Here is a 54,982-nt window from a genome sequence, read left to right as displayed (position 1 = left end):
TGGCCACCGCCGTGTAAGGGATGCGCAGGTCTTCGATGTTGATCTCGCCGACGATCTTGCGGATCTGCCCGAACACTTTCTCCCCGCGAATCGCGCCCAGACGAAAACTGACGTCTACCAGACGCAAGACGTCTAGGTAGTCCAGGCTTTCGATCCAGTCGCGATAATCGTCAAGTTTGCCGGCGGCATAGATCCCGCCGACCACGGCGCCCATCGAGCATCCTGCGATGCAGGCGATGTCGTAGCCGCGCCGTTCGATTTCTTCAATGACACCGATATGGGCATAGCCCCGGGCCCCGCCTGAGCCCAGCACCAGTGCGACACGCTTTTTCATGAATCGCCCTCGTCTGACAAGGTTCAACAATGCACCCATCACGGGGCGCGCTTCAATCGCTAAGGTCGCTCGGTGGGCCAAGGGCGTCGTTTTTTCGACACTCCATGGCGGCGCATGGGTATTCTCACGCACACTTGACGTTTGCGCGGCGGGGCCAAGGCACTTTTCACGTGCCAGACCGTCTTACCAGCACGACTGTTTACCTAATGTTGAGGTGTGAGTGATGAAAGCCTGGATTTGCGTGCCATTGATTGCCCTGGCGCTTGCCGGTTGTGCCGGCAAAACCGCTTATCGTGACAGCTGCGGTAGTGGACTCGATGCGGCGTGGCATGAACTGGACCTGGCCAAGGCCGAGGGGTTCGCCGGCACCGTCAGCTACTCCAAGGCCCTGTCGCTGTTGACGGCGGCCAAGACCCAGCAGCAATTCGAAGGCTTCGAAGGCTGCACCAAGAAAGCCGAGAAGGCCCGCTTCTATATTCGTGAGTCACGTGCCGGCCGTTGAGGCATGATGTAGGGAATAGTGGACATTCGATTCAGGGAGCAAGCGATGTCGGCCTTGGTTGATCGGTTGGTGGCTCAAGTACTGAGTCTGGAAGTTCGTCTGCTGGCTTGCCAGGCGCGCCTGAGTGCGCGCACCGACCCGGAAGCGTTGCACGAGCTGCGTACCACGGTTCGCCGGCTGCGCAGTCTGTTGCGACCGTTGCGCGGGCTGCCTGGCGTCGAGCAACTGGAGGCGGCGTCGTCCCGGGTTGGCGAGTTGACCACGCCGTTGCGTGATCGCGAGGTGCTGGCGGCCTACCTGCTCAAGAACGGTCAACCCGAGGCTGCGCAACGACGTATGGCGCAGATGGCCAAGGCGTATCCGGCGGTGGCGACAAGCCCCGAGGTCACGCAGTTACTGATGATTCTCGACGCGTTTCCGCGTTTCCTCCGTGCTTCCCAGCGTCAGGGCCTGCTCAAGGGCCTGCGCAAACGCATCGAAAAGCGCCTCGCCAAGCAATGGAAGAAACTCGATCAGGCCCTGCACGATCCTGCCCATGATCGTCATCGCTTGCGTCTGTTGATCAAGCGCGTGCGCTATGGCATCGACGCCTACCCCGAACTTGACCGATTGCCCGACGCGGCGATGCCACGTTTGAAGTCGGCACAAGGTGCCCTGGGTGAGTGGCATGACTGTTTTCAATGGCTGGCCAGGGCTGAACAAGAGCCTGATCTGCACCCGTGTGTCGCCGTCTGGAAAACCACCATGGCCAAGGCCGAGGAACGCGCCGACCGCGTTCTCGACAAACTCAGCGACGCCTGCTTCAAATCCTGAAACCACCCCGATCAAATGTGGGAGCGAGCCTGCTCGCGAAAGCGGTGTATCAGTCGGCATCAAGGCTGGCTGACAGACCGCTTTCGCGAGCAGGCTCGCTCCCACAGTGGCTTGGGTGTTGAACCAGGGACAGGCACGGCTCATCTGTCAGTGCTTTTGGCCGGAATAAGCGCTGTGCCGCCTGCGCTGGCTGGTTAAGATCTCTCCATCCTTTTTCCGCACTGAGGTTTCCATGCGCTTTTCCGATCTGCTCGACGCCGTCCGCAGCCAGCCGCTGGCGCTGTCTATTCCGGCCGGATGGGCTCAGGGGCGTGCCAGTTTCGGTGGCCTGGTGGCCGCGTTGCAATACGAAGCCATGCGCGCAAAAGTCCCGGCGGATCGGCCGGTGCGTTCGCTGGCGATCACCTTTGTCGGGCCAGTCGAACCCGAAGTGCCGGTCAGTTTTGAGGTCGATGTGTTGCGCGAAGGCAAAGCCGTCAGCCAGGTGCTGGGCCGGGCGATGCAAAAGGGGCAAGTGGTGACGTTGATCCAGGGCAGCTTCGGTGCCTCGCGACCTTCCGAAGTGGCGGTCGCGGCCGAGCCGGCACCTGAAATGAAGCACTGGGACGATTGCCAGGAACTGCCTTATATCAAAGGCGTACTACCGGAATTCATGCAGCATCTGGCGATGCGCTGGAGTGTCGGCGGTCTGCCGTTCACCGGCAACAAATCCCGCGATATGGGCGGCTGGGTGCGTTTGCGTGGGGACGTGAAGGAACAGGCGCTCGGCGAGTCGCATATTCTGGCGCTGGTGGACGCCTGGCCACCGGCCCTGTTGCCACACCTGAGCAAACCCGCGATGGGCAGCACGCTGACCTGGACCATAGAATTCGTCCAGCCGTTGCTCGAGTTGAGTACGCTGGACTGGTGCAAATACCTGGTGGAAATCGAGCATGGCGCTGATGGCTACGGTCACGCGGCCGCGAAACTGTGGAGCGCGGACGGTCAGTTGATCGCCATGAGCCGGCAGACGGTGACGATTTTCGCCTGATCAATGACGACGGTGGCGCTCACGCCAGGCGCGCCACCAGCCGCCGCTGAGGAAAAACCGTGGAAAGGTCAGGAACTGCTCGACCAGCAAGCGCGATAGCGCATCCTTACGATCACTGAACGGCTCGGAGGCTTGCGTCTCCAGGCTGTGGCCGTGGCGCTGCAAGCCTAATGCAGCGATCACGCCAATGACACCGATGGCGAAGTTCACGAAGTTCAGGCCGAACACCCCGGAAACAATCAGCAAAAACGCCACGATGAATAGCGGCACGGCAATCAGGTGCAACACCAGATTGGTCGGGTGCTGGTGATTGCCCGGGTAGGCGCGCCATTGCCAGGCGGGTAGGTTGGGGTGACGTTTGCCCATGATGCTAATCCTCGATCCATGTTGAACACATGATTGAAGAATAGGCTTGGCCACTGCGGGCGGCGAATCAAGGTTGGCTATCGAAGTGATAGCGGCCATGGTCGGGATTGATTGTGACCGGTCTGACGCCTTCGCGGGCAAGCCTCGCTCCTGCAACACCAAAAGCATCGCCAACCCTTGTAGGCGCGAGGCTTGCCCGCGAAGAGGCCTTACAGCTTGAGCTGCCCGATCGCCTTGTTCAACTCCCCAGCCAACGCTGCCAAATCATTACTGGTCGTCGCGGAATCCACCGTTTGCTGCACGGTGTTCTCAGTCACGTCCCGAATACTCACCACCGCCCGGTTCATTTCTTCCGCGACCTGACTCTGCTGCTCGGCCGCCACCGCAATCTGGGTATTGCTTTCGCGCATCTGTGCCACCGCGCTGGTGATTTGTGCCAGCGCGACACCAGCCTCTTGGGCCTGTTGCACGCAGTCGTCAGCCTTGAATGAGCTTTCCTGCATGAAGTCCACCGCGTCCCGAGTCCCGGCCTGCAGCGCGGAGACCATGATCGTGATCTCGTCGGTCGAGGTTTGCACGCGCTTGGCCAGGTTACGCACTTCATCGGCGACCACCGCAAAGCCACGGCCCATGTCGCCGGCGCGGGCCGCTTCGATCGCCGCATTCAGGGCCAGCAGATTGGTCTGCTCGGCAATGCTGTGAATCACGCCGACCACGCCGTTGATTTTCTGACTGTCCTCGGCCAGGCGCTGGATCATCTCGGCCGTCTGCTGCACGCCGCTGGACAAACCGGCGATGGATTTCTGTACCCGGCTGACCACTTCCTGCCCGCTACCGGCCAAGGTATCGGCGGTTTGCGAGAGGTCGCGGGTCGCGCCGGCATGCTGGGCGATGTGATAGACAGTGGCGGTCATTTCGTTGATCGCCGTGGCGGCCTGATCGGTTTCGCTTTGCTGGCCGAGCATGCCGTGACGCACCTCGTTCATGCTTGAGGCCAGTCGTGCCGCGCCGACATCCAGTTGCCGGGCAGTGCTGGCAACGGTGTTGACTACTCGCTGGTATCCGGCCTGCATCGCGTTGAAGGCATTGGCCATCTGCCCGACCTCGTCCTTGCAGGCGAGCGGCACACGGGCTGACAGGTCGCCGGTTTTCTCGACGTGGAGCATCACATCTTTCAAGGTGTTGAGTTGGCTCAGCAGGAAGCGGATCAATAGTTGCGAAGCGGCCAGCATCGCCAGCATCAGGATGAACACCGCCACCGCGTAATTGGCGAAGCGTTCGCCAAACACCTGGCTGAGGCTCGGGCCATGGGCGATCACCGCGATCTGCTGACCGTCGGGGCGGGAGAACACCTCGGCGCCCATCAACGGGTTGTCGCCGAACAGCGGCATTGAATTGATCTTGACCCAGCCCCTGGCATCGGCCAGTTCCAGCACCGGCTGCTCGTTCAGCAACGGCGCCTGCCCGCGACTGTAGGTCAGCAGGTTATCGGCCTTGGGCAGCGGTTGTCCGGCAGGCCAGGCATTGAGCAAGCGAGCCTGCGCCTGAGCCGACACTTGAGAGGCGTGGCTGCGGGCCTGTTGTTCGAGCTGCACGGCGTACAGCACCAGCAAGAGGGTGGTGAAGAAGGCGACCGCATTGACCGCCCAGAATTTGTACTTCAGTGAGATGTTGCTAAGCCAGGCACCCATGGAGGTCTTCTCTGATAGCGGAAACAGCATTGGCAAGGTGCCAGCATTGTGCCGCTATGCAGGGATTCCGGACTTGATGTGGATCAACGATCAGCAACCCCCCCTGTAGGAGCGAGCCTGCTCGCGATAGCGCCCTGTCAGTCACATTAATGTTGGATGTGCCGACGCCATCGCGAGCAGGCTCGCTCCTACAGGGGGATTTGTGGTTACCGGGGGATTGATGGCAGGCCGTAGAACGCGCGAGCGCAGGCGGTGGTGTGGGCGGCCAGATCCTCTTCCGCTTCCCCCCGATGCAACGCCACTTCCCGCAGCACTTCAGTCAAATATGCCGGTTCATTGCGACCGTTCTTCGGCTTGGGTCGCAAGCTGCGTGGCAACAGATACGGCGCATCGCTCTCCAGCATCAAGCGCCCGCGCTTGATCTCTTTCACCAACGGATGCAGATGCGTGCCCCGGCGCTCGTCGCAGATCCAGCCGGTGATGCCGATGTGCAAATCCAGATCGAGGTAGCTGAACAGCGCCTTCTTTTCCCCGGTGAAGCAATGCACCACCGCCGCCGGCAGCTGATCGCGGTAATCACGGAGAATTTCGAGCAGTCGCTGACTGGCATCGCGCTCATGAAGGAACACTGGCAATTGCAGCTCGACCGCCATCGCCAGGTGCTCTTCGAGGACTTTTTCCTGCTGGGGACGCGGCGAGAAATCGCGATTGAAATCCAGCCCGCATTCACCCACGGCTACCACGTTGGGTTCCTTGAGCAAACTGCGCAGGCGCTGGTCGCTGTCGGCGTTCCAGTCGCTGGCCGAATGAGGGTGAATGCCTGCGGTGGCGAACAGTCGCTGAGCCGTTTCGTCCAGCTGCCGGCACAGCTCCAGCGCCTGTTCGCTGCCTTCGACACTGGTGCCGGTCAGGACCAATTGGCAGACCCCCGCGGCATACGCGCGATCGAGTACGGCCTGGTGCTTATCCGCAAAACTGGGATTGGTCAGGTTGACGCCGATATCGATGAGTTGCATGGTGCTACCTCGGACCAAAGGCCGGAAAGCATATCAGAGCTGTAGATTTATAAGAAAAGCCAAGAACTACAACGAGTTAAGGCTGTCTCTTGATGCCGCGAGACACGCAGGGGTGGCCAGGGTGCCATCACTGTGCCAGTCTTTTGCACTTTGTCAGCGCTCAAGGCGCTCTGTTTCTGTCGTTCGATTTCATGAAAACTCATGAGGTCGGCCCAGTATTCTTTCCGGAGAGTGGATGACACGTCCCTCGATGTTGCTACTGCTGTGCTGTTCGTTGCTGCTGCCGATGCCGGCGGTTGCGCGTCTGGCCGGCCCGCTGCAAGCCGTGCCGGCGGCCAAGGTCCGTGACCTGGCGGAGATTCGCAGCAGTCGTGTGCTGCGGGTGCTGGTCAACCAGAGCCGCAACAGTTCCGGTGAAGTCCAGGGCCAGGCCATCGGCGTCGAATACCACCGCCTGCGCGCCTTCGAGCAATACCTCAACGGTCACGCCCGTGACGGGCAGGAAGTAACCCTCAAGATCATTCCCAAAGGCAAGGACCAACTGCTCGGTGCCTTGCAACGCGGGGAGGGCGACCTGGTGGCGCCGGGGGAACTGCTCGATTTGCAACCGGGCCATGCGGTCAGCAGCAGTGAACCGATTGCCAGCAACATCCCGTTGGTGCTGGTGGGCATCAAGGGTGAGCGCCGTTACACCCGCGTCGAACAACTCTCGGGTAAGACCCTGGCGCTGCCCACCGGCAGCGCGGCCGGGGATGCAGTCAGTCAGATCAATTCAAAGCTGGCGCTGCACAAACTGGCACCGATGAAAATCGAATGGGTCGACCCCAGTCTGGCGGTCGAAGACGTTCTGGAAATGGTCCAGGGCGGGATCTTTCACCTGACCATCGTCGAGCAGCCGATTGCCGAGCGCTGGGGCAAGATCCTGCCCAAACTACGTCTCGATAAGCAGGTGTCGATCAGCGATCCGGGTGAAGAGTTCTGGTTCGTGCGACGCGACGCTTCGATGCTGCGCGCGAGCATCGATCGCTTCCTGACGACCTACAAGAAGCCGTCGGACCAGGATGCGGCGTTCCTGCGCATCTATCGACGTCTGTATCAAGTGCACTATCCATTGGCCAAGGCTGATCGGCAGCGTCTGGAAAAACTTCGCCCGGTGCTGCAAAAGCACGCAGATGCCCAGGGCATGGACTGGCTGAACCTGGCAGCATTGGCTTTTAAGGAGTCTGCCCTGCAACCCAACGCCCGAAGCGGCAGCGGCCCCACCGGCCTGATGCAGATCACCCCGTCCGCCGCCCAGCGCGTCGGGGTCAACAACATTCAGAACCTCGACGCCAATGTGCAGGCCGGGGCCAAGTACCTGGCAATGATCCGACGCAAGTTCTTCGCAAGCCCCAAACTCAACGAACGCGAGCGCATGGCGTTTGTGCTGGCGGCTTACAACATGGGGCCGGAACGGGTGCAGGGCATGCGCGCCGAAGCCCGGCGCCGAGGCCTGAATCCCAATCAGTGGTTCTTCCAGGTCGAGCGCATTGCAATGGAGCAGGTGGGAATGGGTGCCGTCAGCTATGTTAATAGCGTGAACAAGTATTACCTGGCGTTCGATCGTGAGAGGGAATCGTTGGAGCCCCAGGGGCAGAAAGTTGCCTCACGGAAATGATCGGCTAAACTGATTGTTATGTCGCAAATATTGCGCTTTTAACATTTGTTTTATCGATTAGTATGACGGCCAACCAACACACAATCACTATGGATGACACAGCATGAGCACACTGATCAACAAGGTACTGTTTACCCGCGCTGGCTACGGCTTGACCGTTCTGCGAATCTTCGTCGGCATCATCTTTGCTGCTCACGGTGCGCAGAAACTCTTCGGCATGTTCGGTGGCTACGGCATAGCCGGCACCGCGCAGTACATGGAAAGTCTGGGTCTGGCACCGGGTCACCTGATGGCGATCCTGTCCGGTGGTACCGAGTTCTTCGGCGGTCTGGCCCTGATCATAGGTCTGCTGGTACGTCCGGCAGCACTGGGGCTGACCTTCCTTTCGCTGGTCGCCATTTTTACCGTGCACATCAGCCACGGCCTGTTCATGACCAACAACGGTTATGAATTCGCCCTGGCCTTGCTCGGCGGCAGCATCGCGGTACTGATCGAGGGTGCTGGCAAACTGTCGGTAGACCGCGCGATCGCTGACTGACCGCTCTGGCTCAACGAAAAGGCCCGCATTGCGCGGGCCTTTTTGTTGCGCGTCATTCTTGACACTGTCCGGTCAGCTTCTCTAGGATGCTGCTCATGCGCCGATTTAAACAGCTACTTGCGGGGCGCCAGGTAACTCATCCAGTTGCCGATAGAAGCTAGTAACAGGCTTCGAAATACCGCTAAAGCGCTGGTTCGGTGTTGCCTCTCACCTGCCATGCAGACTTTTGAGGCAGAGACACGACCCAATGAATGCACTAAGCCCCGTTGTACGCCCCGCGCCGATCACGGCACACCTCACCCAGCGCAACCCAAAAATCCTGCTTGGCGGAAAACATCAGCCGACGCTCCTGCGTTATCTCGATGGCTGGCCACGTCGTACCGGCGGCCCTGCCGCGTTCCTGATCCAGTTTGTCGAAGACGGTGAATCACTGGCGCGATTTGCCAGCGACAGTTTTGATCTGGCGGTGATTCAATCGCCCAGCGTCGAAGAGGCACCAGAGGTGATCAGGCAGCTGACCCGGGTTGCCCGGCAAGGTTTGATCACGCGGCGCTGAAGCTTTAGAGATACTCGATCGCCACGATATACACGCACTGTTCACCGGTGGGTGTCTGGACCCGAACCTCGGCGTCCAGCGCCTTGCCGATCAACGCGCGGGCGAGCGGCGAGTCGATGCTGATCAGGCCCAGTTTCAAGTCCAGCTCATCCGGCCCGACAATACGATAGCGTGACTCTTTGCCGTCTTCATCTTCGATGGTGACCCAGGCGCCGAAGTAGACCTTGTTCGGGTCGCTTGGCTTCTCGCTGACAACCTTCAGTGCTTCGAGACGCTTGGTGAGAAAGCGCACGCGACTGTCGATTTCGCGCAGCATCTTTTTGCCGTAGGTGTACTCGGCATTTTCCGAACGATCGCCCTGTGCCGCTGCCTCGCTGACCGATTGCGTCACCTGAGGCCGACGGACATGCCAGAGCTCATGAAACTCGGCCCGCATCCGCGCTTCACCTTCCGGGGTGATCAGCGCGGTGCCTGCGGGGCGGGGAGGGCGATAACGGCTCATGGCAACTTCTTGTGAGGGGAGAGTCTTGAGTCTATCAACCCTCGCGCAACACTGTCAGGGGGCTGGCGTTCAGCGCGCGACGGGTACCGAATACACCGGCGCCGCCGATCAACACTGCGCCAATCAACGGCAACACCAACAGCCACGGATGGGGATGCCACGGCAGGTCGAAGGCGTAGCGATAAAGCACCAGGCTCACCAGTTCTGACCCCAACGCCGCCAACAGGCCACTGACCGCGCCGAGCAAACCGAACTCGATCCGCCGCGCCTTGACCAGCAATTGCCGTTCGGCCCCCAGTGCTCGCAGCAGCGCGCCTTGGCGAATGCGCTCATCGAGGGTCGCCTGCAAGCCCGAGAACAACACCGCCATCCCCGCCGCCAATACAAACAGCAGCACGTATTCCACGGCCAAGGTGACTTGGGCGAGGATGCTGCGCAGCTGCTCCAGCAAGGCTTCGACTTGCAGGATGGTGACCGCCGGGAAGGCCCTGGACAGGTCGACAATCTGCTGGTCGTGACCCGCCGCCAGATAGAAACTGGTCAGGTAGGTCGCCGGCAAATCCTTCAACGTGCCAGGCTGGAAGATCATGAAAAAGTTCGGCTGGAAGTTGTCCCAGTTGATCTCCCGCAGACTGGTGACTTTCGCTTCGCGATTGGCTCCGCCGACGGTAAAAACCATGTGATCGCCAAGCTTGAGCTTCAGGCTTTCGGCGACCTTGCCTTCCACCGACACGCCAGGAACGTCATCGGCTGGCTGTTCGCTCCACCAGTTGCCCGCTGTGAGTTTGTTGCCCGCCGGAAGGTCCGCGGCCCAGGTCAGGCTCAGGTCGCGCTGGATAGCCCGGTCACCCGCCGAATCCTTGCTGACGATTTCCTGTACTGGCTCGCCGTTGATGCTGATCAGTCGTCCCGGCACCACCGGGTACAGCGGCGCCGATTGGGCTGACAGCTCGATCAGTCGATCGGTGAAGGTCTGTTTGTCGGCGGGCAGGATGTTCAGGGCGAAATAGTTCGGTGCGTTTTTCGGTAACTGGTTCTGCCAGGTGTCCAGTAACTCGCCACGCAACAAAGCGATCAGCGCCATCGACAACAGGATCAAACCGAAGGCCAAGGCTTGTCCCGCAGCCGCCAGCGGATGACGCAGCAGTTGGCCTAGCCCGAGGCGCCAGGGCAATGAAGCGCGTGCCAGCATCCGACGCAAGCTTTTGAGTAGCAGCAACAGCAACCCGCCGAGTATGACCGCCGCGATCACGCCGCCGCCGAGCAGGGCGAAGGTCAGCACCAGGTCGAGGCTCAGGCGCCACATGATCAGGCCGAGGGCGCCCAGCGCAGCGCCATAGACCATCCAGGTGCTGGAAGGAATTGGCAGCATGTCTCGACGCAGCACCCGCAGCGGCGGAACTCGACCGAGAGCAGCCAGTGGCGGCAGGGCAAAACCGGCCAAGGCTACCAGCCCGGTGCCGATCCCGGCGATGGCAGGAAACAGACCGCCCGGAGGTACGTCGGTTGGCAACAAATCATGCAGCAACGCGAACAATCCAAGCTGTGCAAGCCAGCCGAGGAGCGCGCCGCCGAGGCTGGCGAGCAGGCCAAGTACCGTCAGCTGCAAACTGAACAACACCATGGTTTCCCGACGCGACAGACCCAGGCAACGCAGCAAGGCACTGGCGTCGAATCGGCGAGTGGCGAAGCGTGTTGCCGACAGCGCCACCGCCACGCCGGACAGCAGAACCGCCACCAGGCTGGCCATGTTCAGGTAACGCTCGGCCTTGCCCAGCGCACCGCCGATCTGTCGGTTGCCGTCGCGAGCATCCTGGATGCGCTGGTTGGCAGCCAGGCCGGGTTTGATCAGTTGACGGTAGGTTTCCAGTGCCTCGGCTTTACCGCGCCAGAGTTCGCGGTAACTGACCCGGCTGCCGGGTTGCACCACGCCGGTTGCGGCGAGGTCGCTGAGGTTGATCAGCACCCGTGGCGTGAGGCTGTAGAAATTGCCGGCACGGTCCGGTTCGTAAGTCAGGACGCGGGCCAGTTTCAGAGTGCGCAGACCGACATCGATGCTGTCGCCGATCTTCAGGTCGAGCGCGGTCAGCAGTCGCGCTTCGACCCAGGCTTCGCCGGGTTTGGGGCCGCCACCGGCTTCTTCCGGGGCGAAGGGCGCCGGGGCGCTTTTCAGTTCGCCGCGTAGCGGATAAACGTCGTCGGCGGCCTTGATGCTGGACAGCTGGATGCCGTTGTCGGTGGCGATGACACTGGAGAACTCCACTACTTGAGCGTGTTCGAGTCCCAGTTCCGTGCCACTTTTGATCTGTTCCGGACGCGCGGGAGAACTGCCTTCAAGCAACAGGTCGGCGCCGAGAAATTCGGTGGCGCGCAACATCATGGCGCCGTTCAGGCGGGCACCGAAGTAACCGATGGCGGTACTCGCCGCCACGGCAACCACCAGGGCGAAGAACAACACGCGCAACTCCCCGGCGCGGGCGTCGCGCAGGAGTTGGCGGATGGCAAGGCTGAACAGGCGCAACAGCGGCAGGCGTGCCATCAAGGCTCCAGAGGGGCGACCAGCAGGCCGGCTTCAAGGCGGATCAGGCGCCGGCAGCGATGTGCCAGGCGTTCGTCGTGGGTCACCAGCACCAGGGTCGTGCCGCGTTCCTGGTTGAGTTCGAACAGCAAGTCGCTGATGCGCTCGCCGGTGTGGCTGTCGAGGTTACCGGTGGGCTCATCGGCGAACAGCACATCGGGTTCTGCGGCAAACGCACGGGCAATCGCAACGCGCTGCTGCTCGCCGCCGGAGAGCTGGCGGGGTGAGTGGGTCAGACGCTGGCCCAGGCCAACGCGCTGGAGCAATTGAGTGGCACGTTCGCGGGCATCTTTGCGGCCGTCGAGCTCCAGCGGCAGCATGACGTTTTCCAGTGCGTTCAGGCTGTCCAGCAGTTGAAACGACTGAAACACAAAACCCACATGCTCGGCCCGAATGCGCGCCCGTTGGTCTTCATCGAGATTACTCAGGCTCTGGCCGGCGAGGGTGACTTCACCGCTGCTCGGCAGATCGAGGCCGGCGAGCAGGCCCAGGAGAGTGGATTTGCCGGAACCGGAGGCGCCAACGATGGCCAGGCTGTCGCCCTTGTTCAGTTCCAGGCTGAGTTCGTGCAGGATAGTCAGTTCACCTTCCGCGCTGGGAACCACTTTGCTGAGGTTCTTCGCGGTGAGAATGCTTGCGCCCATGGAGAATCCGATGCGTGTGTGGTTTTTGAGTGCTGGCCTGGCCTTGATGTGCATGGCCCAGAACGCAGCGGCGGGTACTGTCCTGATCGTTGGCGATAGTATCAGCGCCGGTTTCGGCCTGGATACCCGCTTGGGGTGGGTGTCGCTGCTTGAGCAACGGCTCAAGCGCGAAGGTTTCGACGATAAGGTGGTCAATGCCTCCATCAGCGGCGACACCAGTGCCGGAGGCCAGGCGCGCCTGCCTGCGCTGCTTGCAGAGCATAAGCCTGAGTTGGTGATCCTCGAATTGGGCGGCAACGATGGCCTGCGCGGAATGCCCCCAGCTAATTTGCAACAAAACCTTGCGTCGATGATCGACAGCTCCAGAGACAGTGGCGCCAAGGTGCTTTTGCTCGGCATGCAGTTGCCACCCAACTACGGAGTTCGTTATACCGAGGCTTTTGCGAAGGTCTACAGCGCACTGGCCGAAGAGAAAAACATCCCGCTGGTACCGTTTTTTCTCGACGGCGTGGGTGGTCATCCGGACTTGATGCAGGCCGACGGATTGCACCCGGCTGCGGGCGCTCAGGACAAGTTGCTGGAAAATGTCTGGCCGACACTGAAACCGCTGCTTTGACGCTTTTCTAGCGGCGGTGTTTCGGCTAAGGTGGCGCCCCCGATTTGGAGCCCCCGATGCCGCGTCCTGCCTGGTCCCTTTTTGCCTACCAACTGATCGAGCCTGACGAACAGCTGGATCTGTTCGCCTGCCAGGAAGTGCGGGTGCATCTGGTGACCCGTCAGCTGGAGCTGGGCGGCTCGGCCGATCGAACCTTGTGCGGCAGTCTGCTGCCCGCGCAACCGCGCTGGTCGAGTGTCGACCGCCGGGTGTTCCAGGACCAGCGCCTGTGTTCACTGTGCCGGGCCATTCTCGAATCGCAGAAGCGCGGCACCTCGCCGATCTGGCCGGAACTGCGTTTCGAGCTTTAGAAACCGATAGATTGCTTGCTATCGGTCAACTCCCCGATTTTCCAGATGCCAGTGTACAATCGCGTTTTTATACCCTTGTCGATCATGCGAAGGATTTTCCGGATGTTGCCGCGTTTTCCTGCCGTCACCCGCTGCCTGTCTCTTGCCGCCCTTTGTGTGGCGGGCCCCGTAGCCGCATTGGAGCTGCCCCTGCCACCGCCCGGTGAAGACATCATCGGTCAGGTACAAGTGATCAAGGCCAAGTACGAAGACACCTTCGCCGACCTCGGCACCACTTACGATCTGGGCTATTCGGAAATGGTCGCGGCCAACCCCGGCGTCGATGCATGGTTGCCGGGCGCTGGCACCGAGATCGTCCTGCCGACGCGTTTCATCCTGCCACCGGGTCCGCGCGAAGGCATCGTCATCAACCTGGCCGAGTACCGCCTCTACTACTTCCCGAAAGGCCGGAACGTGGTGTACACCTTCCCGCTGGGTATCGGCCGTGAAGGCTGGGGCTCGCCGATTGCCCATACCAGCATCATCGCCAAGACGCCGAATCCGACCTGGACCCCTCCAGCGTCGATCAAGGCCGAGCACGCCGCTGATGGCGATCCGCTGCCGAACGTCGTGCCGGCAGGCCCGGACAATCCACTGGGGCCGTTCAAATTCACCTTGGGCACGCCGGGCTACCTGATCCACGGGTCTAACAAAAAGTTCGGCATCGGCATGCGCACCAGCCACGGCTGCTTCCGCATGTTCAACAACAACGTGCTCGAAATGGCGGGCATGGTGCCGGTCGGGACGTCGGTGCGCATCATCAACGACCCTTACAAGTTTGGCGTCAGTGGGGGCAAGGTGTATCTGGAAGCGCACACCCCGCTGGACGACAACGGCAACCCGTCGGTGGTCGACAAGCACACCGCGGTGATCAACGCGATGCTCAAGCGCGAGGACATCACCAACAACCTGCGCATGAATTGGGATGTGGTGCGTGACGTGGTTGCCGCTGAAGATGGCTTGCCGGTTGAAATCGCAGTGCCGAACGCTTCTACGTCGATGGTGACGAGTGCGCCGATCGATCCGCTGCAGTAAGGCTTGAAAAGAACCCGCCGACGCAGGCCGCGTCGGCGGGTTTTTTATGGCCGGCAGGAAACACCGGGCAAAAAAAAGCCGACCCAAAAATGGGTCGGCTTGATAACAACCCCGAAGGATTATTACTTGCGGCTAGCTTTGTCCAGCATGCGCAGAGCACGCTCGTTAGCTTCGTCAGCAGTCTGTTGTGCTTTTTGAGCAGCAGCCAGAGCTTCATCAGCTTTACGGTAAGCTTCGTCTGCACGAGCCTGGGAGCGAGCTGCTGCGTCTTCAGTAGCAGTCAGACGTGCTTCGGTTTCTTTCGATACGCTGCTGCAACCGGTAGCCAGAACTGCGGCCAGAGCCAGAGCAGAGAATTTCAGAACGTTGTTCATCGTGTTCCCCTTCAAGGACTTTCTATTAAGTAGCTGTCTCCTCAGAGTGAGGAAATAGCCGGCGTACATACTACCCATTACTTCTAGTAAGTAAACTGACGTGTAGCAAGAAGCAAAAAAAATTGTAGGCGTTGATTCTTTTTCGAGCAACTTTTAACTGCGTTGTTTAAAAAATATCCAGCCAGGAGGCCCGAGATGAGCGAGCCGCCTAAAAAAGTTCCGTGCACTCACCGCTGTTTTTCTCATTCTTGGCTAAAGTCTGTCTATATGGATTCGTCCATACTTTTGTTCGGATTTTGCGCCGTGGCTCTCATAATCTTTATCCATCTTGATGGTGACTTTAAGAGCGCGCGTTCGTCTTAAGTCTCAACATCCGGCAATGTTCAGGCTATCGACCCGCAGATATCTCCGGTCGAGCCGTCCCTGCGTCACCCGGAGCAGCACCCGCCACTGAGCGCGATGACGAGCGTACCTTGAGCATTTCTGCCAATGGTGCCTACTATTTGATACGTGCTCGGTTGTGCGAGATCGGTGCCGCTCTTCTCGGTGTCCATTCAGGCACGAGGTGGCGTAGATGTTCCTTCGCCGGAAAAACATCGGTAAGGTAGGGGTCAGAATTCAAGACCCGCGAGGAGTAGTGATGAGCGAGGCGTTGTCCATCCACCATGACCAGGCTGGTCATCAGTTCGAGACCAGTGTGGACGGTCATCGTGCCTACCTGACCTATATGGATCTGGGGAAACAGACCCTGGATATCTATCGCACCTTTGTGCCCAACGCGCTGCGTGGTCGCGGCATTGCGGCAGCCTTGACCGAGAAGGCGTTGGAGTACGCTGAGGAAATGGGTTACACCGTCATTCCATCGTGCTCTTACGTCGAGCGCTACATGGAGCGTCACCAGCGGCATGCCGCCAAGCTGAGCCAGTAACCTTAAAATACGAACACAAAAAAACGCCGGGTTTAGCCCGGCGTTTTTGTGTGCGGCGAAACGTGATCAGGTGCGAGCGCGTTTGGGCAGCACATCCTTGAGCTTGGCGTGCATGCTGCGCAAGGTATTTTCGGTAGCGGACCAATCGATGCAGGCATCAGTGATAGACACGCCGTATTGCAGGTCGGCGAGGTCTTTCGGGATGGCCTGGCAGCCCCAGTTCAGATGACTTTCGACCATCAGGCCGATGATCGACTGGTTGCCTTCGAGGATCTGGTTGGCGACGTTCTCCATCACCAGCGGTTGCAGGGCCGGGTCCTTGTTGGAGTTGGCGTGGCTGCAATCGACCATGATGTTCGGCTTGATCTTCGCCTTGTTCAACGCTTGCTCGCAGAGCGCGACGCTGACCGAATCATAGTTCGGCTTGCCGTTGCCACCGCGCAGGACCACGTGGCCGTAGGCGTTGCCCTTGGTGGTGACGATCGACACGCCACCTTCCTGGTTGATACCCAGGAAGCGGTGAGGGCTGGAAACTGATTGCAGGGCGTTGATAGCGACCGTCAGGCCGCCGTCGGTGCCGTTCTTGAAGCCGACTGCCGAGGACAGGCCGGAGGCCATTTCACGGTGAGTCTGGGATTCGGTGGTGCGCGCGCCGATGGCCGACCAGCTGATCAGGTCCTGCAAATATTGCGGGGAGATTGGGTCGAGGGCTTCAGTTGCGGTCGGCAGGCCCATTTCGGCCAGGTCCAGCAACAATTGACGACCGATGTGCAGACCGTCCTGAATCTTGAACGAGTCGTCCAGGTACGGGTCGTTGATCAAGCCTTTCCAGCCGACGGTGGTGCGTGGCTTCTCGAAATACACGCGCATGACCAGATACAGGGTATCGGACACTTCAGCCGCAAGCGCCTTCAGGCGCTCGGCGTATTCGTGGGCAGCCTTGATGTCGTGGATCGAGCAAGGCCCGATGACAACAAACAGGCGGTGGTCGGTGCCATCAAGAATATTGCGAATGACTTCACGGCCCTTGGTGACAGTGCGCAGGGCAGCGTCGCTCAGAGGGATGTCACGCTTTAGCTGATCGGGAGTGATCAGGGTCTCGTTGGAAGCGACGTTTAGGTCGTTGATCGGTAAATCAGCCATCGTTTACTCGTCAGGTCACGGGTGCCGGCCGCCAGCGAACCCGCGCGGCGGAGCACAGCAAATTAAGCGCGTCGGGGAGCCGAACCTTAGCGCGTTACGCGCCTGCTCGACAATGGGCAGACGCTGGTTTTAGGGGCATTCTCACTAATTGAGAGCGTTGCCTAACCCAGCGCAGGCTGTGCAAATGCCTTGCGAACCGTGTCGTGAGAGAACTCGTCGGCATGCTGCTGGACCCAGTCGAGGGCCAGGGCCTGAATATCCTGCAGGTCATCGTGTGCGTCACGCAGGCGGCAATAACGTTCGATCTGGCAAACCTGCTCGCCCATTCGCGCACTGAACAGCATCTGTTCGTCGACGAAGGCAATGCCCACCAGGTAACCGCGTTTGCGTCGCAGGCACCAGGCCACATAACCCAGATAGCGCAAATCGGGATTCAACGTTGGCATGCGCACTTCCAGCGCCGTACCGTGGCGCCAGGCGCGGTGGTAATTGCAAGCCATGCCGCCGAGGCTGATAGTGTGCAGCCGTTGCCGCGAAATGCACTCATGCTTGAGCAACGTTAACTCGACGGGCACATCGTCAGGGTGAGGTAAAAAACGTCCCATGAACACAAACTCCCTGTGTCGGCCATTTGACATTGTTCCCCCCAGTATAGTGGTCGAATTGCAACTGACTGATTTCGACGCCGACCAGCGGCTGCTGGCGATGAGCGGTGTGTCGCTGGTGATTTTCACCAGTGTCGGCTGCGCCAGTTGCCGTTTTGCCCGCGAGCAATTGCCAGGACTCGATCTGGCGATCGACCGGCTGTGCTGGATCGATGCCGGAGACAATGGCGGGCTGGTCGAGCGTTATCAGGTTTTTCATTTGCCGGCGCTGTTTGTAGTGCGCGACGGCGAGTTTTTCGGGGCAGTACAGTCGCGCCTGACCAGCACCGGGCTCAATGAAGCCGTGCGCCAGGCGTTCAGTCGACATGCAGAGGAGTTGCCATGATGGGGGCAGTTGCCAAACCGACAATCGGTATTATCGGAACCGGCGCGATCGGCGGGTTCTATGGGGTGATGCTGGCGCGTGCCGGGTTCGATGTGCACTTCTTGTTGCGCAGTGAGTTTGCAGCGGTCGCCGAACGCGGGCTGCACGTTGACAGTGCGGTGCATGGCGCATTGACGCTGAACCCGGTCCAGGCCTATTCCTCTGCTGAGGACATGCCCGCTTGTGACTGGTTGCTGGTCGGCGCAAAAACCACCAGCAACGCGGACCTCGCGCCCGCCATCATCCAGGCCGCCGCGCCGAATGCCAACGTCCTGCTGTTGCAAAATGGCCTGGACGTCGAAGACAGCTTGCGTGAGTTACTTCCCGATTCCCTGCACCTGCTCGGCGGGCTGTGTTTTATCTGCGTCCATCGCGAAGGGCCTGGCGTCGTAACCCATCAAGCGCTCGGCGCGGTGAACGTCGGCTACCACAGCGGTCCCGCAGCCGATGAGCAGGCGCGAATGACGATTGTCGAGGAGGGCGCCGGACTGTTCCGCGCGGCCGGCATCGACTCTCAGGCCATGCCGAATCTGCACCAGGCACGCTGGCAAAAGCTGGTCTGGAATATCCCTTACAACGGCCTGTCGGTTCTGCTTGGGGCCAGCACCACGCCGTTGATGGCCGATGCCGACAGCCGGGAACTGATCCAGGCGCTGATGGCCGAAGTGGTTCAGGGGGCAATCGCTTGCGGTCACGACATACCGGCCGGGTATGCCGAGCATTTGTTCAAGGTGACCGAGAAAATGCCCGACTATTGGCCAAGCATGTACCACGATTTTCTGCACAAACGACCGCTGGAACTGCAGGCAATTTACGCGCGACCTCTGGCGGCGGCCAAGGCGGCGGGTTGCGAATTGCCGCGAATCGAGGCCTTGTATCGCGGCTTGAGTTTTATCGATCGACGCAACACGTAAGTCGATCAACCTGAGGGGGAAGGGCATGGCAAAGACTATCGACGACAAACTGGTGCTGGCGATCTCGTCGCGAGCGCTATTCGACCTGGACGAAAGCCACAAGGTTTATGAGTCGAGCGGCGTCGAAGCCTACCGGCAATATCAGATCGAGCACGAAGACGAAATCCTCGCGCCCGGGGATGCGTTTCCGTTGGTGGAGAAACTGCTCAATCTGAACGCCAGCCTCGGTCGGGCCCGGGTCGAGGTGATCCTGGTGTCGCGCAACAGCGCCGACACCGGCCTGCGCGTATTCAACTCGATTAATCATTATGGCCTGGCGATTTCCCGCGCGGCGTTCGTTGGCGGGCGCAGTCCTTATCCGTACCTCAAGGCCTTTGGCTGCGACCTGTTTCTCTCCACCCACGCCGAAGACGTGCGCAGCGCGCTGGATGCCGGATTTGCTGCAGCAACCATTCTGTCGGGCGGTGCCAGCCGTGCAGCCAGCGATGAATTGCGCATCGCCTTTGACGGTGATGCCGTGCTGTTTTCCGACGAGTCCGAGCGGATCTATCAGTCCGGCGGCCTGGAAGCGTTCCAGGCCAGCGAACGCGAATCGGCCCGCGAGCCTTTGCGCGGAGGTCCGTTCAAAGGCTTCCTCGCCGCCCTCAATCTGTTGCAACGCGAGTTTCCCGATGACGCCTGCCCGATCCGCACCGCCCTGGTGACGGCGCGGTCGGCGCCAGCCCATGAGCGGGTGATTCGTACCTTGCGCGAGTGGGACATTCGTCTGGACGAGTCGCTGTTTCTTGGTGGGCTGACCAAGTCGGCGTTTCTCGAAGCGTTCGCCGCCGATGTGTTTTTCGACGACCAGGCCGGACATTGTGAACTGGCCCGCGAAGTGGTCGCCACCGGCCATGTGCCCCACGGCATCAGCAACGAGCAAAAAGTTTAAGCCCTCCGTTCAACACGTTACGCCGCACGTCGCACTCGCCAAGGCACTGCTAAGCTGAATCAAATCTCCGCCATGTTGGCACGCGAGGAGGTCATATGATTCATTCGATGCTGTATGCCACGGACCTCGGGCTGTACGCACCGTTGGTGATGCAGCATGCCTTGGCGCTGGCGCGGACATTCAATGCTGATTTGTATGTGGTGCACGCCGTTGAACCCATGGGGTTGTTTGCCGAATCAGTGCTGCAGAGTTACCTCGATGAGCAGGCCTTGAACGAGTTTCACAGTCAGGGCTTGAATACGGTGATCGCCAATATCGAGCAGCGGGTGCTCGACAGCTTTCGAGAGGAGTTGGGGGATGAAGGGGAGCAGGATCTGGAGCGGATCAAAGCGGTGCGGGTGCTGCAGGGTGACCCGTCACAGGTGATTCTCGACCAGGCGCAGAAACTCTCCGTGGATTTGTTGATCGTAGGTAGTCATAGCCATGGTGCAGGTGCGGAAACACCCCTGGGCCGAACCGCTGCGCGGGTGTTGCAACTGTCTCGGGTGCCGGTTTACCTGGTGCCGCTGGTTGAACGTCGCCGCCAAGGGGATCGCTAGAACAACAGATAGTGGCAATTTGACAAAAAAGTTCTAGATTTATTCTTCGAACCATTAATATAGTTATATATCGTCGCTGATGCCCGTGGCGTCTACCTTGCTTTGAGGGATTCATATGAAGCTTCAACAACTGCGCTACATCTGGGAAGTGGCGCACCACGACCTCAACGTTTCCGCTACGGCCCAAAGCCTTTACACCTCGCAACCGGGCATCAGCAAGCAGATCCGTCTGCTGGAAGACGAACTGGGCGTCGAGGTTTTTGCCCGCAGCGGCAAGCACCTGACCCGCGTCACCCCAGCCGGCGAGCGCATCATCACCACCGCCGGCGAGATCCTGCGCAAGGTTGAAAGCATCAAGCAGATCGCCCAGGAATTCTCCAACGAGAAGAAAGGCACCCTGTCGATCGCCACTACGCACACTCAGGCACGTTATGCCTTGCCGCCGGTGATCAGCAATTTCATCAAGCAGTACCCGGACGTTGCCCTGCACATGCACCAGGGTTCGCCGATGCAAATCGCTGAAATGGCCGCTGACGGCACCGTGGATTTCGCCATTGCCACCGAAGCCCTGGAGCTGTTCGGCGACCTGGTGATGATGCCGTGCTACCGCTGGAACCGCTGCGTGGTCGTGCCTCAGGGCCACCCGCTGACCAAGGTGTCCAAGCTGACTCTCGAAGCCTTGGCCGAATACCCGATCGTGACTTACGTGTTCGGTTTTACCGGCCGTTCGAAACTCGATGAAGCCTTCAGCCATCGCGGCCTGACGCCGAAAGTGGTGTTCACCGCGGCCGACGCCGACGTGATCAAGACTTATGTTCGTCTGGGCCTGGGCGTGGGCATCGTGGCAAAAATGGCAGTCGATGCCAAACTCGACAGCGATCTGGTCATGCTCGATGCCAGCGACCTGTTCGAATCCAGCATCACTAAAATCGGTTTCCGTCGTGGCACCTTTCTGCGTGGTTTCATGTGCGACTTCATCGAGAAGTTCGCGCCGCACCTGACCCGCGAAGTCATGGCCAAGGCCATTCAGTGCCACAACAAGCAGGAGTTGGAAGAGCTGTTCGACGGCGTCGAACTGCCGGTCCACTGATCCCTTTTAAATCACCTCGGTAACAGCAAACTGTTGCCGAGCGCCCGCCACCAGAATCTCTACCTCGTCCCCTTCGAACTTGCCCAGCAGGCTTTTACCCAGCGGTGAGCGAGGGGTGATGACGGTGATCATCTGTCCGACCATATCGACTTTCAGACCCGCTGCGTCAGGCGCCAGAAACAGCCACTGCTCACGACCCTTTTCGTCTTCCAGGCCGAGCAGGGCGCCCACTTCGATCCCGCGTTGTGGGTCATACGGGCGCAAGGCCAGGTTTTGGCAAAGCACGAGTGACTGCCTGATTTCTTCGACACGCCTGGCCTGTCCGGCCGCCAGATAAGACGCCTCCAACCCCAACGTGTCGTACTTGTTTTCGGCGATGTTTTCTTCGTGGGTCGCGGTTTCGTAAGCGGTTTGCGCGGCACGTTCGGCGATGTCGAGATCGATTCGAAGCTTGTCGAGAATCAGTTGGTGGACGGTTTGCTTATTCATGATCAGTCGCAGAATTGCAGGACATTGGCGCGGCTTTTTTCGCTCGGAGCGGTCTGGTCCTGTTGCAGCCAGAACTGGCATTTCGGATTGGACAGGTTGCGACCGCTGCTGCGGGCCTGATCCATGCGTTGCTGCTGCTCGTTCTTGCGCAGGTTCTCTTCGTACTGTTCGAACAGCGGGCTTTGCGCCGGGATGTCCGGCACCGGCTGCACTACCACTGGCGGCTTGGCCAGTTGCTCTACAGCGGCTGCGACCGGCGCGAGTTGCTCGCTGAACAGCAGGCGCGAGGCGAGCCAGCAGGTCAGCGCAATTGCGAGGAATCCAAGCCACAGACCGAGGGCAATGCTGCCGGTCAATTGCAGCGCATTGAGCTGAATCGGCAACGGGCGGCGCGGGGCGGGACGGTAGGGCATGGCTGCCTCCTGGCGGGTGGTCGCGGGCAAATGGCGATTGTCGCACGAAGATTAATCGCCGTCGGCTCTTCTGCGTGAGGTAATTTATGCGGACAATCGGCGCCTTTGCCAACGGGAGCCTGGAATGCCTGAAATGCCTCAAGTGAAAAACCGCTGGCGCTGGGATATTTTTTGCACCGTGGTCGACAACTTTGGCGACATCGGCGTGACCTGGCGCCTGGCCCGACAGTTGGTGGCCGAGCATGCCGTGGCGGTGCGGTTGTGGGTCGATGACCTGCGGGCCTTTGAACGTATCTGTCCTGAAATCGACATCAGCGCCACGCAGCAATGGCAGCAGGGTGTGGAGGTGCGTCAGTGGCCCACCGAATGGCAACCCGCTGAAGCCGCAGATGTGGTGATCGCCGCGTTCGCCTGCCAGTTGCCGGGCCCTTACATGGACGCCATGGCTTCGCGGGAAAAGCCGCCGCTGTGGATGAACCTCGACTACCTGAGCGCCGAAGACTGGGTGATCGGTTGTCACGGTTTGCCGTCGGTGAAGTACAAGAATGTGCAGAAGTACTTCTTCTTTCCGGGGTTCCAGAAAGGCACGGGCGGCTTGCTGCGTGAAAGCGGTTTGCTTGAACGTCGCAGGCAGTTTCAGCAAGACCCCGAGGCGCAGCGAGCATTCCTGCAAGGCCTTGGGATTGATCGCGCGCCCAATGCCCAACTGATCTCGCTATTTGCCTACGAAAATAGCGGCTTGGCCAGTTGGCTGGACGTGATGGCCGTCGATTCGACACCCACGCATCTGTTGGTGCCCGAAGGCCGGATTCTCGGGGATGTCGCACGCTGGCTGGGCGTCGACGGATTGGCCGCCGGTGCGTTGCATGTGCGAGATCAATTGACCGTACAAATCCTGCCGTTCGTCCGACAGGATCAATACGATCACGTGCTCTGGTGTTGCGATTTCAACGCCGTGCGCGGTGAAGATTCCTTTGTCCGCGCGCAATGGGCAGGGCGGCCGCTGCTCTGGCACATCTATCAGCAGGACGAAGACATCCACCTGGACAAGCTCGACGCCTTCCTGACGCTGTACACGAAAGGCCTGTCCGAGCCTGCCGGCGAGGCGATCAGCGGTCTTTGGCGTGCGTGGAATGCGGGTCATGATATGTCCGACCACTGGCTTGCGACCCGTAAACACTGGCCCGAGCTGCAAAAACACGCCGAGACGTGGTGTCTGGAACAGGCCTTGCAGGCCGATCTTGCCGCGGCGCTGGTACAGTTTTATGTAAATTGGATATGATACGCGGCCTAGATTTTTGTAAATCCCATCCAAATTCGGATATTCGCAATGAAAACTGGTAAAGAACTGAAACCCGGTACCGTGATCCGTCTCGAAAACGATCCTTGGCTGGTTCAGAAAGCTGAATTCACCAAATCCGGTCGTAACAGCGCGATCATGAAGACCAAGCTGAAAAACCTGCTGACCGGTTACAAGACCGAGATCGTTTACAGCGCTGACGACAAACTGGACGACGTAATCCTCGACCGCAAAGAAGCGACCCTGTCCTTCATCAGCGGCGACACCTACACGTTCATGGACACCACTGACTACACCATGTACGAACTGAACGCTGAAGACATCGAAGCCGTTCTGCCTTTCGTTGAAGAAGGCATGACCGATGTTTGCGAAGCGATCTTCTTCGAAGAGCGTCTGGTTTCCGTAGAACTGCCGACCACTATCGTGCGTCAGGTTGACTACACCGAAGGTTCCGCTCGCGGTGACACTTCCGGCAAGGTGATGAAGCCTGCCAAACTGAAGAACGGTACCGAGCTGTCGGTTGCCGACTTCATCGAAATCGGCGACATGATCGAGATCGATACCCGCGAAGGCGGTTCCTACAAAGGCCGTGCTAAATAAGCACAGCTTCAGGAATGAAAAAGCCCGACCATTGAGTCGGGCTTTTTTGTGCCTGTCTGAAACACCCGCCCCTGTAGGAGCGAGGCTTGCCCGCGAAGGCGTCGTGTCATTCAACATCGATGTCGACTGACACGACGCTTTCGCGGGCAAGCCTCGCTCCTACAGGGGGCGGTGTTATTTCAGGTGTTGCTTGAGTTCTTCGGACGCTTGCAGCATCGCCGACCGTACCGCCGGCACCTGGCTCACTACGTTAAGCAAGCCGTAGTCGTGAATCATCCCGTTGTAACGAACCGATGTGACCGGCACACCCGCCTCGTCGAGTTTGCGGGCATAGGCTTCACCTTCATCGCGCAACACGTCGGCACCGGCTGTCTGCACCAGCGCAGGCGGTAAGCCCTTCAGTTGCGCGGTGGTGGCCCGCAGCGGCGAGGCGTAGATCTCGTTACGTTGTTTGGCGTCGGTGGTGTAGTTGTCCCAGAACCACTTCATCATGTTTTTGGTGAGGAAGTGACCCTCGGCAAACTGGTTGTAGGACGCGGTTTCGAAGCTGGCATCGGTCACCGGCCACAGCAGCACTTGGAACTTGATCGCCGGCGTGCCCTTGTCTTTGGCCATCAGTGCAACCACGGCTGCCATGTTGCCACCGACGCTGTTGCCGGCCACGGCCAGGCGTTTGCCGTCGACGTTGATCTCTTTACCGTGCTCGGCCACCCATTTGGTCGCGGCGTAGGCCTGGTTGATCGCCACCGGATAATGCGCTTCCGGGGACGGGGTGTAATTGACGAACACCGCTGCTGCACCCGACCCCGTCACCAGGTCGCGTACCAGACGTTCGTGGGTCGGGAAATCTCCCAGCACCCATCCGCCGCCGTGGAAGAACATGAACACTGGCAGCTCGCCCTTGACACCGGCCGGCCGGACGATGGTCAGGCTGAGCGGTTGGCCGTCGACCTGGATGGTCTTCTCGCTGACATCGGCTTTTGGCAGCGTCAGTTTCACCGAGGCTTGCGCACCCACCAGCACCGCACGGGCTTCTATGGGGGTGAGTTGTTCCATCGGTTTGCCGGTGCCGGCATTCAGAACGTCGAGGAACGCCTGGGTGTTGTGTTCAACCCCATCACCTGCGAACGCGTTACTGATGGACATAGCGAGAAGGGTGCCGGTCAAGACTTTGCTGAAAGTGTTCATGTTCATTTCCTGTTCGGGCCTGGTAGTCGGCGGTTAGACGGTGACGTGCAGGCGCACATCGACGTTGCCACGGGTCGCGTTCGAGTACGGGCAGACTTGGTGAGCCGCCTCGACCAGGCTTTGCGCGTCGGCTTGTTCAAGACCTGGCAGGCTGATGTGCAGGTCGATGTCCAGGCCGAAACCGCCAGGGATCTGGCCGATGCCGACATGGGCGGTGATCGACGCGTCGTTCGGGATGCTGCGTTTGGTCTGGCTGGCGACGAATTTCAGCGCGCCGATGAAGCAGGCGGAGTAGCCGGCGGCGAACAATTGCTCGGGGTTGGTCGCTGCGCCGCCGGCACCACCAAGTTCTTTCGGGGTGGCGAGTTTGACGTCGAGGATGTTGTCACTGGAAACCGCACGACCGTCACGGCCGCCAGTGGAGGTTGCGATTGCGGTGTAGAGAGTTTGCATGGTGTGAGCCTCGTTCAGATTTGATTTGTTTGCGCTAAATGTTTGCGCTAAATGTTTGCGCGCTAAGTAAGTGCGAGATGAATCTATCGCGCTAATAGTTAGTGCGCAAGATATTTTTTGAAAAAGTTTTGGCTTGAAGGGGGACGCGGATTGGATGTGCTGAGTTAGAGCGGTCGCGGCAGGATTTTTTAGCGGAAGATTTTTTCGAAGGAAGCAACCCGATCAACTGGGACACCACAAAAACAAATGTGGGAGTGAGCCTGCTCGCGATGACGGAGTGTCAGTCAGTATCAATGCTCAATGACACACTGCAATCGCGAGCAGGCTCGCTCCCACAGGGATTTGGGGGGATTGAGGGATTAAAGGCTGTCTTGCAGATTGCTACGCAGCTCTTGCAGCTCCGCTTGCAGTTTTTGCAATCTCTCAAGCGTCATTCCGCTTGCACCGAGGATGCACTGGGGAATGCTGCGTGCCTTGTCGCGCAACGCACGGCCCTGTTCGGTCAGCTCGACGATCACCACCCGTTCATCCTCTCGGCTGCGGGTGCGACTGAGCAATCCTTCGACCTCCAGGCGTTTGAGCAAGGGGGTCAGTGAGCCGGGGTCTGTCAGCAGTCGCGTGCTGATTTCGCCTACGGTCAGCCCGTCCCGCTCCCACAACACCATCATCGCCAGATACTGCGGATAGGTCAGGCCCAGCGCTTGCAGCAACGGCTTGTAGACCTTGGTCATCAGCAGCGAGGTGGAATGCAGGGCGAAACAAGCCTGATTATCCAGCAGCAGCGGGTCGCAGTTATCCGGGGTGGTGCGTTCGGTGGTCATTTCAAAGCCTTGATCAGTGATCGTCATGAATCTAGCGGGCGAATCTTTAATGCACCAGACAATTCTAGACTAATGCCGGTCCAGGGTGTTTTGCAGTGCCAGGTCCCACGGCGGAATCGGGCTGAAGCGGGTTTTCAGATACTCCAGCAACAAGCGGCTTCGGGAGTTGGGTTGTTGCTCAAGACGTAATGCATAGATGCCGGTGGTCTCCGGTGGAGGCAAGCCGTTTTCACAAAACAGCGGCAGCAACTCGCCACGCAAAAGGTACTCGCTGGCCAGCCAGGTCGGCAAATGCGCGATGCCCAGCCCCGCCAACGCCCCACAGACCAGTGCTTCGGCATTGTTGGCACTCATGCGGATGCGCGCCGGGCGATGCAGGTGCAGGTGCCCGTCGCGCTCAAAGCGCCAGGCAAAGGGTGGGGCCAGGCCGTCCCAGTCAAGGCCGTCATGTTCGATCAACTGCGTCGGTTCGGTCGGGACGCCGCGGCGTTTCAGGTATTGCGGGCTGGCACAGGCAATGCGCACCATACTTGCCAGCGGCGTGGCCACCAGACGGGTGTCGGCCATTTGACCTGCGCGCAGCACCAGATCCACCTTCCCCAGGTTCAGCCCCTGCATGTCGACAAAACTGTCGATCAAATGCAATTGCACGTCGAGGCCCGGATAGAGCATCAGGAAGTCGGCAATCACCGGCGCCAAGTGCCGTCGGCCGAACGCCGCTGGCGCATCGATGCGGATCAAGCCCTCCGGCGCACTGCTCAGGGATACGGCTTCGGCGCGGGCCAGGCGCAGTTCCGCCACAATCCGTCGCGCCCGCTCGGCGAACGCCAGGCCAGCAGGAGTAGCACGCACCGCGTGGGTGCTGCGAATGAACAACTGGCTGCCGACTGCGTTTTCCAGGCTGTCGATACGTCGCGCCACCGCCGAAGGCGTCAGCGGATGTCGCCGGGAGGCCGCGGAAAAGCTCCCCGTTTCCAGCACATCAAGGAACAGGCCGAGTTGATCGGTCAATTGATTCGGGTTCATGGTGTGTCAGCGCTTGTGCGAAGTTGGCACAGCCATTGTGCGTTGCTGTGCGTTTCCCTGCCAGCGCCGACTGCGTAGGATGAATGGCCTGATAAAAGGAAAATCGTCTGTGATTGAGTTTGTGATGTATCTGGTCTTCGGCGCCGCCCTGGGAACTCTCGGTGGGCTATTCGGCATTGGCGGTGGTTTGATCGCGATTCCGCTACTAGGCGTGCTGTTCGGTCTCGATCAGCAAATTGCCCAGGGCACGGCGTTGGTCATGGTGGTGCCCAACGTGATGCTGGCGTTGTGGCGCTATCACCAGCGCAACCGCATCGAAATGCGCCATGCACTGCCATTGGCCGCAATGGGCTTTTGCTTCGCCTGGATCGGGTCGATTTGGGCGGTAGGCATTGACGCGCAAACCATGCGCGTGGGGTTTGTTGCATTTCTGATTGCCCTGTCGACCTACAACCTGGTGCGCATGTTCACCGCCAACGCACCGGCCTCTGCACAAATGCGTTATTCCTGGCCATGGTTGGGCGTGCTGGGCGCGGCATCCGGCACCATGGGCGGGTTGTTCGGGGTTGGCGGTGCGGTGGTGGCGACGCCGGTGCTGACCAGCCTGTTCGGCACCTCTCAGGTGGTGGCCCAAGGCTTGTCGCTGGCCCTGGCTCTGCCCAGCACCGGCGTCACACTGGTGACTTACGCCGTGCATCACCAAGTGGACTGGATGATCGGGTTGCCGTTGGCTGTCGGCGGGTTGATGAGCATCAGCTGGGGCGTGAAGATCGCCCACGCCATGCCGGAGCGGCTATTGCGCGGGTTGTTCTGCGGGTTCCTGGTGCTGTGCGCGGTGATGCTCGCGTTTAAAGTTTGAAGCCTTCGACGATGTGCTCGGCCAGGCACTCGGTGATCGGGGACGGGTTGTGCAGATTGCGCACCAGCATGATGCAGGCTTCCGGCAACAGCGGCAGGTCTTCGGCTTCCCCCAGGATGCGCATGTCCGGCGTGATCAGGCTTTCCAGTTGCGCAGTTACCGCGAGGCCCGCACTGACCACAGCCATTAACGCCGACAGGCTCGAACTGTTGTAGGCGATGCGGTAATCGCGCCCCATGGCGTCCAGCGCATTACACGCCCACAGCCTGCAGAAACAATCACTGTTGAACATCGCCAGGGGCAATGGCGTCTGCTCGTGGGCGTTGAAGCATTGTGCTTCGGCCCAGACGAAACGCTCCTTGCGCAGCAACTGGCCGATTTCAGTACCGGGCTCGCGGGTGACGATGGACAAGTCCAGGTCCTGGCGTTGCAACAGTTGTTTGGTTGATTCGCAGTGAACCTCGATCTGGATCAACGGGTAAAACTTGGCGAAACGCGACAGGATCCCCGGCAGGAAACGCATGACGTAATCGTCGGGCGTGCCGATGCGCACGGTGCCGACCATGTGCGGCTCGCGCAGGGTGTTGAAAACTTCGCTGTGGAGTTTGAGGATGCGCCGCGCGTAACCCAGCAATACCTGGCCCTCGGCGGTCAACTTGACCTGGCGTCCATCACGTTCGAACAGCTGGCGCTGCAACACGTCTTCTTCCAGACGCTTCATCTGCATGCTCACCGCTGACTGCGTGCGGTTGACCATTTCTCCGGCACGGGTAAAACCACCCTGGTCGGCAATGGCGACAAAGGTGCGTAGCACGTCAGTATCGATACTTGGGTACGCCGACATCCATCAATCTCCGAGATGGTTACCATCAGAAACATTCGTTGGATTGATCTTAGCGCTGAGGCGAGACTTGAGCCATCCCTAAAGGAGGGCAACAAGATGAAAGGTCATAACGAGCATGTAACGGAAGAAAAATTCTCAATCCACGCGGTATCCGATCTGCTGCACAAGTTTAGTCGCTGGTACGAACTTCACCGTGAACGTGAGCTGCTGGCAAGTTTGAGCGACGAAGCACTGAAGGACATTGGCGTGAGTCGTGCCGATGTCGAACATGAATCGGTCAGGCCGTTCTGGGATGATCCGATGCATAAATGATGAGGCCATCGCTACACAAACCCCTCTCTGGTGAGGTAGGTTGCGAGCAGACACGGAGGTATTCATGCCCGCAACGCTGTCCTTTTCCAACAAACAGGCTCGACGTCTGGCGCTGGCCGCCCAAGGGTTCAACGGGCGGCAACCGCCAGCGGCGATCAAACCGGTTCAGCTCAACCGGCTGATCGAACGGCTGGGCATTCTGCAGATCGATTCGGTCAATGCGTTGGTGCGCTCGCACTACCTTCCCTTGTTTTCCCGCCTCGGAAATTACTCCCCCGATTTGCTCGATCAGGCTGCCTGGAGTCAGGGCCGACGTCGCACGTTATTCGAGTATTGGGGCCATGAAGCTTCGTTGCTGCCTATGTCGATGTACCCCTTGATGCGCTGGCGCATGCAGCGTGCAACACGTGGCGAAGACATCTACCAGCAACTGGCGCGTTTCGGTCGCGAGCAGCAGGACACGATTCGCCGAGTGCTGGCCTCGGTGCAGGCACTTGGCGCTCTGGGGGCTGGAAGTCTGTCGACCCGTCAGGAGCGGGCCGGGCCATGGTGGGACTGGAGCGCTGAAAAACATGCGCTGGAATGGCTGTTCGCCGCTGGTGAAGTCACGGTCGCCGGTCGCCGCGGATTCGAGCGGTTGTATGATTTGCCGGAGCGGGTGATTCCTTCAGCGGTTCTGCAACAGCCTTTGCTCAGTGAGGCCGAGGCCCAGCGCGGGCTGTTGCTGCATGCGGCGACGGCATTAGGTGTCGGCACGGAAAAGGACCTGCGCGATTATTTTCGCCTGAACCCGGCAGACAGCCGGCCGCGTCTGGCTGAACTGATAGAGATGGGTGAATTACTGGCCTGCGAGGTTCAGGGCTGGCGTCAACCGGCCTACTGCTTGCCCGAGCCGAAAGTGCCGCGCAAGGTCGAGTCCAGTGCCTTGCTATCGCCTTTTGACTCGTTGATCTGGGAGCGCAGCCGCACCGAGCGGTTGTTCGATTTCCGTTATCGACTGGAGATTTACACGCCCCAGGACAAACGGGTCTACGGCTATTACGTACTGCCGTTTTTGCACAATGAGCGGATTGCCGCGCGGGTTGATCTGCGTGCCGAACGAGCGTTGGGCCGGCTGGCGGTGCATGCCGTGCATGAAGAGGAGCCAGGGCTGGACGAGGCAGGGATGTTGGCGTTGGCCGTCAATCTGCGGCAAATGGCGGATTGGCTGGGGCTTGAGCAGGTTCAGCTCAATTGCCCGCGGGCGAGTGCGGCGCGCTTGCGGGTGGCGTTGGCACAGATTCAGGTTGGCTGAGCGGGCGCCTTCGCGGGCAAGCCTCGCTCCTACTGATTCAACGCAATCCTGTAGGCGCGAGGCCGTTGCCCGCGAATGGCGCGACGCGATTCAGCGCCGAACTTGCTTCAGCGTCTCGGCAATCAGGAACGCCAATTCCAGCGACTGATCGGCATTCATCCGCGGATCGCAATGGGTGTGGTAACGGTCCGACAACCCGTCTTCAGTGATTGGTCGGGCACCACCAATGCACTCGGTCACGTTCTGCCCGGTCATCTCGATATGGATACCGCCGGCGTAACTGCCTTCCGCTTCATGAACCTGGAAGAATTGCTTCACCTCACCGAGGATCTGCGCAAAGTCGCGGGTCTTGTAACCGCTGCTGGCCTTGATGGTGTTGCCGTGCATCGGGTCCGAGCTCCAGAGCACCTGCTTGCCTTCACGCTGCACCGCGCGGATCAACGCCGGCAAGTGATCGCCAACCTTGTTCGCGCCCATGCGGGCGATCAAATTCAAGCGGCCTGGGTCGTTGTCCGGATTCAGCACGTCGATCAGGCGAATCAGGTCTTCGGGGTTCATGCTCGGGCCGACCTTTACCCCGATCGGATTATTCACGCCACGCAGGAATTCGACGTGGGCGCCGTCGAGTTGACGGGTGCGGTCACCGATCCACAGCATGTGCGCTGAGCAATCGTAGTAATCGTTGGTCAGGCTGTCGCGGCGCACGAAGGCTTCTTCGTAATTCAGCAGCAGCGCTTCGTGGGCCGTGAAGAAACTGGTTTCGCGCAGTTGTGGCGAACTGTCCATGCCGCAAGCGCGCATGAAGGCCAGGGTTTCATCGATGCGATCGGCCAAGTGGCTGTATTTTTCAGCCAGCGCCGAGTTGGCGATGAAGTCCAAGTTCCATTTGTGCACCTGATGCAGGTCGGCAAAACCGCCTTGGGCGAAAGCGCGCAGCAGGTTCAGGGTTGCGGTGGACTGGTGGTAGGACTGGAGCAAGCGCTCCGGGTCCGGCACGCGGCTTTTTTCATCGAAACCGATGCCGTTGACGATGTCGCCACGGTAGGCGGGGAGGGTTACACCGTCGATGGTTTCATCGTTGGCCGAGCGAGGCTTGGCGAACTGGCCGGCCATGCGCCCGACCTTGACCACCGGGCAACCCGCGGCGAAGGTCATGACAATCGCCATCTGCAGCAGGACTTTAAAGGTGTCGCGAATTTTTGCGGCCGAGAACTCGGCGAAGCTTTCGGCGCAATCGCCACCCTGCAACAGAAACGCGCGGCCCTGGGTGACTTCAGCGAACTGACGGCGCAACTCCCGGGCTTCACCGGCAAACACCAGCGGCGGGTAGCTGGCCAGGGTCTGCTCGACTTGACGCAAATGCGCGGCGTCGGGGTAAAGGGGTTGTTGCTGGATCGGCAGGGCACGCCAGCTGTCAGGGCTCCAGGGTTGGCTCATCACGGTCTCGGTTGTTTAACGCTCGGACGTTCATGTTATCAGCAAATTAGTGCGTGACCTGTTCCGGTTGCTTCGCGGACAATCGCGCCTTTGCCGCTTCATGTTGCGGATTATCGCGTTGCCGGGCCAGGCGACGATCAGGAGACGAAATGACTGAGGAGCGCGTCGAGCATTTGCTCGCCGAGGTACAGGATGAGTTCGGCGTGATTCGCGTGCTGGAGGTGGCCGATTACCGATTTCTCGAGTTCGGTGATGCCATCGAGCAGAGCTGCGTGTTCACGGCTGACCCGAGCTGGCTCGAGTACGATTACACCCGGGCGATGCTGATTGGCGCGCTGTGCCACGAACAGCCGGAAAGCGCGCTGTTTCTTGGCCTCGGCGCCGGCACGCTGACCCAGGCGTGCCTCAAGTTTCTGCCCCTTGAAGATGTCGAAGCCATCGAGTTGCGCCCCGACGTACCGCGTCTGGCCATCGAATACCTGGGACTCGATGATGATCCGCGTTTGTACATCCGCGTCGGCGATGCGCTGGAGTTGCTCGATACCGCTGAACCGGCGGACTTGATCTTCGTCGACCTTTATACCGATGTCGGTCCCGGTGTCGGGCATCTGGCCTGGAGCTTCCTGGAAAACTGTCAGAAACGCTTGAATCCGGGCGGCTGGCTGGTGATCAATCAATGGGCCACCGACGACGGCAAACCCTTGGGTGCTGCATTGTTGCGCGGGCTCTATCACCGGCATTACTGGGAGCTGCCGGTGAAGGAGGGCAATGTGATTCTGATCGTGCCTTCGGAGCTGGATCAGGAACTGGACATGAATGGACTGCTTGCCCGGGCCGAAGGGCTGGCGCCGCGGTTGGGGTATTCGTTGCAGTCGTTGATCAAGGCGATTCGCCCGGCGACTTGATGCAATGAGGCCTTGTGGCGAGGGAGCTTGCTCCCGCTTGAGTGCGCAGCACTCACAAGATTTGCATTGATTGCGAAGATTTTGGGGCCGCTTCGCAGCCCAGCGGGAGTAAGCCCCCTCGCCACAAAAGCAAATCTGTCAGCAGCCCTTGAAGACCCCCGGCCGCTTTTCGATCATCGACCGCACACCTTCCCGGGCATCCTCACTCGCCAGCAACTTCTTCACCAGCGGCGGCAATGCCTGCGCCGCCGCAGTTTCCCCTTCGTATCGCGCCTGCCGGGCAGACATCAACGTCGCCTGAACCCCCAACGGCGCCTGCCGGGCGATCCGCTCAGCCAATTCAATGGCCCGTGGCAGCAGATCCTCGCTGGCCATGACTTCCTGCACCAACCCCAGGTGCAACGCTTCATGCGCATCAAATTCATCGCCAGTCAGCAGCCAGCGCATGGCATTGCCCCAGCCGGCGACTTGATGCAGGCGCAACGTGGCACCGCCGAAGGGGAAGATCCCGCGCTGCACTTCCTTCTGGGCAAAACGGGTGTTGCTGGCGCAGAGGTTGATGTCGGCGGCCAGCATCAGCTCGATGCCAATGGTCAGGCAGTAGCCTTGCGCGGCGACAATCACCGGTTTGCTCACTCGGGGCCCGGCAAACACGCCCCACGGATCGCAACCGCCGGGCGGTGCCTGCCAGCCCTCTGCGAGGGCCGCACTGGCATTGATCAGGTCGAGCCCGGCGGTGAAGTGCTCGCCATGAGCGAACACCACCGCCACCCGCGCTTCGCTGTCGGCCTCGAACTCGCCGTAAGCCAGGCTCAGTGCGTTGAGCAGATCGAGGTCGAAGGCATTGCGCTTGGCCACCCGATCCAGGCCGATCATCAGGACATGGCCGTGTTTTTCACGGGTGACACGACTGGAGTCGGGCTGATTCATGGAGTATTTCCTCGGGCGGGAAGGGTGTGCCAGGCCGCAGGTCAAAACCGCTGGTCTGCGTCACAAGGATGAACCGTTTTAGCGCCATCGCCAGCAGGGCCGGGCCTTTGAAAAATAGACCGTTGCACGATTATCTGCAAAGCGTGTGACATAACGGTGTATACGTCAGTTTTCCGACAAATAATGCTCCCTTTTTGGGCGATTTCCGGTATAGTGCGCGCCGGCCTTTAACCGGGCCGCGTTTAGGTAGCGCAATTTCCCGAAGTCAGCTTCGGCTGCACGTCCGCACAGCGGACTCTCCCTTGACGAATCTTTTTCATTCATTCGTTTTCGCAAATCCCCGCCGACAAAGCAGCCAGGGCGACTCTTGAGTCTTACACGGCATGCGCAGCTTTGGAGCATGGGTCTTTGCGGATGCACTTAGAGGCAGACCCATGACCCAGGAAACCGGCGGCTTCGCCGCTTTTAATCTTAATCCGAACATTCTTGCAGCCGTCATCGCGACTGGCTACGAAGAGCCTTCGGCTATTCAGCAGCAATCGATCCCGATCATCATGGCCGGTCACGACATGATTGGTCAGGCGCAAACCGGTACGGGTAAAACCGCCGCGTTCGCCCTGCCGATCCTGCACCGCATCGATCCTGCTAAGCGCGAGCCGCAAGCCCTGATCCTGGCGCCAACCCGTGAGTTGGCGCTGCAAGTAGCAACCGCTTTCGAAACCTACGCCAAGCAAATGCCGGGCGTTACCGTTGTGGCCGTTTACGGCGGCGCCCCGATGGGCCCACAACTGAAAGCAATCCGTAATGGCGCACAGATCGTTGTCGCCACGCCGGGCCGTCTGTGCGACCACCTGCGTCGTGACGAAAAAGTCCTGTCGACCGTGAACCACCTGGTTCTGGACGAAGCGGACGAAATGCTCAAACTGGGTTTCATGGACGACCTCGAAGTTATCTTCAAGGCTCTGCCGCCAACCCGTCAGACCGTGTTGTTCTCGGCCACCCTGCCGCAGTCGATCCGTGCCATTGCCGAACGCCATCTGCGCGATCCGCAACACGTGAAGATCCAGACCAAGACTCAGACCGTTACCGCGATCGAACAGGCTCACCTGTTGGTTCACGCTGACCAGAAGACCTCGGCTGTATTGAGCCTGCTGGAAGTGGAAGACTTCGACGCCCTGATCATGTTCGTGCGCACCAAGCAAGCGACCCTGGACCTGGCCAGTGCCCTGGAAGCCAAAGGCTACAAAGCCGCTGCGCTGAACGGTGACATTGCTCAGAACCAACGTGAGCGCGTGATCGAATCCCTCAAGGATGGCCGTCTGGACATCGTTGTGGCGACCGACGTTGCTGCTCGTGGCCTGGACGTTCCGCGCATCACTCACGTATTCAACGTTGACATGCCGTACGATCCAGAGTCCTACGTTCACCGTATCGGCCGTACTGGCCGTGCCGGTCGCGAAGGTCGTGCACTGTTGCTGGTGACTCCGCGTGAGCGCCGCATGCTGCAAGTGATCGAGCGTGTAACCGGTCAGAAAGTTGCCGAAGTCCGCCTGCCGGATGCTCAGGCCGTTCTCGATGCCCGCATCAAGAAACTGACCAACAGCCTGTCGCCACTGGTAGCTGATGCTGAATCGACCCACGGTGATCTGCTGGATCGCCTGACTGCCGACATCGGTTGCACCCCGCGTGCACTGGCCGCTGCTCTGCTGCGCAAGGCAACCAACGCTCAGGCGCTGACCCTGGCCGCGATCGAGAAAGAACGTCCACTGGTGCCGAACAACGCACCGCGTGGCGATCGTCCAGAGCGCACCGGTGATCGTCCGGACCGTGGTGATCGTGAGCGTCGTGCTCCGGTTCCGTTGGCCGAAGGTCGTGCTCGTTGCCGTACCGCGCTGGGTGCGCGCGATGGCATCGCTGCCAAGAACCTGCTGGGCGCTATCCTCAACGAGGGTGGCCTGGCTCGCGAAGCAATCGGTCGCATCCAGGTGCGTGACAGCTTCAGCCTCGTCGAGCTGCCGGAAGATGGTCTGGAGCGTCTGCTGACCAAGCTGAAGGACACTCGCGTTGCCGGTAAGCAGTTGAAGCTGCGTCGCTATCGCGAAGATTGATCCGCTCTCGGGCTGATTGATCGAACATAAAAAATCCCCGACTGGTTCGGGGATTTTTTTTGGCCTGCTGTTTGTGCCTGGACTGGGCATCGAGTTGCCCCAATCGCGAGCAGGCTCGCTCCCACATTGGATTGTGATCCCCTGTAGGAGCGAGCCCGATCGCGAAGGGGACGCCTCGGTCTACCTGTCAGTCAAAACGGTAGATGTCCATCCCCAGCGCACCCATGGTGAACCCTTGATGGGCAACGCTGAACTCACCCCCAGCCCCGCGAGCAAAGTACAACGGCAGCAAATGCTCATCGCTGGGATGATTGCGCACTGCGTTTGGCGCCTGCTGACGATAATCGTGCAGTGCGGCTTCATCGTTGGCAGCGAGTTTTTCAATCATCCAGTCACGGAACGTCCGGGCCCACGGTTCGACACTTTCCGGGCCGGCGTGCCAGTCCAGTTCACGCAGGTTATGGGTGATGCTGCCGGAGCCGATCAACAACACGCCGTGTTCGCGCAGGCTGGCCAAGGCATGGCCGACCCGGGTTTGCAGGGCAGGGCCGCCACGGGTGGGCAGCGAGACTTGCACCACCGGGATGTCGGCCTGCGGATACATCAACGACAAAGGCACCCAGACGCCGTGGTCGAAGGGGCGTTTGGTATCGATCCGTGCCGGCAGGTTGTCGGCCTGCAGTAACTCGACCACCTCGCCAGCCAGTTGAGGATTGCCGGGCGCCGGGTATTGCACTTCGAACAGTGCTTTCGGGAAGCCGCCGAAATCGTGCCAGGTTTCAGGCCGGGGATTGCCACTGACCAGCAAGTCGTTACTTTCCCAGTGCGCAGAGACGATCACGATGGCTTCCGGTTTCGGCATTTCGGCGGCCAGGCGAGCGAGGGCGGGCCCGCTGGCACCCGGTTCCAGTGCCAACATGGGCGAGCCATGGGATATGTACAGGCTGGGGAACATGAAAGAGCTCCTGAGGGGTAAGATGGCAGCATCTTCAGTCAGATCATTGATCTAAATCTAATATAAGTTTTAGGGTCTTTTGATCGAATTTTCGGGATTAATTATGCAGCCGGAGTTTTGGCACAAGCGGTGGACGTCGAATCAGATCGGCTTTCACCTGCCGGAAGTGAATCCATATCTGCAACGTTACTGGCCGCAGCTGGGCCGGGAGGAGGGCGCGCGCGTCCTGGTGCCGCTATGTGGGAAAAGCCTGGATCTGCTCTGGCTGGCGAAATGCGGTCACGAGGTGTTGGGCATCGAATTGTCGGAAAAGGCGGTGGAAGACTTCTTCCACGAGCATCAATTTGATCCGGACGTCAGCGACCAGGGGCCTTTCACGGTCTATCGGGCGGGTTCGATCGAGGTCTGGTGCGGCGACTTCTTCGCGTTGACGGCCGGCGATGTCGCCGATTGCAGCGCGCTGTACGACCGCGCGGCATTGATCGCGTTGCCGCCGCCGATGCGTGAGCAATACGCCGAGCATTTGAAGCGGATTCTGCCGAAGGATTCGCTCGGGCTTTTGATTACTCTGGATTACGACCAGGCACAGAAGGAAGGCCCACCGTTTGCCGTGCCCGATGACGAAGTGCAACGGTTGTTCGGGGCAACCTGGGAGCTGAAGATTCTGGAAGACCAGGACGTATTGGGCGAGAGCTGGAAGTTTATCGAAAGTGGCGTTACTCGGCTTGAAGAGCGGGTTTATCGGGTTTCCAGCCGGTAGATTTGTAGTGGCTTCACTGGACCATCGCGAGCTTGCTCGCGATGGGGCCCGAATGAACAGCGCAAAAATCAGCAGACAAAAAAAGGCCCGCATTCACTGCGGGCCTTTTCTTTTAACGCGTAGTGCGAGGGCTATCAGCCCCGACGACGCAACGCGTCAATACGCTCTTCCAGCGGCGGGTGGCTCATGAACATACGAGCGAACCCTTGTTTGATGCCGCCGTTGATGCCAAAGGCATTCAGCGTATCCGGCATGTGCACCGGCAGGCCCTGTTCGGCACGAAGGCGTTGCAAGGCACCAATCATTGCGCTGGTACCGGCCAGACGTGCACCGGCTTCGTCGGCACGGAACTCACGTTTGCGCGAGAACCACATGACGATGGAGCTGGCCAGAATGCCCAGGACCAGTTCGGCGAAGATCGTCGCGATATAGTAGGCGATGCCCTGGCCTTCTTCGTTCTTGAAGATCACCTTGTCGACAAAGTTGCCGATGATCCGGGCGAAGAACATCACGAAGGTGTTCACCACGCCCTGGATCAACGCCAGGGTGACCATGTCACCATTGGCTACGTGGCCGATCTCGTGGGCCAGGACCGCTTTCACTTCATCCGGCGAGAAACGCTCGAGCAGACCCTGGCTGACCGCGACCAGTGCGTCGTTCTTGTTCCAGCCCGTGGCGAACGCGTTGGCCTCGTAGGCGGGGAAAATCCCGACTTCGGGCATCTTGATCCCGGCTTCGCGGGACAGTTGCTCGACGGTTTGCAGCAGCCATTGCTCGTGACGTGTGCGCGGCTGGCTGATGATTTGGGTGCTGGTGCTCATCTTCGCCATCCACTTGGAGATGAACAGCGAGAACAGGGAACCGGCGAAACCAAAGACCGCACAGAAAATCAGCAGCTGATTGAGGTTGAGATCAACCCCGTTGGCCGCCATGAACCCGTTGAAGCCGAAAAGGCTCAGGGTGATGCTGGCAATCAGCACGACCGCCAGGTTAGTGGCCAAAAACAGCAGGATGCGCATCATGGTTGTAGAAATCTCCTCATGCTAAAGATGTAGCGTACTGCGGGGTATATAAGGTGCTGCACCGGGCTATTCAACCGAGTGACTATTTCAAACTGTGTCCTACAGCAACAGTCTAGCTGCTTGCAGGGCAATTCCGACGGCGATGCGGGAGGTGTTTGACAGCCAATTCGCCTCTCAGGCCCCGTCGTTGTTAGACGCGGCCCCAAAACGTGGCTTCAGTAAGCGACAGGAGCAGTGATGGCTGACAGGGGGCAAAGATATGTTGCTGAATTAATCACCGTGCGACCGATGCACGTGTCGCACGGTGAAGTTCAGTTTACTGGCGGTAGGATTTGAGGAAGTTACCGATCCGGCCAATGGCCATGTCCAGTTCATCCACCCGTGGCAAGGTCACGACACGGAAGTGATCCGGCCAAGGCCAGTTGAAGGCCGTGCCTTGCACCACCAGCAGTTTTTCGGAGAGCAGCAGGTCGAGCACGAACTTCTCGTCATTGTGGATCGGGCAGACTTTCGGATCGATCCGCGGGAACGCATACAACGCCCCCATCGGCTTCACGCAACTCACGCCCGGAATATCGTTGAGCAGTTCCCAGGTGCGATTGCGCTGTTCCAGCAAGCGACCGTGCGGCAACACCAGGTCATTGATGCTCTGGTAACCGCCGAGAGCGGTCTGGATCGCATGCTGACTTGGCACGTTGGCACACAGGCGCATGTTGGCCAGCATGTCGATGCCTTCGATGTAGCTCTGGGCGTGGTGCTTCGGACCGGAAATGGCGATCCAGCCGGAACGGAAACCGGCCACACGATAAGACTTGGACAGACCGTTGAAGGTCAGGCACAGCAGGTCCGGCGCCAGGGAGGCGGTGCAGATGTGCACGGCATCGTCGTACAGGATCTTGTCGTAGATCTCGTCGGAGAACACCACCAGATTATGCTGGCGTGCCAGTTCCAGCATGCCCAGCAGCACTTCTTTCGAATACACGGCGCCGGTCGGGTTGTTCGGGTTGATGATCACCAGGGCCTTGGTGTTCGGGGTGATCTTGGCCTTGATGTCGGCCAGGTCCGGCCACCAGTTGGCCTGCTCGTCGCACAGGTAATGCACCGGGTTGCCGCCGGACAGGCTCACAGCAGCCGTCCACAGCGGATAGTCAGGCGCTGGCACCAGCACTTCGTCGCCATTGTTCAGCAATGCCTGCAACGACATCACGATCAGTTCGGAAACGCCGTTGCCCAGGTAGATGTCTTCAATGCCGACACCTTCCACCTGCTTTTGCTGGTAGTACTGCATGACAGCCTTGCGCGCGCTGAACAGGCCTTTGGAGTCGCTGTAACCCTGAGCGGTCGGCAGGTTGCGGATCACGTCCTGGAGGATTTCGTCCGGCGCTTCGAAACCAAAGGGCGCCGGGTTGCCGATGTTCAGCTTGAGGATGCGATGACCTTCCTCTTCCAGGCGTTTGGCGTGCTTGAGCACTGGGCCGCGAATGTCGTAGCAGACGTTGGCGAGCTTGTTCGATTTGCTGACCTGCATGGCGATGTGTTCCCGAAAATGAACGATCCAGGCGGCGTATGAACTACCGTACTGGGAATCCTGCGTATTCACACAGGCCTGACGCCTTGAGATGCAGCACCCATAAATCCGTTTGAATGCGCGTGGTCTGGCTGCCAGACTGGCGTTTGACGAGGCGCAATCATACGTGCCGCCCGATCCGTGGAAAAGGTACAGATCGGGCTTTTTCAGCTGCTGAGGTGTGACGATGGAAAAGTTGGATAAAACCCTGGAAGAATGGAAGGCGATGCTCGATCCAGAGCAGTACAACGTTTGCCGTCTCAAGGGCACCGAACGGCCGTTCTCCGGCAAATACAACGACACCAAAACTGACGGTGTCTACCACTGCATCTGCTGCAACGAGCCGCTATTCGACGCCAAAACCAAATTCGACTCCGGCTGCGGCTGGCCGAGCTTCTACGCGCCTATCGGCGACAGCGCCATGGTCGAGATCCGTGATGTCAGCCACGGCATGATCCGCACTGAAGTGGTTTGCGCCAAATGCGACGCGCATCTGGGGCACGTGTTCCCAGATGGCCCGCCGCCGACCGGTCTGCGTTATTGCATCAATTCGGTGTGCCTGGACCTGGTATCGCGCGAGTAATGCGAGCCATGTAGGAGCGAAGCTTGCTCGCGAAGGCGTCTCAACATTCAGCACAGATGGTGACTGACCCGACGCCTTCGCGAGCAGGCTTAGCTCCTACAGATATCCGGAGATATCCGGCGCCCCGCACATTTAAATTGCACACAATTCAATTGCTCGCTATGTTCATGGCTTGTTCCGTCAATTCGAGCCAAACCCATGAGCGACAACCTGCTGACCATCCCGGTGACCACCATCAAAGGTGATCAGAAAACCCTGGCCGATTTCGCCGGCAAAGCCGTCCTGGTGGTCAACACCGCCAGCAAGTGCGGTTTTACCCCGCAATACAAAGGCCTCGAAGAATTGTGGCAGACCTACAAGGATCAAGGCCTGGTGGTGCTCGGCTTTCCCTGCAATCAGTTCGGCAAGCAGGAACCGGGTAACGAAGGGGCGATTTCCGAATTCTGCGAGTTGAACTTCGGTGTCACCTTCCCGCTGTTCAAGAAGATTGACGTCAATGGTGCCGGTGCTCATCCGCTGTTTGTGCAATTGAAGAAACGTGCACCGGGCGTGCTCGGCTCCCAGGGCATCAAATGGAACTTCACCAAGTTCCTGATCGGCAAGGACGGCCAGTTGGTCAAGCGCTTCGCTCCGGCAACCAAGCCGCAGGACCTGAGCCGCGAGATCGAAGCCCTGCTCAAATGAACACCCTGTCCGTCGATTCGCTGAAGCTCGACAGCCAGCTCTGCTTCAAGCTGTATGCGGCTTCTCGGGCGGTGATCCGCGCCTACAAGCCGATGCTCGATCAACTGGGCCTGACCTATCCGCAATACCTGGCGATGCTGGTGTTGTGGGAATGGCAGGAAACGGCGCCGGAGCAGCCGACGGTCAAGGCGCTGGGCGAACGCCTGGCGCTGGATTCCGGCACCCTGACGCCGTTGCTCAAGCGCCTTGAGCAGCTGCAACTGGTGCAGCGCCAGCGTTCGGCGCGCGATGAGCGAGAAGTGCACCTGAGTCTTTCGCCGACCGGCAAGGCTTTGCGTGATCAGGTCGGGCCGCTCAAGGCCCGGTTGCTGTGCGACAGCGGCGTCGATCTGGATCGCCTGCATGATCTGCGCGACGGTCTCGATCACCTGCTGGGGCAAATCAAAGCGCTGTCGTAGTCGGTATCCACAGGTCGAGCAACGCGGCCAGTTCTTCTCGGCGAAAGGGCTTGGCCAGGTAATCGCTCATGCCCGCCACACGGCAGCGTTCGCGTTCCTCGGACATGGCGTTGGCAGTCAAGGCCACGATGGGCAGTTGTGGCCAGCGCCCGCTGCGACGGATTTGTCGGCTGGCTTCATAGCCATCCATCACCGGCATGTTGCAGTCCATCAGCACCAGGTCGAATTCGCTGTGCTCAAGCTGATCCAGGGCTTCGGCACCGTGAGCGGCGACGATCACCTCGCAACCGAGTTTGCCGAGCATGCCCTTGGCCACCAATTGATTGACCGGGTTGTCCTCGACCAGCAGGACACGTCCGCGTCGTTGGGGGGTAAGGTTTTCGACCCGGGCACCGTTGATCAGGTTGCTTTCGGGCAGCAGCACCCGGCGCAATGTCTGGTAAAGCGCATTGCGCGCCAAAGGACGAGCCTGCTGTTGCAGGGGCGCCAGGGCGTTGGCTTCTTCACTGGGCATGAAGCTGCCATAGGCGGTCACCAGCAAGATAGGCGCGTCGAGGGTCGGGCGCAGGCCAAACAGGCATTCGGGACAGTCGGTGATCAGCACGTCCGGGTCGAGGCCGATGAACGAGTCATCGATGGACCGTTGCTGATAGTCGAGCCCCCAGCCGGGCAACAGGTTTTTCAGCAGTTCCGCCAGGCCGCTGTTGGCCGCGGTGACGGCAATGACCTTGCCCGGTAACGGCTGTGGGGCGATGGCCCGGGTATGGCAGGGCAACGGCAGGTCGGCGCAGAACTGGCTGCCGAAACCCGCTTCCGAGCTGATGGTCAGCCGCCCCTGCATCGCTTCGCAGAGGTTATAGGTCAGCGCCAGGCCCAGCCCGGTGCCGCCAAATTGGCGGGTTATGCCGGCGCCGGCCTGCGTGAAAGGCTGGAAGATTTTGACCTGAGCATCCTGGGCAATCCCGATACCGGTGTCGCAGACTTCGATTCTGACGCCATCTTCAAAGGTTGAAAGGCGCACATCCACCCGACCGAAACGGGTGAACTTGAGGGCGTTGGACAACAGGTTGCTGACGATCTGCCGGACGCGGGTCGGATCCCCCAGCACCAACGCCGGAAAGTGCGGATCGATCAGGCAGGTCAACTCGACGCTGGGCGCGGCGTTCTGCGACAGCAGATTGGCGGTGTCTTCGATCAGCGACCCGAGGTCGAACGGAATGTGTTCGAGTTCGAGCTGGCCGGCATCGAATTTCGACAGGTCGAGAATATCGTTGAGCAGTTCCACCAGCACTTTGCCCGAGTCATGGGCAATGGACAGCTGTTGCTGTTGTTCGGCATTGAGCGGGCCGTCCAGCGAGAGCGCGATCATGCCCAGCAGGCCGTTGAGCGGTGTGCGGATTTCATGGCTCATATTGGCGAGAAACACCGAACGTGCTTCGGCCATATCGAGGGCGGTGCTTCGTGCGACTTCCAGCTCCTGGTTCGATTGACTGAGCCGGGCATTGATCGCCTTGAGCTCCGCGGTGCGGGCCGAGACGATGTTTTCCAGTTGCCCGAGGTAGTCGGTCAGGCGGTTTTCGGCGTTGCGCCGCTGCTGGATTTCGGTGGCGATGTTTTCGAACTGCTGGTTGGCCACTTTGACCAGCACACCGATTTCATCGTTTTTATGTCCGCTCGGGTATTCCAGCCAGGTCGGTTCCGCGCTACGCGGATCGCGCCCGCTGAGTTCGCGGATGACCCGCACCAGCGGCTTCGTCAGCATCACGTAGAACAGCGCCAACAGGATGCCGGTGAGGAGCAGGCTGCGAGCGAAGCCGTTGAGCAGCGTCACCTCGGCCCGGCGCAGGAAACGGCTGCCGAAGGCGTAGGTATCGACTTCAAGTCGCAAGGTGCCGAGTGATTCGTTCGGCAAGTGATCGAGGTAGAGGCGGTCTTCAAACTGGCGATTGGCGCCGAACAGGAAGTCGCTGATCATCCGATAATTGCTTTGCAGCGTCGGGCGTTTGACGCTGGCCAGGACGGTGCCGTTGTTGTCAGTCAATTGCGCACCGATGATCGCCGGCGAGCGCAACAGGCCCATGGTCAGTTCCTGGGAGAGTTCGGCGTCGATGTTGTAGGCGATGCGGGACGCGGGGTTATGGCTGATTTCCAGTAAAGACAGTATTTCACGGTTGATGGAGGCGTCTTCGCTGGCATAATCGATGCCTATTTGCAGCAGACTGAGCAGCGTGCCCAGAATGAAACCGACAAGCACGGTCAGCCTGGCTTGCTTGTATGACAGCCGGTGGGTGAATTTGATATCCATGGGGTGTTGAACCACTTCCGTTTCCCTTCGCTGCTCAAGCATAGTCGATCATGCATGGATACCGATGTTCTCGCGAGCCCTTGTGCAACAAGGGATGAACCGGGTGCCGAATGCTTCGTTGCGTCGCTGCAATGCCATCATCACTGTGAACGTGCCCGAGGAGAAGACGTGGATTCCCGATTGAATGCTTTTCTTGAACGCGCCGATGCTGTCCTGGCCCGTATCGAACCGCTCTTGCCTGCTCCTCGGCAAGCCATCGACTGGACGCAATGCCTGGCCGCGCGCTGGCAACGCGAGGGCCGCAGCGGGTTTCTGCTGCCGCTGCATGTCAGCCTCGACACGCGGTTGTCCGACTTGATCGGTGTCGACCGCCAAGTGGAGCAACTGGGGCGAAATACCCAGCAGTTCCTCGACGGCATGCCCGCCAACCACGCACTGCTCTGGGGCTCGCGCGGCACCGGCAAATCGTCGCTGGTGCGCGCATTGCTGGCCGAGCACGCCAAGGCCGGCCTGCGGTTGATCGAGATCGAGCGCGATCACCTGGCGGACCTGCCGCGCGTGGTCGAACAGATCGCCAGGCTGCCTCAGCGTTTCGTGCTGTTCTGCGATGACCTGTCGTTTGAGTCGGGCGAAGGCGACTATCGCGTGCTCAAGAGCGTGCTCGACGGCTCGCTCGAACAGGCGCCGGATAACGTCTTGCTGTACGCCACCTCTAACCGTCGCCACCTGGTGCCGGAAAAGGAAAGCGATAACGAAAACTGGAAACGGGTCGATGGCGAACTGCATCCCAGCGAGGCGGTGGAAGACAAGATCGCGCTGTCGGACCGTTTTGGATTGTGGCTGTCGTTCTATCCGTTTACTCAAGAGCACTTCCTTGACGTCGTCGAGCACTGGATCGGGCAATTGGCCGGAAAATCCGGCCTTGAGTGGCAGCGTAACGAAGAGCTGGACATCCTCGCCGTGCGCTGGGCTACGGGCCGGGGCAACCGCAATGGACGCTGCGCGTATCAATTTGCCCGCTATTGGGTGGGGCTGAAGCTGTTGGAGCACAAAGCATGATCGATTTACAGAAGAGCGGCCAAGGCCTGGACGGTTACGGCATGTTATGGGCGCAGCTGGAGTCGCTACTGGCGGACGAGCGTGACTTTATCGCCAACGCCGCGCAGTTTTCGGCGTTCCTGTACAGCCAGCTCGACGACTTGAACTGGGCCGGTTTCTACCTCAATCGCGACGAAGAACTGGTGCTTGGCCCGTTTCAGGGGCAGATCGCCTGTGTGCGGATTCCTTTCGGTCGCGGCGTGTGTGGGACGGCGGCGGCGACCTTGAAGACCCAGTTGGTCGAAGACGTTCACGCGTTCCCCGGGCACATCGCCTGCGACAGCGCCTCGAACAGCGAGCTGGTCGTGCCGCTGGTCAAGGACGGTCGCCTGATTGGCGTGCTGGACCTCGACAGCCCGAGTCTGGCGCGGTTTACAGCTGACGATCAGGCCGGTATCGAGCAACTGGCGGCGATTTTCCTGCGTCTGACCGATTGCTGATCACACCCTCAAGCCGGCCTTGAGCAACAGGCTTGACGGGTCGACCGCATCGATCTGCCTTGGATCGAGGAATCGGTCGGCGTATTGCAGATAGATGCCGGCGTTGATGAACAAGCCGAACAACTCCGGATCGATATGGGCGTCACGGCACATGGTGGCCATGATGCCCAGCGCTTCGCTCAAGGTCTTGGCCTTCTTGTAAGGGCGATCGGCGGCGGTCAGTGCCTCGAAAATATCGGCAATCGCCATCATCCGTGCCGGCAGACTCATTTCTTCGCGCTTCAACTGTTTGGGGTAACCGGTGCCGTCCATTTTCTCGTGGTGGCCGCCAGCGATTTCCGCGACGTTGTTGAGGTGGCCGGGGAAGGGCAAGTGGCTGAGCATCAGGATCGTCTGCACCATGTGATGATTGATGATGTAACGCTCCTCGCGGGTCAGCGTGCCTCGGGTGATGCTCAGGTTGTAGAGCTCGCCTCGGTTGTATTTGTAGCGCGGCACATCGAGCTTGAAACCCCAGGGATTGTCTTCCGGAATCAGTTCGCTTTCGGCGCGTTCGAACAGGTGCTCGGGCTTGTCCGCCAACAGCGGCTCGCTGACCGGCAAGGTCGGTGCCGGGGTTCGTGCCTGGCGGCGGTTTTCTTCCCAGGACACACCGATTCGATCGTCCAGGGTACGGGTCCAGTTGCGCTGGGCAATGCTGCGCAGCCGTTGCAGATCGGCTTCGGCCATGGCCTCTGCGCCCAGATTACAGCGGGCGACGAAGGCGAAATCATCATCCAGCCCGGCCAGGTTGGCATTGCGCAATTCGGCCAGGTGCTGCTCGTCACCGCCCAGGGCGACGGCTTGCCAATAATTGATCCAGGCATCGCGCTTGAGGACCTCGAAACGGGTGCGGATTTCATGGATGCGGTCGTTCAGGGTCTCAAGCTTGGTGGCTTTGTCGACCACGTATTCAGGCGTCGTGACCTTCCCGCAATCGTGCAGCCAGGCCGCAATGTGCAGGGCTTCCCACTCATCTTCGGTGGGTTGGTAGTCGCTGAAGGCCGGGGCCTGACTGGCGGCCGCCGCCTGGGCGAGCATCAGGGTCAGCTCCGGCACTCGCTGGCAGTGGCCTCCGGTATAAGGGCTCTTGGCATCGATCGCGCCGGCCAGCAGTTGAATGAAGGCGTCCAGCAGTTGTTTCTGTTTGGCTTGCAGGCGCTGGCTCTCAATGCTCACGGCCGCGGCGCCGGACACCGCCTGGAGAAACGCGATGCGGTCCGGGCGCAGTTTTTCCAGGTCGCTTTGTGTGCCGCTGTCGGTCAAAAGCAGGATCAGCAGGCCCACGGTTTCGTTGTGCCGATTGTGCAAGCGGATGCCGATCAGGTGCACCCGGGGGTATTCCAGCGCGAGCATCACCTTCTGCAAATCCCCCGCCTGTTCGAAACCCAGATTGGTCACGATATTGTCGGCGGTCGACAACTGCTGAAGCCACTGAGGACTCTGCGGATCCTGGAGTTCGTGTCCCTGAACTCCGAATGAGGGCAATGCTTGTGACGTGCCATTGATGACCAGGCCCTGGGGCTCCATGCGATCGCTGTCACGTTCGCGCAGGTAAATAAGACCGGCCTGGGCTTGCCCGATCTTCACGGTTTCAAACAGCACCCGCTCCAGCAACGGCGCAAAGCGGGTCTCCGCGCTCAAGCTATCGGTGATCTGGAAAAAACTGCCCAGAGTGTCCTTCATCCGAGCCATCGACACGCTCAGTTGGTCAATTTCAAGCACTGGCGAACTGTGGCCGATCGGAAAGTCGAAATTGAAACTGCGCACCGCATCGGCTTCCTGCACCAGCGTGCGCAGGGGCTTGACCAGGACTCTGGAGGTCAACCATCCCACGGGCAGGCACAGCAGCAATGTCGCCAGAGTAATCAGCGCGCCTTGCCAGCGCATGCGGTAGGCATCGGCGAGCAATTCGTCCTCCGGCACCAGCAACGCCAGTTGCAGTCCCTGGGGGCCGCCCTCCGTCATGCTGCTGCGCGCCACGATCCATTGACGACCGGCGGCGTCCAGCCGATTGCTGGCAGGAGGATTGGAGAGCAGGGCGCCGAGGCCGGGGCTGAGGTCGGCAGCCTTGTTCAGGCGAGCGGTCTGGCCGTCGATGATCAGCTTGTCGCTGTCGGGGTAGGCGATGGCATTGCCCTGGGCATCGAACAGCACGATTTCGGTATGGGGCGTCACCACGTGTTTGGCCAGGGTGGCCGACAATTCGGCCAGGGTCAGGTCGGCCCCCATCACCGCGTTTTCACCACTGCGCCGGGCCAAGGTAGTGCCGACGTTGCGGGTGGAGAAAAAAACGTAGGGATCAGTGGTGATCTGGTTCACGTCGCCGCGTGCGCTGGAGAACCAGGCACGAGTGCGGGGATCGAAGGTTTCGTCGGGGTTGTCCAGGCGGTTGATGAGTGTCAGGGATTGATCAAAAAACAGGGATTGGGAGTGGATCTGACCACTGCTGCTGTGCTCGATGCTCCAGACTTGAAACGCCGCTGAATCGGGGGCTTTCAGTTCAGTTCTCAGGGATGCCGTCCGCAAGGGGCGGACCATGAAAAAATCACCGTTGCCATAACCCAGGTATAACGATGCCAGGTTGGGGTTGTCGTTGAGCGACTGGCTAAAGGGCTGGAGCAACGCCAGGCGTTGCTCCAGATCCGGAGCGCGGGTCGCCGGGTAGTCCGCCAGCAGGCTCAGCAGATGGCGAATCGGTTCGTAGGTGCCTTGCAGGTCCAGGCGGACATCCTGCTCGATGCGGTTGAAGAGCTTTTCACTGCTGGAAAGAATGATCTGCGTGGTTTGCCCGTAGTTGAAAATGCCCAGCACTGCACCGGTCAGCAATAACAGAAAGGTGAACATCACACTGATATGGATGTGCAGCGGAAACCGGCGTTGATCCGGGCGCAGTGGGCTGGGCATTGCGGGTCTCTCCATGATGTTTAACACACTGCTCAGCGTCCAAGCATAGTTAAGGCTGCATCATTCTGCTTTTCTCGTTGTGGCCTATCTGTTGCTCCAAAGCCTGTTCCAATGCCTGCTCCAGTTCGACCATCGCCCGGTCCATGGCCTTGGTGCAATTGACGACTGCTTCAGGGGGGAGCACGTCATGACAGGCGTTTTCCAGCGCCTCGCAGCTGTCGATCAATCGGCAAGCCTGGACGATTCGCGCAGCACCCTTGATTTTGTGGGCCACCTCGATGAAAGCCTGCCGATCTTCCGTGGGGGACAACGCCAGCAACTCTTGCCGATCCAGACGGTTGCTGTTCAGCAGTTCGGACAACAGGCGCCGGTCCAGTGTCGGGCTGCCACCCGTCAGCAGATGCAGCCCTTCAAGACTGAAGGCCGGGGCGCGGACCGTTGGCGCAACGCCTTCAACCCACTGACTCAAGGCTGTCAGGCTCAGGGGTTTGAACAGGCAGTCGTCCATTCCGGCTTGTCTGCAGCGTTGTATTTCTTCCGGTTGTGCGTTGGCGGTGAAGCCCAAAACGGTACAAGGCCGGCTCTGCGTTTGCTGTTCATGTTGGCGAATGGAGCGAGCCAGTTCGTATCCATCCATGATCGGCATGTTGCAATCGACGATCACCAGATCGAACACGTTGTCCTTCCAGGCCTTCAACCCCGCTTCGCCATCCGGTGCGGCGCTGTAGCGATGCCCCAGGAACTCCAGTTGCTGACACATGAGCAAGCGATTGGCGGGATGGTCGTCGACCACCAGGACGTTCAGCACAGCCGAGGTCGGGTGAAGGGGCGGTTCAGCGGTTTTCGACACCCGCTCGGCTGGCAGTGTTGCAAGGTTCAGCGAGATCCTGACCTGAGTGCCGATTCCAGCCTGGCTGCTCAACTGCAGGTTGCCGCCCATCATCTCGCACAGATTGCGGCTGATCACCAGACCAAGCCCCGCGCCGCCTCTGGCTGCCTGCGCGGAATGATCGGCCTGGGCGAAAGGCTCGAACAAACGCCGTTGGTCCTGTTCGCTGATCCCGACCCCGCTGTCCTGAACCTGTAACTGCAACAGCACCCGGCCGGTTTCGTCGGTCGGATGCAGTTCGACCACAATCCGGACCTGACCCTGTTCGGTAAATTTGATGGCGTTGCTGACGAGGTTGGACAGCACCTGCTTGAAGCGCATTGGGTCCAGCAGGACATCGGAGGGTGGTTCTGCCGGGTTGAAGTCCAGCCGCAGGCGCAGATTTTTCTGGCGGGCCAGTCCGTCGAAAATCCGCACCACCGACGCCACGGTTTCTCTCAGGTTGACGCGTTCCGGGCTCAGGCTCAGGCGACCGGATTCAATTCGCGCAATATCAAGAATGTCCCCGATCAGGTTCAGCAGGTCTTTCGCCGAGTGGTAGGCCACGTCAATGGCCGGGCGATCCGGGTGGCTGTGATCGATACGCTTGAGGGTCAGTTCGAGCATGCCGATGATGGCATTCATCGGCGTGCGGATTTCATGGCTCATGGTCGCCAGAAAGGTGCTTTTGGCACGGTTGGCTTCATCCGCACGCTCTTTCGCGGCACGCAGGTCGTCGAACAGTTGTCGGCGTTCGCTGATGTCGATCCAGCCGCCAATGATGCCTTGTACTTCACCGCTGGAGTCCCGGTAGGGAAGTATCCAGTGATAAATCGTCAGTGTGCGGCCACCGATATGCAATGGCCGGTCGAGAATCAGCGGAGTTCCTTCGGCCACGACGCGTTGGTAATCCGCCTGGTATTCCTGGGCTTCAAATGAGTTGCTCAAGCTGCCCTGCATGACGTTTTTACCAATCACGTCTTCGCGTTTGGCGCAGAAGACCTCCAGGTAACTGTCGTTACAGCTTTGCAGCAAGCCCTGGCGATCGCGCACGTAGATGGGATGAGGCGTGCCGTTGACCAGCGATCCCATGAACTCGAGTTGGTCGTTCAGGGCGAGCTCGGCGGCCAGGCGCTGATTGATCTGGCGGCGCATGTAAGCGTTCCAGGTCATGGACATCAGCAGCAGCACGCCGACACCCAGAACGATCTGATAGAACACTCGGTGATAGTTGCGCCAGGTACTTTGCGAAGCAGACGAGTAGCCTCGCCAGCGGCTGTTGATAATGCCCAGCTCTTCCGGCGCGATGCTCAGCAGGGCCTTGTCGAGGATCGAACCCAGCTCTTTGGCGTCACGCCCGGTCGCCAGGGAGAACGCGGCTTGCCGGGTACCGATGGTGGTGCTGATTTGAAGTGCGTGCTCAAAGATTCGCGATGAGATGAAATAGTTGGCAATCACCAAAGAGCTCACCGTCCCTTGCGCCTGACCCTCGGCGAGCAATTCCACGGCGCTGAAGGTGTCCGGCGTTTCGATCAGATGGATTCGCGGGAACTCGCGGCGCAGGTAGTCCGCCATAGGATTGCCTTGGGCGATGGCCAGGCGCTTGTCCGTGAGTTGCGTCAGATTTGACGGGCTGTCGGCAGCTTTGCGAGTGAGCAGTACAACGGAGTTTTCCAGATAAGGACGGCTGAAGTTCAGCATCGCTTCACGTTGGGTGCTGGGGAGCAGGGCGGCAATCAGGTCGGCCTGATGGCTGTTGACCTGCTCGATCATCTCGTCATCGTTACGGCTGCGATGGATCTCGAAGCGCAAACCGGTGCGCAATCTGATCAGCTCGAGCAAGTCGGCGGATACGCCCCGGAAGTTACCGTCGCTGTCGAAAAAGGTCAGTGGGGCCAACGCTTCGTTGACCACGACCCGCACGACGGGATGTTGCGCCAGCCAGCGTTGTTCACGGTCGGTGAGTTGCAGTTTCTGATCGGTGAGAAGAATGTCACTGCCCGCACTCCAGCGTTTGGCGATGTTTTCTCGCTCGCTGCCAGGTGTCGCTTTGAGGATGGCGTTGATGATCCCGAGCAGAGCCGGGTTGCCCTTGTGTACGGCGAAGCTGAAACCGTGGGCCTCGTGTTTACCGAAGTTGGCCATGCGGATGTTGTTCAGATACCCCTTGTTGATGATGTAATGGGTTGAAATGGTGTCGCCCAGAAAAACATCGGCCTGGTCGAAAGCCACCGCATTGATTGCATTCTGGTAGGAGGGGTAGGAAGTGATGATGGCTTTCGGGTACAGGGCTTTGACTTCGTCCAGCGGCAAGTAGTGATAAACCATGCTCAGGCGCAGTCCGGCGAGCCCGTCGCTCAGGGATCTGGTTTCGCCTTCCCGTGTCACCAGAACCGGTTGATCCACGGCATAGGGCAAGGACAGCACGATGTCCGCATTGCGGGCTTCAAAACCATTGGCGCTGCCGAGCATGTCGACCTCGCCTTTTTCCAGGGCTTTGATCGCGTCTCCCCGGGAAACGTAGCGCTGGACCTTGACTGGCAGGCCGGTGGCCTTGCCCAGGATGCCCGCGTAATCAGCAGTGAAACCTTCGTAGTCGCGGCCGCTGATGGTCAGGTCGAAAGGAGGGTAGTCAGGGGCAGAGGTGCCCAGAATCAGTTCACGCTTATTGTTAAGCCATTGTTGTTGCGATTTATCCAGTTGGACTTCCATGTGTCCGGTCATTGAGCGACTGAGCAGAGTGTACTGCTCGCTCGCCGTCGGTGCCGCGTGCGCTGAGGTGCTCAGACATAAACCCGCGACCAGCGGTATCAGATAATCCATTAAACGACTGGGCATCCTGTTTCTCACACTAACGCGTTGCGTTTTGCCATATCAATGAGTTCAACGAGTGATTTGGCCTTGAGTTTTTGCATGAGGCGTTTTTTGTAAGTGCTGACAGTCTTGTTGCTCAGGAACATGCCCTTGGCAATTTCCTTGTTAGTGCGGCCTTGGGCAAAAAGTTGCAATACCATCAGCTCTCGGTCATTGACTGACTTGAACAGTTCAAGGTCGGAATATCGCTCATCGTCAGCACGGACAGGATTCAAGGCCTGGCTGGGGAAATAGTTGTAACCTGATAGTACCGCTTTAATTGCGCTCACCAGTTCACTAAGGTCTTCCTGTTTGCATACATACCCGGACGCGCCGGATTGCATGCAGCGAATACCGAAAAGTGTCGGGCACTGGGCTGTTAAAACCAGCGTTTTCAGGGGGGTACTCATTGCGTTGAAGCGGGAGAGAACTTCCAGCCCATCCAGTTTGGGGATGCTGATGTCAAGAATGACCAGGTCTGGCATGCATTCACGAACCATCTGCATGGCATCGACCCCATTATCAGTTTCGCCGACGACTTTGTAACCCTCATGTTCGAGCAACATTCGGACGGCAAGACGGATGACAGGGTGATCGTCGACAATAAAAACGGAGTTCATAATCAAATCCCATACGCGCTCAAATAAAGCGCGCACCTTAGCTCAGATAGTTGAGGGGGGGATCAACTGACAGGCCTGTAGTGGCAATATAAGATAAATCCTACAATCGAAGAAGAATCGGACTACGGATCAACTAGGTTTTGCATGAGGATCAGTCAAGGTGTTGTATGTGCGTTTGGTGGGTCGGACAGATTGATTTGAAATGGATTAGATTGTTGTTTAAATGTTTTTTAGTGTGTCTTTGTTTGGGAACGTTTTTACAGTGAAATCAAGGTCAATAAGTTTCTAAGGTCTGATTGTTTCAGGGGTTTTATCAAATAGCCCAACAAGGGCAGCCCGTGTTCGACGGCTATTCTTTCAAGAGCGTCCAGTTCAATGGATGTCAGACTACTCAGCACAATGGCCTGTCTGATCATTCCCATTTGGCTGGTTGGCCCTGAGCTGGAAGGGGTGGTCTTCCACCAGCAAGATGCGCCAATCGTGTTCAGACATGGGTTTTTTCATGCTTCATCTGTCGAGCAGAGGGCGCGTGATTATTTCGCGATCGGACCGTTCATTCGATCAGTCGGCTCTGTACTGGGCGTAGGGCGATTCTGCTGACGCGCGGATTGAAACGAGAAATGGGCAGAACGTCGATCAGCCGGTCAGGAGGCCCTGACGCGGCTGAACGATGCACGGTTATCCGTGGCTTGAGCGACCGGTCATTTCCAGTGCCATTTGACTGGCATAGCTGTCGGTCATGCCGGCGATGAAGTCGATCATTCTCAGGAACGAGGTGTGTAAAGGACCATGAGGATCGGGCGCATTGTTGCCTAGCAGGTCGAGGATGCGCCGGCTCTTGAAGGACGGTGTTCGACCGTTGTGTTGTTCCAGTGCTGCGCCACAGAATGCGTTGAGGAGGATTTCGAGGGTGGTATAAGCGCCGATTTCGTGCAGCGTCTTGCGCTTGTCCTGGAAGATCTTTTTGCGCGCCATGTCTTTGGCATTCAAGACGCAGCGCTTGGCCGGACCATGCATGTGCTCCACCAGATCGCCGGGCAGCGTGCCGGCCAGCAGCGAGTCCTGTTGCTCGACGAAGGCCCGGGCGGCGGCATTGGTCAGGTGCTCGATGGCCTTGCCCCGCAGGATCGCCAGTTTACGCCGACGCGAATCCAGTGGGCCCAGTTGGCGATAGGTTTCCGGGAGATCATCACCCACCAGGTCGAGCAGCAAAGACTCGACTTCGGCGTACTCCAGCAGGTCCATTTCCAGGCCATCTTCCAGATCGATCAGCGCGTAACAGATATCGTCCGCAGCCTCCATCAGGTACACCAGTGGATGGCGTGCCCAGCGCTGTTCCTCCAATTGCGGCAAGCCGAGCTTAAGGGCGATCTGCTCCAGCAACGGCAGTTCGCTCTGATAGCAGCCGAACTTGTGCTTTTTGTAGCCCAATGAATCGGCGTGCTTTGCCGTCCACGGGTATTTCAGATAAGTGCCCAGCGTGGCGTAGGTCAGCCGGGTGCCGCCGTCGAATTGATGGTATTCGAGCTGGGTGAGCACCCGGAAGCCTTGGGCGTTGCCTTCGAAGTT

General features: G+C 59.5%; 55 protein-coding genes and 1 pseudogene (2 of these 56 running past the window's edge). 28 read left to right on the top strand and 28 right to left on the bottom strand.

Translation table 11 applies throughout. The features are described from left to right. A protein-coding gene (locus AB4N91_RS17890; RefSeq protein ID WP_010461624.1) for a patatin-like phospholipase family protein crosses the window boundary here: on the bottom strand, positions 1–334 show its start. It extends 707 nt beyond the left edge of the window; 334 of the gene's 1,041 nt are visible here — the first part of the coding sequence; it begins with the start codon at positions 332–334; its stop codon lies beyond the left edge, outside the window. A gap of 223 nt (positions 335–557) precedes the next feature. Here AB4N91_RS17890 and AB4N91_RS17885 point away from each other — a divergent pair, with 223 nt between their 5' ends. From AB4N91_RS17885 to AB4N91_RS17875, 3 genes are all read left to right on the top strand, one after another. Then, positions 558–836: a hypothetical protein gene (locus tag AB4N91_RS17885; protein ID WP_010461623.1), complete on the top strand. Its 279-nt coding sequence runs from the start codon at positions 558–560 to the stop codon at positions 834–836. A gap of 45 nt (positions 837–881) precedes the next feature. Beyond that, complete coding sequence (locus AB4N91_RS17880; protein WP_010461622.1) at positions 882–1,649, top strand: CHAD domain-containing protein; 768 nt, start codon at positions 882–884, stop codon at positions 1,647–1,649. 232 nt (positions 1,650–1,881) lie between these two features. Next, complete coding sequence (locus AB4N91_RS17875; protein WP_427701011.1) at positions 1,882–2,679, top strand: acyl-CoA thioesterase; 798 nt, start codon at positions 1,882–1,884, stop codon at positions 2,677–2,679. On the opposite strand, the gene AB4N91_RS17870 is transcribed toward AB4N91_RS17875, so the two are convergent. From AB4N91_RS17870 to AB4N91_RS17860, 3 genes are all read right to left on the bottom strand, one after another. After that, the gene (locus AB4N91_RS17870; RefSeq protein ID WP_010461619.1) at positions 2,680–3,045 is read right to left on the bottom strand and encodes a terminase; all 366 of its coding nucleotides are present in this window, start codon (positions 3,043–3,045) and stop codon (positions 2,680–2,682) included. It abuts the gene before it with no gap. Between the two features lie 209 nt (positions 3,046–3,254). Next, the gene (locus AB4N91_RS17865) at positions 3,255–4,736 is read right to left on the bottom strand and encodes a methyl-accepting chemotaxis protein (RefSeq protein WP_172792449.1); all 1,482 of its coding nucleotides are present in this window, start codon (positions 4,734–4,736) and stop codon (positions 3,255–3,257) included. Between the two features lie 206 nt (positions 4,737–4,942). Further along, entirely contained in the window at positions 4,943–5,752 is an 810-nt protein-coding gene (locus tag AB4N91_RS17860; RefSeq protein ID WP_083374710.1) for a TatD family hydrolase, read from the bottom strand. 235 nt (positions 5,753–5,987) lie between these two features. On the opposite strand from AB4N91_RS17860, the gene AB4N91_RS17855 reads away from it, so the two are divergent. The 3 genes from AB4N91_RS17855 (at position 5,988) to AB4N91_RS17845 (ending at position 8,503) form a co-directional block, all read left to right on the top strand. Continuing rightward, the gene (locus tag AB4N91_RS17855) at positions 5,988–7,409 is read left to right on the top strand and encodes an MltF family protein (protein WP_460111405.1); all 1,422 of its coding nucleotides are present in this window, start codon (positions 5,988–5,990) and stop codon (positions 7,407–7,409) included. A 103-nt stretch (positions 7,410–7,512) separates the two neighbouring features. Then, entirely contained in the window at positions 7,513–7,947 is a 435-nt protein-coding gene (locus AB4N91_RS17850) for a DoxX family protein (RefSeq protein WP_010461615.1), read from the top strand. A 247-nt stretch (positions 7,948–8,194) separates the two neighbouring features. Further along, complete coding sequence (locus AB4N91_RS17845; RefSeq protein ID WP_010461613.1) at positions 8,195–8,503, top strand: hypothetical protein; 309 nt, start codon at positions 8,195–8,197, stop codon at positions 8,501–8,503. Positions 8,504–8,507: 4 nt separating this feature from the next. Here AB4N91_RS17845 and greB read toward each other — a convergent pair whose 3' ends face one another. Genes greB through AB4N91_RS17830 form a run of 3 tightly spaced genes read right to left on the bottom strand, consistent with a single transcriptional unit; the run spans position 8,508 to position 12,227 of the window. Then, a complete protein-coding gene (gene greB, locus AB4N91_RS17840; RefSeq protein ID WP_007943614.1) occupies positions 8,508–9,005 on the bottom strand; it encodes a transcription elongation factor GreB in 498 nt (165 codons plus the stop codon). 34 nt (positions 9,006–9,039) lie between these two features. Beyond that, positions 9,040–11,544, bottom strand: a complete 2,505-nt coding sequence (locus AB4N91_RS17835; RefSeq protein WP_460111402.1) for an ABC transporter permease — start codon at positions 11,542–11,544, stop codon at positions 9,040–9,042. Next, positions 11,544–12,227: an ABC transporter ATP-binding protein gene (locus AB4N91_RS17830; protein WP_010461353.1), complete on the bottom strand. Its 684-nt coding sequence runs from the start codon at positions 12,225–12,227 to the stop codon at positions 11,544–11,546. The genes AB4N91_RS17835 and AB4N91_RS17830 overlap by 1 nt, the downstream gene beginning before the upstream one ends. Before the next feature lie 10 nt (positions 12,228–12,237). On the opposite strand from AB4N91_RS17830, the gene AB4N91_RS17825 reads away from it, so the two are divergent. The 3 genes from AB4N91_RS17825 to AB4N91_RS17815 all read left to right on the top strand — a co-directional run bounded on the left by AB4N91_RS17825 (position 12,238) and on the right by AB4N91_RS17815 (position 14,267). After that, complete coding sequence (locus tag AB4N91_RS17825; protein WP_010461351.1) at positions 12,238–12,843, top strand: arylesterase; 606 nt, start codon at positions 12,238–12,240, stop codon at positions 12,841–12,843. 56 nt (positions 12,844–12,899) lie between these two features. Further along, positions 12,900–13,193, top strand: a complete 294-nt coding sequence (locus AB4N91_RS17820) for a hypothetical protein (protein ID WP_003226812.1) — start codon at positions 12,900–12,902, stop codon at positions 13,191–13,193. A 102-nt stretch (positions 13,194–13,295) separates the two neighbouring features. After that, positions 13,296–14,267 (top strand): L,D-transpeptidase family protein, encoded by a 972-nt coding sequence (locus tag AB4N91_RS17815; protein WP_010461344.1) that lies wholly within the window; start codon positions 13,296–13,298, stop codon positions 14,265–14,267. Between the two features lie 122 nt (positions 14,268–14,389). Here the strand turns inward: AB4N91_RS17815 and oprI are convergent, their stop codons facing one another. Then, entirely contained in the window at positions 14,390–14,641 is a 252-nt protein-coding gene (gene oprI, locus AB4N91_RS17810) for an outer membrane lipoprotei OprI (RefSeq protein WP_002553018.1), read from the bottom strand. Between the two features lie 640 nt (positions 14,642–15,281). On the opposite strand from oprI, the gene AB4N91_RS17805 reads away from it, so the two are divergent. Continuing rightward, positions 15,282–15,569 (top strand): GNAT family N-acetyltransferase, encoded by a 288-nt coding sequence (locus AB4N91_RS17805; protein WP_010461341.1) that lies wholly within the window; start codon positions 15,282–15,284, stop codon positions 15,567–15,569. 66 nt (positions 15,570–15,635) lie between these two features. On the opposite strand, the gene AB4N91_RS17800 is transcribed toward AB4N91_RS17805, so the two are convergent. Together AB4N91_RS17800 and AB4N91_RS17795 are read right to left on the bottom strand one after the other, a co-directional pair. Continuing rightward, entirely contained in the window at positions 15,636–16,712 is a 1,077-nt protein-coding gene (locus AB4N91_RS17800) for a 3-deoxy-7-phosphoheptulonate synthase (protein WP_010461339.1), read from the bottom strand. Between the two features lie 161 nt (positions 16,713–16,873). Next, positions 16,874–17,317 (bottom strand): PilZ domain-containing protein, encoded by a 444-nt coding sequence (locus tag AB4N91_RS17795; protein WP_010461337.1) that lies wholly within the window; start codon positions 17,315–17,317, stop codon positions 16,874–16,876. Here AB4N91_RS17795 and AB4N91_RS17790 point away from each other — a divergent pair. The 5 genes from AB4N91_RS17790 to cysB all read left to right on the top strand — a co-directional run bounded on the left by AB4N91_RS17790 (position 17,316) and on the right by cysB (position 21,275). Beyond that, positions 17,316–17,702 carry a YbbN family protein gene (locus AB4N91_RS17790; protein WP_460111391.1) on the top strand — a complete coding sequence of 129 codons (387 nt, stop codon included), beginning with the start codon at positions 17,316–17,318 and terminating at the stop codon, positions 17,700–17,702. The genes AB4N91_RS17795 and AB4N91_RS17790 overlap by 2 nt on opposite strands. Then, the gene (locus AB4N91_RS17785; protein ID WP_200667971.1) at positions 17,699–18,655 is read left to right on the top strand and encodes a putative 2-dehydropantoate 2-reductase; all 957 of its coding nucleotides are present in this window, start codon (positions 17,699–17,701) and stop codon (positions 18,653–18,655) included. Before AB4N91_RS17790 ends, AB4N91_RS17785 begins: the two co-directional genes overlap by 4 nt. Before the next feature lie 25 nt (positions 18,656–18,680). Further along, positions 18,681–19,586 carry a 5'-nucleotidase gene (locus tag AB4N91_RS17780; protein ID WP_010461331.1) on the top strand — a complete coding sequence of 302 codons (906 nt, stop codon included), beginning with the start codon at positions 18,681–18,683 and terminating at the stop codon, positions 19,584–19,586. A 95-nt stretch (positions 19,587–19,681) separates the two neighbouring features. Beyond that, positions 19,682–20,185, top strand: a complete 504-nt coding sequence (locus tag AB4N91_RS17775; protein ID WP_010461329.1) for a universal stress protein — start codon at positions 19,682–19,684, stop codon at positions 20,183–20,185. A 115-nt stretch (positions 20,186–20,300) separates the two neighbouring features. Beyond that, the gene (gene cysB, locus AB4N91_RS17770; RefSeq protein WP_010461327.1) at positions 20,301–21,275 is read left to right on the top strand and encodes an HTH-type transcriptional regulator CysB; all 975 of its coding nucleotides are present in this window, start codon (positions 20,301–20,303) and stop codon (positions 21,273–21,275) included. A 6-nt stretch (positions 21,276–21,281) separates the two neighbouring features. On the opposite strand, the gene AB4N91_RS17765 is transcribed toward cysB, so the two are convergent. Together AB4N91_RS17765 and AB4N91_RS17760 are read right to left on the bottom strand one after the other, a co-directional pair. Further along, entirely contained in the window at positions 21,282–21,764 is a 483-nt protein-coding gene (locus AB4N91_RS17765; RefSeq protein WP_145308647.1) for a GreA/GreB family elongation factor, read from the bottom strand. Positions 21,765–21,766: 2 nt separating this feature from the next. Beyond that, entirely contained in the window at positions 21,767–22,177 is a 411-nt protein-coding gene (locus AB4N91_RS17760) for a hypothetical protein (RefSeq protein ID WP_010461324.1), read from the bottom strand. A gap of 124 nt (positions 22,178–22,301) precedes the next feature. On the opposite strand from AB4N91_RS17760, the gene earP reads away from it, so the two are divergent. Next, on the top strand, positions 22,302–23,459 hold the full coding sequence (gene earP / locus AB4N91_RS17755; RefSeq protein WP_010461321.1) for an elongation factor P maturation arginine rhamnosyltransferase EarP: 1,158 nt from the start codon (positions 22,302–22,304) through the stop codon (positions 23,457–23,459). A gap of 48 nt (positions 23,460–23,507) precedes the next feature. Further along, positions 23,508–24,077, top strand: coding sequence for an elongation factor P (locus AB4N91_RS17750; RefSeq protein ID WP_007943632.1), 570 nt, complete (start codon positions 23,508–23,510; stop codon positions 24,075–24,077). Between the two features lie 174 nt (positions 24,078–24,251). On the opposite strand, the gene AB4N91_RS17745 is transcribed toward AB4N91_RS17750, so the two are convergent. The 4 genes from AB4N91_RS17745 to AB4N91_RS17730 all read right to left on the bottom strand — a co-directional run bounded on the left by AB4N91_RS17745 (position 24,252) and on the right by AB4N91_RS17730 (position 27,565). Next, entirely contained in the window at positions 24,252–25,265 is a 1,014-nt protein-coding gene (locus AB4N91_RS17745; RefSeq protein ID WP_010461316.1) for an alpha/beta hydrolase, read from the bottom strand. 33 nt (positions 25,266–25,298) lie between these two features. After that, positions 25,299–25,718, bottom strand: coding sequence for an organic hydroperoxide resistance protein (locus tag AB4N91_RS17740; protein ID WP_010461312.1), 420 nt, complete (start codon positions 25,716–25,718; stop codon positions 25,299–25,301). Between the two features lie 359 nt (positions 25,719–26,077). Then, a complete protein-coding gene (locus AB4N91_RS17735) occupies positions 26,078–26,539 on the bottom strand; it encodes a MarR family winged helix-turn-helix transcriptional regulator (RefSeq protein ID WP_042932887.1) in 462 nt (153 codons plus the stop codon). Positions 26,540–26,608: 69 nt separating this feature from the next. Next, positions 26,609–27,565, bottom strand: coding sequence for a LysR family transcriptional regulator (locus AB4N91_RS17730; RefSeq protein WP_010461308.1), 957 nt, complete (start codon positions 27,563–27,565; stop codon positions 26,609–26,611). 124 nt (positions 27,566–27,689) lie between these two features. On the opposite strand from AB4N91_RS17730, the gene AB4N91_RS17725 reads away from it, so the two are divergent. Next, positions 27,690–28,424 (top strand): sulfite exporter TauE/SafE family protein, encoded by a 735-nt coding sequence (locus AB4N91_RS17725; RefSeq protein ID WP_042932884.1) that lies wholly within the window; start codon positions 27,690–27,692, stop codon positions 28,422–28,424. Here the strand turns inward: AB4N91_RS17725 and AB4N91_RS17720 are convergent. Beyond that, positions 28,414–29,268 (bottom strand): LysR substrate-binding domain-containing protein, encoded by an 855-nt coding sequence (locus AB4N91_RS17720; protein ID WP_010461304.1) that lies wholly within the window; start codon positions 29,266–29,268, stop codon positions 28,414–28,416. The genes AB4N91_RS17725 and AB4N91_RS17720 overlap by 11 nt on opposite strands. Positions 29,269–29,364: 96 nt before the next feature. Between AB4N91_RS17720 and AB4N91_RS17715 the strand changes: the two genes are divergently transcribed. Together AB4N91_RS17715 and AB4N91_RS17710 are read left to right on the top strand one after the other, a co-directional pair. Continuing rightward, complete coding sequence (locus AB4N91_RS17715) at positions 29,365–29,580, top strand: DUF1127 domain-containing protein (protein ID WP_010461302.1); 216 nt, start codon at positions 29,365–29,367, stop codon at positions 29,578–29,580. 64 nt (positions 29,581–29,644) lie between these two features. After that, the gene (locus AB4N91_RS17710; protein WP_460111381.1) at positions 29,645–30,874 is read left to right on the top strand and encodes a winged helix-turn-helix domain-containing protein; all 1,230 of its coding nucleotides are present in this window, start codon (positions 29,645–29,647) and stop codon (positions 30,872–30,874) included. A 90-nt stretch (positions 30,875–30,964) separates the two neighbouring features. Here AB4N91_RS17710 and AB4N91_RS17705 read toward each other — a convergent pair whose 3' ends face one another. Continuing rightward, entirely contained in the window at positions 30,965–32,311 is a 1,347-nt protein-coding gene (locus AB4N91_RS17705; protein ID WP_010461297.1) for a class II 3-deoxy-7-phosphoheptulonate synthase, read from the bottom strand. Positions 32,312–32,460: 149 nt separating this feature from the next. Here AB4N91_RS17705 and AB4N91_RS17700 point away from each other — a divergent pair, with 149 nt between their 5' ends. Continuing rightward, entirely contained in the window at positions 32,461–33,216 is a 756-nt protein-coding gene (locus AB4N91_RS17700; RefSeq protein WP_010461296.1) for a spermidine synthase, read from the top strand. Positions 33,217–33,354: 138 nt separating this feature from the next. On the opposite strand, the gene AB4N91_RS17695 is transcribed toward AB4N91_RS17700, so the two are convergent. After that, the gene (locus AB4N91_RS17695; protein ID WP_154913308.1) at positions 33,355–34,146 is read right to left on the bottom strand and encodes a crotonase/enoyl-CoA hydratase family protein; all 792 of its coding nucleotides are present in this window, start codon (positions 34,144–34,146) and stop codon (positions 33,355–33,357) included. Between the two features lie 434 nt (positions 34,147–34,580). On the opposite strand from AB4N91_RS17695, the gene AB4N91_RS17690 reads away from it, so the two are divergent. Then, the gene (locus AB4N91_RS17690) at positions 34,581–36,254 is read left to right on the top strand and encodes a DEAD/DEAH box helicase (RefSeq protein WP_008146183.1); all 1,674 of its coding nucleotides are present in this window, start codon (positions 34,581–34,583) and stop codon (positions 36,252–36,254) included. A 187-nt stretch (positions 36,255–36,441) separates the two neighbouring features. Here AB4N91_RS17690 and AB4N91_RS17685 read toward each other — a convergent pair whose 3' ends face one another. Further along, positions 36,442–37,209 (bottom strand): DODA-type extradiol aromatic ring-opening family dioxygenase, encoded by a 768-nt coding sequence (locus tag AB4N91_RS17685; RefSeq protein ID WP_077747916.1) that lies wholly within the window; start codon positions 37,207–37,209, stop codon positions 36,442–36,444. Between the two features lie 103 nt (positions 37,210–37,312). Between AB4N91_RS17685 and AB4N91_RS17680 the strand changes: the two genes are divergently transcribed. After that, positions 37,313–37,969 carry a thiopurine S-methyltransferase gene (locus tag AB4N91_RS17680; protein ID WP_010461288.1) on the top strand — a complete coding sequence of 219 codons (657 nt, stop codon included), beginning with the start codon at positions 37,313–37,315 and terminating at the stop codon, positions 37,967–37,969. Positions 37,970–38,103: 134 nt separating this feature from the next. Here the strand turns inward: AB4N91_RS17680 and htpX are convergent, their stop codons facing one another. Continuing rightward, positions 38,104–38,991, bottom strand: a complete 888-nt coding sequence (gene htpX, locus AB4N91_RS17675) for a protease HtpX (protein WP_010461286.1) — start codon at positions 38,989–38,991, stop codon at positions 38,104–38,106. A 316-nt stretch (positions 38,992–39,307) separates the two neighbouring features. After that, complete coding sequence (locus tag AB4N91_RS17670) at positions 39,308–40,519, bottom strand: pyridoxal phosphate-dependent aminotransferase (protein ID WP_010461284.1); 1,212 nt, start codon at positions 40,517–40,519, stop codon at positions 39,308–39,310. Between the two features lie 226 nt (positions 40,520–40,745). On the opposite strand from AB4N91_RS17670, the gene msrB reads away from it, so the two are divergent. The 3 genes from msrB to AB4N91_RS17655 all read left to right on the top strand — a co-directional run bounded on the left by msrB (position 40,746) and on the right by AB4N91_RS17655 (position 42,283). After that, positions 40,746–41,141: a peptide-methionine (R)-S-oxide reductase MsrB gene (gene msrB / locus AB4N91_RS17665; protein ID WP_154913310.1), complete on the top strand. Its 396-nt coding sequence runs from the start codon at positions 40,746–40,748 to the stop codon at positions 41,139–41,141. A gap of 198 nt (positions 41,142–41,339) precedes the next feature. After that, positions 41,340–41,825: a glutathione peroxidase gene (locus AB4N91_RS17660; RefSeq protein WP_010461280.1), complete on the top strand. Its 486-nt coding sequence runs from the start codon at positions 41,340–41,342 to the stop codon at positions 41,823–41,825. After that, entirely contained in the window at positions 41,822–42,283 is a 462-nt protein-coding gene (locus AB4N91_RS17655; protein WP_010461278.1) for a MarR family winged helix-turn-helix transcriptional regulator, read from the top strand. Before AB4N91_RS17660 ends, AB4N91_RS17655 begins: the two co-directional genes overlap by 4 nt. On the opposite strand, the gene AB4N91_RS17650 is transcribed toward AB4N91_RS17655, so the two are convergent. Continuing rightward, the gene (locus AB4N91_RS17650; protein WP_154913312.1) at positions 42,267–44,588 is read right to left on the bottom strand and encodes a hybrid sensor histidine kinase/response regulator; all 2,322 of its coding nucleotides are present in this window, start codon (positions 44,586–44,588) and stop codon (positions 42,267–42,269) included. The genes AB4N91_RS17655 and AB4N91_RS17650 overlap by 17 nt on opposite strands. 168 nt (positions 44,589–44,756) lie before the next feature. Between AB4N91_RS17650 and AB4N91_RS17645 the strand changes: the two genes are divergently transcribed. After that, positions 44,757–45,647, top strand: coding sequence for an ATP-binding protein (locus AB4N91_RS17645; RefSeq protein ID WP_010461274.1), 891 nt, complete (start codon positions 44,757–44,759; stop codon positions 45,645–45,647). After that, positions 45,644–46,126: a GAF domain-containing protein gene (locus AB4N91_RS17640; RefSeq protein ID WP_010461273.1), complete on the top strand. Its 483-nt coding sequence runs from the start codon at positions 45,644–45,646 to the stop codon at positions 46,124–46,126. Before AB4N91_RS17645 ends, AB4N91_RS17640 begins: the two co-directional genes overlap by 4 nt. On the opposite strand, the gene AB4N91_RS17635 is transcribed toward AB4N91_RS17640, so the two are convergent. The 5 genes and pseudogenes from AB4N91_RS17635 to AB4N91_RS17615 form a co-directional block, all read right to left on the bottom strand. After that, positions 46,127–49,072, bottom strand: a complete 2,946-nt coding sequence (locus AB4N91_RS17635; protein WP_154913315.1) for an HD domain-containing phosphohydrolase — start codon at positions 49,070–49,072, stop codon at positions 46,127–46,129. It lies immediately after the preceding gene. 49 nt (positions 49,073–49,121) lie between these two features. Beyond that, entirely contained in the window at positions 49,122–52,778 is a 3,657-nt protein-coding gene (locus tag AB4N91_RS17630; RefSeq protein WP_154913317.1) for a transporter substrate-binding domain-containing protein, read from the bottom strand. Between the two features lie 8 nt (positions 52,779–52,786). After that, positions 52,787–53,413, bottom strand: a complete 627-nt coding sequence (locus AB4N91_RS17625) for a response regulator transcription factor (protein ID WP_010461270.1) — start codon at positions 53,411–53,413, stop codon at positions 52,787–52,789. 257 nt (positions 53,414–53,670) lie between these two features. Then, positions 53,671–53,905 (bottom strand): annotated as a pseudogene (locus AB4N91_RS17620) (hypothetical protein). 186 nt (positions 53,906–54,091) lie between these two features. Further along, on the bottom strand, positions 54,092–54,982 hold the 3' portion of the coding sequence (locus AB4N91_RS17615; RefSeq protein WP_010461269.1) for a deoxyguanosinetriphosphate triphosphohydrolase. Its footprint extends 441 nt past the window's final position; only the last 891 of its 1,332 coding nucleotides appear in the window; its start codon lies beyond the right edge, outside the window; its stop codon occupies positions 54,092–54,094.

The organism is Pseudomonas sp. H3_D04, from assembly GCF_054669175.1.
The sequence above is the reverse complement of the archived record's forward strand: the minus strand, read 5'-3'. Positions and strand labels throughout refer to the sequence as shown.

What these genes read in the sequence shown, in the direction of transcription:
- cysB (WP_010461327.1), top strand. Translation starts at nt 20,301, where the DNA reads ATGAAGCTTCAACAACTGCGCTACATCTGGGAAGTGGCGCACCACGAC.
- AB4N91_RS17850 (WP_010461615.1), top strand. Translation starts at nt 7,513, where the DNA reads ATGAGCACACTGATCAACAAGGTACTGTTTACCCGCGCTGGCTACGGC.
- AB4N91_RS17725 (WP_042932884.1), top strand. Translation starts at nt 27,690, where the DNA reads ATGTATCTGGTCTTCGGCGCCGCCCTGGGAACTCTCGGTGGGCTATTC.
- AB4N91_RS17815 (WP_010461344.1), top strand. Translation starts at nt 13,296, where the DNA reads ATGTTGCCGCGTTTTCCTGCCGTCACCCGCTGCCTGTCTCTTGCCGCC.
- AB4N91_RS17690 (WP_008146183.1), top strand. Translation starts at nt 34,581, where the DNA reads ATGACCCAGGAAACCGGCGGCTTCGCCGCTTTTAATCTTAATCCGAAC.
- AB4N91_RS17765 (WP_145308647.1), bottom strand. Translation starts at nt 21,764, where the DNA reads ATGAATAAGCAAACCGTCCACCAACTGATTCTCGACAAGCTTCGAATC.
- AB4N91_RS17760 (WP_010461324.1), bottom strand. Translation starts at nt 22,177, where the DNA reads ATGCCCTACCGTCCCGCCCCGCGCCGCCCGTTGCCGATTCAGCTCAAT.
- AB4N91_RS17745 (WP_010461316.1), bottom strand. Translation starts at nt 25,265, where the DNA reads ATGAACACTTTCAGCAAAGTCTTGACCGGCACCCTTCTCGCTATGTCC.
- AB4N91_RS17640 (WP_010461273.1), top strand. Translation starts at nt 45,644, where the DNA reads ATGATCGATTTACAGAAGAGCGGCCAAGGCCTGGACGGTTACGGCATG.
- AB4N91_RS17875 (WP_427701011.1), top strand. Translation starts at nt 1,882, where the DNA reads ATGCGCTTTTCCGATCTGCTCGACGCCGTCCGCAGCCAGCCGCTGGCG.
- AB4N91_RS17700 (WP_010461296.1), top strand. Translation starts at nt 32,461, where the DNA reads ATGACTGAGGAGCGCGTCGAGCATTTGCTCGCCGAGGTACAGGATGAG.
- AB4N91_RS17775 (WP_010461329.1), top strand. Translation starts at nt 19,682, where the DNA reads ATGATTCATTCGATGCTGTATGCCACGGACCTCGGGCTGTACGCACCG.
- AB4N91_RS17870 (WP_010461619.1), bottom strand. Translation starts at nt 3,045, where the DNA reads ATGGGCAAACGTCACCCCAACCTACCCGCCTGGCAATGGCGCGCCTAC.
- AB4N91_RS17635 (WP_154913315.1), bottom strand. Translation starts at nt 49,072, where the DNA reads ATGCCCAGCCCACTGCGCCCGGATCAACGCCGGTTTCCGCTGCACATC.
- AB4N91_RS17880 (WP_010461622.1), top strand. Translation starts at nt 882, where the DNA reads ATGTCGGCCTTGGTTGATCGGTTGGTGGCTCAAGTACTGAGTCTGGAA.
- AB4N91_RS17710 (WP_460111381.1), top strand. Translation starts at nt 29,645, where the DNA reads ATGCCCGCAACGCTGTCCTTTTCCAACAAACAGGCTCGACGTCTGGCG.
- oprI (WP_002553018.1), bottom strand. Translation starts at nt 14,641, where the DNA reads ATGAACAACGTTCTGAAATTCTCTGCTCTGGCTCTGGCCGCAGTTCTG.
- AB4N91_RS17795 (WP_010461337.1), bottom strand. Translation starts at nt 17,317, where the DNA reads ATGGGACGTTTTTTACCTCACCCTGACGATGTGCCCGTCGAGTTAACG.
- AB4N91_RS17695 (WP_154913308.1), bottom strand. Translation starts at nt 34,146, where the DNA reads ATGAATCAGCCCGACTCCAGTCGTGTCACCCGTGAAAAACACGGCCAT.
- AB4N91_RS17740 (WP_010461312.1), bottom strand. Translation starts at nt 25,718, where the DNA reads ATGCAAACTCTCTACACCGCAATCGCAACCTCCACTGGCGGCCGTGAC.
- AB4N91_RS17790 (WP_460111391.1), top strand. Translation starts at nt 17,316, where the DNA reads ATGAACACAAACTCCCTGTGTCGGCCATTTGACATTGTTCCCCCCAGT.
- AB4N91_RS17800 (WP_010461339.1), bottom strand. Translation starts at nt 16,712, where the DNA reads ATGGCTGATTTACCGATCAACGACCTAAACGTCGCTTCCAACGAGACC.
- AB4N91_RS17715 (WP_010461302.1), top strand. Translation starts at nt 29,365, where the DNA reads ATGAAAGGTCATAACGAGCATGTAACGGAAGAAAAATTCTCAATCCAC.
- AB4N91_RS17720 (WP_010461304.1), bottom strand. Translation starts at nt 29,268, where the DNA reads ATGTCGGCGTACCCAAGTATCGATACTGACGTGCTACGCACCTTTGTC.
- AB4N91_RS17680 (WP_010461288.1), top strand. Translation starts at nt 37,313, where the DNA reads ATGCAGCCGGAGTTTTGGCACAAGCGGTGGACGTCGAATCAGATCGGC.
- AB4N91_RS17655 (WP_010461278.1), top strand. Translation starts at nt 41,822, where the DNA reads ATGAACACCCTGTCCGTCGATTCGCTGAAGCTCGACAGCCAGCTCTGC.
- AB4N91_RS17860 (WP_083374710.1), bottom strand. Translation starts at nt 5,752, where the DNA reads ATGCAACTCATCGATATCGGCGTCAACCTGACCAATCCCAGTTTTGCG.
- AB4N91_RS17730 (WP_010461308.1), bottom strand. Translation starts at nt 27,565, where the DNA reads ATGAACCCGAATCAATTGACCGATCAACTCGGCCTGTTCCTTGATGTG.
- AB4N91_RS17825 (WP_010461351.1), top strand. Translation starts at nt 12,238, where the DNA reads ATGCGTGTGTGGTTTTTGAGTGCTGGCCTGGCCTTGATGTGCATGGCC.
- AB4N91_RS17855 (WP_460111405.1), top strand. Translation starts at nt 5,988, where the DNA reads ATGACACGTCCCTCGATGTTGCTACTGCTGTGCTGTTCGTTGCTGCTG.
- AB4N91_RS17830 (WP_010461353.1), bottom strand. Translation starts at nt 12,227, where the DNA reads ATGGGCGCAAGCATTCTCACCGCGAAGAACCTCAGCAAAGTGGTTCCC.
- AB4N91_RS17885 (WP_010461623.1), top strand. Translation starts at nt 558, where the DNA reads ATGAAAGCCTGGATTTGCGTGCCATTGATTGCCCTGGCGCTTGCCGGT.
- AB4N91_RS17820 (WP_003226812.1), top strand. Translation starts at nt 12,900, where the DNA reads ATGCCGCGTCCTGCCTGGTCCCTTTTTGCCTACCAACTGATCGAGCCT.
- AB4N91_RS17785 (WP_200667971.1), top strand. Translation starts at nt 17,699, where the DNA reads ATGATGGGGGCAGTTGCCAAACCGACAATCGGTATTATCGGAACCGGC.
- earP (WP_010461321.1), top strand. Translation starts at nt 22,302, where the DNA reads ATGCCTGAAATGCCTCAAGTGAAAAACCGCTGGCGCTGGGATATTTTT.
- AB4N91_RS17845 (WP_010461613.1), top strand. Translation starts at nt 8,195, where the DNA reads ATGAATGCACTAAGCCCCGTTGTACGCCCCGCGCCGATCACGGCACAC.
- AB4N91_RS17660 (WP_010461280.1), top strand. Translation starts at nt 41,340, where the DNA reads ATGAGCGACAACCTGCTGACCATCCCGGTGACCACCATCAAAGGTGAT.
- AB4N91_RS17650 (WP_154913312.1), bottom strand. Translation starts at nt 44,588, where the DNA reads ATGGATATCAAATTCACCCACCGGCTGTCATACAAGCAAGCCAGGCTG.
- AB4N91_RS17630 (WP_154913317.1), bottom strand. Translation starts at nt 52,778, where the DNA reads ATGCCCAGTCGTTTAATGGATTATCTGATACCGCTGGTCGCGGGTTTA.
- AB4N91_RS17750 (WP_007943632.1), top strand. Translation starts at nt 23,508, where the DNA reads ATGAAAACTGGTAAAGAACTGAAACCCGGTACCGTGATCCGTCTCGAA.
- AB4N91_RS17805 (WP_010461341.1), top strand. Translation starts at nt 15,282, where the DNA reads ATGAGCGAGGCGTTGTCCATCCACCATGACCAGGCTGGTCATCAGTTC.
- AB4N91_RS17865 (WP_172792449.1), bottom strand. Translation starts at nt 4,736, where the DNA reads ATGGGTGCCTGGCTTAGCAACATCTCACTGAAGTACAAATTCTGGGCG.
- greB (WP_007943614.1), bottom strand. Translation starts at nt 9,005, where the DNA reads ATGAGCCGTTATCGCCCTCCCCGCCCCGCAGGCACCGCGCTGATCACC.
- AB4N91_RS17780 (WP_010461331.1), top strand. Translation starts at nt 18,681, where the DNA reads ATGGCAAAGACTATCGACGACAAACTGGTGCTGGCGATCTCGTCGCGA.
- htpX (WP_010461286.1), bottom strand. Translation starts at nt 38,991, where the DNA reads ATGATGCGCATCCTGCTGTTTTTGGCCACTAACCTGGCGGTCGTGCTG.
- AB4N91_RS17685 (WP_077747916.1), bottom strand. Translation starts at nt 37,209, where the DNA reads ATGTTCCCCAGCCTGTACATATCCCATGGCTCGCCCATGTTGGCACTG.
- msrB (WP_154913310.1), top strand. Translation starts at nt 40,746, where the DNA reads ATGGAAAAGTTGGATAAAACCCTGGAAGAATGGAAGGCGATGCTCGAT.
- AB4N91_RS17670 (WP_010461284.1), bottom strand. Translation starts at nt 40,519, where the DNA reads ATGCAGGTCAGCAAATCGAACAAGCTCGCCAACGTCTGCTACGACATT.
- AB4N91_RS17705 (WP_010461297.1), bottom strand. Translation starts at nt 32,311, where the DNA reads ATGAGCCAACCCTGGAGCCCTGACAGCTGGCGTGCCCTGCCGATCCAG.
- AB4N91_RS17735 (WP_042932887.1), bottom strand. Translation starts at nt 26,539, where the DNA reads ATGACCACCGAACGCACCACCCCGGATAACTGCGACCCGCTGCTGCTG.
- AB4N91_RS17835 (WP_460111402.1), bottom strand. Translation starts at nt 11,544, where the DNA reads ATGGCACGCCTGCCGCTGTTGCGCCTGTTCAGCCTTGCCATCCGCCAA.
- AB4N91_RS17625 (WP_010461270.1), bottom strand. Translation starts at nt 53,413, where the DNA reads ATGAACTCCGTTTTTATTGTCGACGATCACCCTGTCATCCGTCTTGCC.